Here is a 46,104-nt window from a genome sequence, read left to right on the forward strand (position 1 = left end):
GCGGCTTCCCAGGCGGCGCGCTGGCCACCCCAGAGGTCGAAGTTGTAATTGAAGCTGGCGCCGATATTACGCACGGTCGAGTAGGCATCGCCCTCACCGCGCGGGTCCTGGTCCTTGGCCAGGCGTGAACGGCTCACGCCGGCGCTGGCATCCAGGGTCGGCATGCGTGCGGCATTCGCGGCATAGGCGGCGGCTTCGGCCTGATGGGCACGGGCGCTGGCGACTTGCATGTCGGGGCTGTTTTGCAGGGCTTCCTGGATCAGGCCGTCGAGCTGCGGGTCGCCGAGGTTTTTCCACCAGTCGGCGCTGGGCCAGGCGGCACTCGACAGGGTCACCCCGCTCAGGGATTTACCGGTCTGCAAGGTGTTGGCGTCGAGGCGCCGGCCCTGGGTGTCGAGGCCGCTGTAGTTGGCGCAACCGGCCATGCTCATGGCCACGAGCACCAGGCATAGGGCACGTGTGTTCATGCTTTACCTACCCGCTGCAGGGTGATGGGATCACCGGCAGCTATCAGAATTTTCTTGAGAATCCGTTCCAGGGTTTCCAGCTCGCCAGCCTCAAGTACGCCCGCCAGTTGGTTCAACGCCTGGGCGCCTATGTGCGGCAGCATGTCTGCCAGGCGCTGGCCGTCGGCAGTCAGCACCAACTGCACCTGGCGGCGGTCCTGCTCGGAGCGTTTGCGGTCCAGCAGGCCTTTCTGCTCGAGGCGGTCAAGCATGCGGGTCATCGAACCGCTGTCCAGGGACAGGTTGCGGCACAGCTCGGCCGGGGTGTCGACGCCGAACTGGGCCATGATGATCAGCACCTTGAACTGCGCGGCCGTGATGCCGTGGGGTTCCATGTGGGTGTCGATGATGCGGTCCTTGAGGAGCGCCGCACGGCCCAGCAACAGCCCGAGGTGGCAGTTGTGGAAGTTTTCAGGGGTGAAGTGGGGCATCGGAAGTCACCTTATTACTGCCTAGGCAGTGAATGTATGACGAGATGTTACTGCCTAGGCAGCGAAAGTCAAATGGAATAATTAGCTTGCTTGCTAATTTCACGACCGGCGGGCTGGAATGCAAACCAATGTGGGAGGAGGCTTGCCAGTCAGTTAAGGCTTTTTGTAGGAGCGAGCTTGCTCGCGAAAAACTCACAGGCGCCGCGTTCATTCAGGAAGCACGCGTTATCGTTGACGTTTTTCGCGAGCAAGCTCGCTCCTACAGGAGGCGATGTACGCTTAACTGACTGGCATTAGGGCAAGCCCCCTCCCACATTTTTTGATCGAGCAGGACTCAGAAATCGCGCTTGTAGAAGATGTCGAGGGAACTGGCCACGCCACTCGCCACTTCCAGGTACACCTTTTTGCTCAGCAGGTAGCGCAAGGCAATGGTGCTGGCCGGTTCGAACACCCCTACCCCGTAACGCAGACTGAGTTTCTCGGTGATCTTGCCGCTGGCCACCACTGCCGTATTGTTGCCGCTGCCCTGGGTGTCGAGGTCGAAGTCGCGAATCCCCAGTTTGTTGGCAAGATCCGAGGTGACCCCGGCGCTGCCCATCAGGCCCAGGCCGAGGGCGGCCTGGGCAAGCATGTTGTTGTCTTCGCCGGTAGAGCTCAGCGGACGGCCCAGCACCAGGTAGGACAGTGCCTGTTCCTGGCTCATGGCCGGTTCCGAGAAGATCTGCGTGGTGGGCTGCTCGGCGCTGCCGCTGAGGCGGATACCGGCGACTACATCGTCGGTCTTGCGGATCGCTTCGATATCCAGGTACGGCTGGTCGAGCGGCCCGGCGAACAGCAGGCGTGCGCGGCGCACATCCAGGCGCTGGCCATAGGCGCGGTAGCGACCGTCGTTGAGCCACAGCTCGCCACGGGTGTCCATGTTGTCGCCGATGTGCACATGGCCCTGCACCTTGGCGGTGAGGCCGAAGCCCGAGAAGTTGAGCTGGTCTTCGCCCACCGCCACGTCGATATCCATGGCCATGGCCATCGGCGGCTTGCCCTCTTCGGTCTGGCTGCCGACGATTACGGTGTCATCCGAGACCTTGACCGTCGAAGGCGGCAGTTCGCGCACGGTGATGTCGCCGCGCGGGATCCGCACCTTGCCGGCAATCGCCAGTTTGTCGTTCTTCAGGCTGATCTTCAGGTCCGGGGCCACTTCGAGCACCGCATAGGGCTCCACCGTGACCGGCAGTTGCGAGCCTTGCAGGCTGAGGTCCACCACCAGGGCCTGGCCCCAGTCGATCTGGCCCTTGAGGCTGCCCTGCCCGGCCTTGCCACTGCGCCATGCGCCGTTCAACTGCACGCTTTCACCGGCAATCAGCGCCTGCACGTTCAGGCCTTCAAGGCTGATGGGCAGCTCCGGCCCGGAGACTTCGCCGCCCACCAGGTTGACGTTACCGTTGACCTGCGGCGCCAGCAGGCCACCGGCGATCCGACCGCTGCCGTTGAGCTTGCCGCTGAGTTTCTCGACCATCGGCACAAACGGCCGCGCCACGGCGAGATCCAGACCGGTGAGGCTGAAGTTGCCGCTGATCGGCTTGTTTTTCGGCAATGGGTTGATCTGCGCCTGCAACAGCAACTCGCCGAGCTTGCCGCCTCTGAAGTTCAGCTGGGTGTCGATGCGCTTGGGGTTGAGGGTGGTTTCCAGCTTGAGGGTGTCGTAGGGGAAATCCAGCCACTGGTCCTTGTCCTTGACCCGCAGGGTGCCGCCGCTGGCATCCACCGCGACCACGCCTTTGGGGCCGCTGTCGGGAAGGTCCAGTTGGACGTCGGCGTTGAGCTTGCCCTGCCAGGCGAAGTCCTTGGGCAGAAACGCCGCCAGGCTGTCGATGGGGAATTGCTTGAGGTGGTAGCGCAATTTGGGTTCGGGCATCAGGCGCTGGTCTTCACCGCACAGGCTGGCGGCGCCGGAGACCCAGCAGTGGGCCGCGAAGGTCAGCTTGCCGTCGGCCATGCGCTCGATTTTTGCCGGCGCTTGCAGCCTCCAGTCCTGGCCACCCGCCTGCACATCACCACTGGCAAGGCGCCCGCGCCAGTTGCCTTGGTCGAGGTTGCCATCCAGGGCCAGGGCCAGTTTGACCAAGGGACCGGCCAGGTCGAGTTGGACCTTCTGGTTCTTGATATCGCCCTGGGCGCTGGCGGTGAGCGTGCCAACCTGGGTGTCACCGCTTTGAATGCCGCTGCCCTTGAGGTCGATTTTCCCGCGCTGGGCACTGTCCAGGGTCGCGTCCAGGCTCAGGCTTTGCAGGCGATTATCGGCGAACGCCAGTTGCTGGCCCTTGAGGTCGAGTTTGCCTTGAGGCGCCTTGAGGCTGCCGGCCACGTCGAGTCGGCCATTCACCTGACCACGCAACTGCGGCCACAGCTGGGCCAGGCGCGCCAGCTTGATGTCGATCTGCCCGGCCAGGCGTTGCTGCAGGCTGCCGCTGCCGTTGATGCGGTTGTCGCCCAGGCGGATATCCAGGTTGGCCAGGGTCCATTGCTCGCCCGCGCCTTCGGCCTTGGCCGCCAGCACCGCGGTTTGCCCCCGCAGGCGACCCTTGAGGTCGAGGTCGGCGTTGAGTTTGAGCTGTTCGTTTTTGAATTCACCTTTGCTGCGTAAGGGGCCAGCCAACGTGCCCGGCAATTCCGCCACCCAGTACGCCGGGTTCAGCGCCGACAGGTCCAACGCGGTATCCCAGGCGATGCCATCGGCGAATTGCAGGTTCAGATGTCCTTCGGCCTTGCCTTGGCCAGCGGTCAGTTTCAGCTCAGGCAGGAAGACTTGCGTGAGGTCGCCACTGAACGGCGTGACCACATTGAATTTACCGGCCGGGCCGTCGAGGTCGGCCTTGAGGTTACCGAGGTAGTTGCCGTCCTTGTAGGAAACCTCACCGTTGAAGGTGCGCACTACCACCTGCGGCTCGTCGACCAGCGGATAGAGGCGGTGCCAGGGAAAATCCAGCCAATCGATCTTGGCGTCGGCGCTGAAGCCTTGTTGCCAGTCCATCTGGGCCGTTAATTTGAGGCTTTGCTGCTCGCCGGCGTTCAGGTCCAGCCCGGAAATTTGCGCGCCCTTGGCGTCGACCTTGCCTTGCAGCAACAGGTCCACCGGGCCTTTTTCCGCCGGCAGTACGGCCTTGCCCAGCAGTTGGTAGCCGCTGCCCAGGTCGCCCTTGGCGGTGAGGTCCAGTTGATTGAGCTGCAGGGTGTCGGGCAGATCGGCACTGGGTTTGAAGCCATCAGCGGTGATATGCACCTGGGCCGGGAGGTTGTCCGCCAGGGGTTGCAGCTCGCCCTTGAGCTTGGCCGGCAGGTAGCCGCTGCTGTCGGCGTCGAGCCTGAGGGTCTTGAGCAGGTCGCCCTCGACCTTGAGCGCCACCGTCCACGGCGCGCCGTCGGGGGCGTAGGGCAGGTTCAGATTGCCGCTGGCGGTCAGCGGCCAGTCGCCGCTGGGTTGCAACAGGCCGTTCAGGTCCAGCACCAGGCCGTCCCGTTGCAGGTGCACCGTGTCAATCTGCATGCCGGCGGCGGTCCAGTGCGCGGCCAGTTGCAGGCCCTTGAGTTGTTCGCTGCCGTTAAGCAGCAGGCTGCCGACACGAACGTCGCCCAACTGAATGGAAACGGGCAGCTTCAGGTCGGGCAATTGAATCGGCCCGCTGCTTTCTTCGGTGCTCGGCGCAACGTCCAGGCGGACTTGCTCCACATCCACGCGATTGATGCACAGGGTCATGCGCAACAGGCACGCCGGCGACCAGTCAAACGTCGGCGCATCGAGTTCGACGCGACTGCCGTCCTGCGCCCACAACAGATGATCGGCGCGCCACTGGCCGCCCAGACGGCCGTGGAAATTCTCTACGCTCAAACCCGGTACACGCCCCAGCGCCCAGCGACTGCCCGCCTGGGTGCCGAGGACCGCCCACAGGGCCAGCAACAGCACGACAAGGATGGCCAACACGGCCAGCCCCGCTATTTTCACACCACGCATCACAGCTCAGGTCCCATGGAAAAGTGCAATCGAACGCCGCCCGGGTCTTCCAGGGCATGGGCCAGGTCCAGGCGGATCGGCCCGACCGGCGAGACCCAGCGGATGCCGACACCCACACCGGTCTTCAAGCTGGGCAACTCCAGGGAGTTGAACGAGTTGCCCTGGTCGATAAAGGTCGCAATCCGCCATTTTTCGGCGATGGAATATTGATACTCGGCACTCAGGGCCACCATGTAGCGGCCGCCGATACGGTCGCCCCGGTCATTCTCCGGCGACAGGGTCTGGTACTCGTAGCCGCGCACACTCTGATCACCACCGGCGAAGAACCGCAGCGATGGTGGCACCGACTTGTAGCCGTTGGTGGCACTGCCGCCGACCTGGGCCCGCGCCAAGAAGCGGTGGTTGTCCCACAGGGTGGTCAGGCCCTTGACCATGGCCGTGCCGTACAGCAGGTTGGTGTCGGAGCCCAGCCCCTCCTTCGCCACCTTGCTGTCGAATTGCAGGCGGTAGCCGTTGTGGGGGTCGATGCGGTTATCACTGCGCAGGTAGGAATAACTCACACCCGGCATCACCAGGTTACTGAGGCCCGAGTCATTGCCCAGGCGGTATTCTTCGCGCTGGTATTTGAGCGAGATCACCCGGGTCCAGCCACTGGGCAACTTGCTGTGCCATTCGGGCCCGAGGGTGAGCAATTTACTCAAGGTGTCGGTGTTGGCGATTTCTTCATTCTGATAACCGCCGGCGAAACGCAGTTTATCGGTGAGCGGCGGGTCCAGCGGGATGTCGTACCACAGCCCGACGTTCTGCCGAGGCGCCGACAGTTCAGCTTCCCAGCCATAGCTGTGGCCCTGGGGATTGACCCAGTGGCGCGTCCAGTTGGCCTTGCCGCGCGGGCCGACGTCGGTGGAGAAACCCAGGCCCAGGCCCATGGTGCGTGGCTTGCGGGTCTCCAGGTTGACGGCCACCGGGATCACGTCATTGGCCGAAGCCGCAGGCGCGGCGTCGACGCGCACGCCTTCGAAAAAGCCGCTGGCTTGCAGGTTCTGGTTGAGTTCGGCGATCAGTTCGGAATCGTAGGGGGCGCCACTTTTAAACGGCACCATGCGTTGCAGCAGCTCTTCGTCAAACGGCGTATCGCCGGCAAAGCTGACCTTGCCCAAGGTGTAGCGCGGGCCGCTGTCATAGATGAGTTCGATATCGGCGACACCGGCCTGGGGGTCTACCGAGAGTTTCTGGTGAGTGAAGCGCCCGCTGAAAAAGCCGTAGCGCGAGGCCTGGTTCTGGATCAGACGCTTGGCGTCTTCGTAGTGGCCGTGGTTGAGCACGGCGCCGGATTTCAGGTCGTCGCTGGCGGGCACGCGAAAGGCCTTGAGGTCCGCGGCCGGGCCGTCGACCCGAATGGTCACGTTGCGCAGATGCACCGGTTCGCCGGGGTCGATGGTGAGGATCAGGCGCGGGGTCTTGCCGCCCTTCACATCGCTTTCGATCCGGGGCTGATAGAAACCTAAAGCCTGGGCGGCTTTGCGCGCCTGCTCTTCGGCCCCACGGCTGAACCGCAGCAAGGCCTCTTCGTCACGCTCGCCCACCCCGCCGATATAGCCTTCGATGTTGGCTTTCAACGCGTCGTTTTTTGGCTTGATCCGCACGTCCAATTCGCTTTGCGCGAATGCGCCGCAGCTTGTGAACAGCAGAACCAAGCCGCTGGTAAATCTTCCTGGAAACTTCATAGGCGCGGATGCTACACGAGCTGGGGAGAAACTTAGAACTCAGAGGATTCTGAAAAATTCTGCGCTAAGCCGTTGCAGCATGTAACACCTGCGGATTGGGGTGGAAAAATACGTGTTCCAGAATCGGTCCTACAGCCACTTCGCCGATCTCCTCATAGCCCTGGCGTTTGTAGAACTCCAGATAGCGCGAATTCCCCGTGTCCAACACCACACCGGACGAATGCGGGTCTTCAGCGCACCAGTTGTGTACCGCCTCCAGCAGCTGTTCACCGTAGTGCTTGCCCTGGAATTGCGGATGAATGCCCAATAGCGGTAACACATGCACCGACTCGTTGGGCAGGCAGGCCATCACCGCATAGTGGTAGTCCAGGTAGCGCCGGGTACCGCGCACGCCGGTGCTCAGCCACATGCGCAATTGCCAGGCCCAGCTTTCGGTAATCCCCAGGCGTCGCTGCGGTGGCGCGATCAGCGCGATGCCGATCAGGCGGTCGTTGACGAACAGGCCGATGGCGGGAAGTTTCTGGAAGAAATGCTGCTTGACCAGTTCGCGCACCGTGGCACGTACCCGTTGTTCATAGCCTGCGCGTTCCGCCTCGAAGATGTAGGCAAACGTCGGCTCATGCCGATAGGCCTGGTACAGCAGCGAGCGGGCTTCGCGGGAGTAGCCGCTGTTGAGCAGGCGAACTTCGCCAATGGCAGTGTCAGTCATACAGTCAATCTCCCTGGGCGCCACTCAATAGATGGCGTTCTTATGGGTACGAACCTACGCAGCACCAGTCGTTCCCAGACATTAGCAGTGCATCTGTCCTACCGCCACGCTGGCCCCCGTCCGACTTGTCCGCTAGCATCGCCCTTTTGCCAGACTGGACCGCCGACCATGAAAATCGTCTCCTTCAATATCAACGGGCTGCGCGCCCGCCCTCATCAGCTGGCGGCACTGATTGAAAAACACCAACCCGACGTGATCGGCCTGCAGGAAACCAAGGTCCACGACGACCAGTTCCCCCTGGCCGAAGTGCAGGCCCTGGGCTATCACGTGTACTACCACGGCCAAAAAGGCCACTACGGTGTAGCGCTGCTCTCGCGCAAAGAAGCCTTGAGCGTGCACAAGGGCTTTGCCAGCGATGAAGAAGACGCCCAGCGCCGCTTTATCTGGGGCACCTTCGCCGATGAAAATGGCCAGCCGGTGACCATCATGAACGGCTATTTCCCACAAGGTGAAAGCCGCGACCACCCGACCAAGTTCCCGGCCAAGCAGCGCTTCTACGCAGATTTGCAGCACCTGCTGGAAAGCCAGTTCAGCAACGACCAGGCCCTGGTGGTGATGGGCGATGTGAACATTTCCCCGGAGGACTGCGACATCGGCATCGGTGCCGACAACGCCAAGCGCTGGCTGAAAACCGGCAAGTGCAGCTTCCTGCCTGAAGAGCGCGAGTGGATGGCGCGCCTGAAGAACTGGGGCCTGGTGGACAGCTTCCGCCACCTCAACCCCGATGTGGCCGACCGTTTCAGCTGGTTCGACTACCGCAGCCGTGGGTTCGAGGATGAGCCCAAGCGTGGGCTGCGCATTGACGTGATCATGGCCTCCAATGGCTTGCTGGCGCGGGTCAAGGATGCCGGCGTGGATTACGACCTGCGGAGCTTGGAGAAACCGTCTGACCATGCGCCGATCTGGCTTGAACTGAGCTGATCCCCTTGGCTGTGTACTCGGGCCAAATGTAGCAGGGGGCTTGCCCCCGATCGCGGTGTATCAGTAACAGATAGGCTGACTGTCAGTCACATTATTGAAATCCAAGTGACTTAATCTCGCGGCACTCCCTTTGGCTTGAGAAGGTGCCGGCATGATGCTGCGCGTTCTGTTCCTGTTGTGTAGCGCGTTTTCCCTCTGCGTCGTGGCTGCCCCCCTCCCCGTTCCCGACCAAGGCCCGGCTTTGCGCATCCAGGGTTCCAACACCATTGGCGCGGCGCTGGGGCCGGCGTTGGTCAAGGGGTTGATGGAGCATCAGGGCCTGCAGGCGGTGCACAGCGAACCGGCCGAGGGCGCCAATGAACAGCGCGTGATCGGCAAGACACGCCAGGGCAGGACGGTGACCGTCGAGGTGGCGGCCCATGGTTCCAGCACGGGGTTTGCCGCGCTGAAAAACGCCAGCGCCGACCTGGCCGCCTCGTCCCGGCCGATAAAAGACAGCGAACTGGTGGACCTCGAACCGCTCGGCGACCTGAAAAGCCCCGAGGCCGAACAGGTGATCGCCATCGACGGCCTGGCCATTATCCTCAACCCGCGCAACCCGCTGAATACGTTGAACACCGAGCAACTGGCGCAGATTTTCAACGGCGAAATCAACACCTGGGAAGCATTGGGCGGGATCGGCGGCGCCATTCACCTGTATGCGCGGGATGATCAATCCGGCACCTATGACACCTTCAAGGACCTGGTGCTGCGCCTGCGCGGCAAGCTCCTGGCCGCTGACGCCAAGCGCTTCGAGTCCAGCGAAGCGTTGTCCGATGCGGTGAGCCGGGATCCCCAGGGCATCGGTTTTATCGGCTTGCCTTACGTGCGCCAGGCCAAGGCGGTGGCGATTGTCGATGGCGACTCGCAACCGATGTTGCCGTTGAACAGCCTGATTGCCACCGAGGATTACCCGCTGTCACGCCGGCTGTTCTTCTACCTGCCGCCCTCCTCCAGCAACCCGTGGGCCAAGGCCCTGGTGGACTTTGCCCAGAGCAGCAAAGGCCAGGCGATTGTGGCGGCCAATGGGTTTATTGCGCAGCAGGTGCAGGCGATGACGGTGGAGCCGCGCCCTTCGATGCCCGACGACTACCAGGCAATTGCCCGTGACGCCCAGCGTTTGAGCGTGAATTTTCGCTTCGAGGAAGGCAGCGCCAGCCTGGACAACAAGGCGCGCCAGGACGTGCAGCGCGTCGTGGCCTATATAAAGCGCCACAACCAACTCGACAAGCAGGTAACGCTGGTGGGATTCGGCGATGCCAAGAATGACCCGCAACGGGCCGCGCTGCTCTCGAAGCTGCGGGCGATGGCGGTACGCCGGGAGCTGGTCAAGAATGGCGTGGTATTGCGCGATATTCGCGGCTTCGGCGCACAGATGCCGGTGGCGGCGAATACGGCGGATGAGGGGCGGATCAAGAATCGGCGGGTGGAGGTTTGGGTGTACTGAGGCCTTAGCCTTGCGGTGTTCGGAATGGCCTCATCGGGGGCAAGCCCCCTCCCACATTTTGATTTGGGAATACATTCAAAGTGTGGGACGGGCTTGCCCCCGATTGCAGGCGACGCGGTGTTACTGCCCGCCGCGCATCAACTCTTTAGGCACATACTTGCCGATCTCGAACTTGCCGATGGCCGCGCGGTGCACTTCGTCCGGGCCGTCGGCCAGGCGCAGTGTGCGTTGCATGGCGTACATATAGGCCAGCGGGAAGTCGTTGGATACGCCGGCGCCGCCGTGGATCTGGATCGCGCGGTCGATCACCTTCAACGCCACGTTCGGCGCCACCACCTTGATCTGGGCGATTTCACTTTTCGCCACTTTATTGCCCACGGTGTCCATCATGTACGCCGCTTTCAAGGTCAGCAGGCGCGCCATGTCGATTTCCATGCGTGAGTCGGCGATCTTGTCGATATTGCCGCCCAGGCGCGCCAAAGGCTTGCCGAACGCGGTGCGGCTGACCGAGCGTTTGCACATCAGTTCCAGCGCGCGCTCGGCCATGCCGATGGAGCGCATGCAGTGGTGGATACGGCCCGGGCCGAGGCGGCCTTGGGCAATCTCGAAGCCTCGGCCTTCACCCAGTAGTACGTTTTCGTACGGCACGCGGACATTGTCGAACAGCACTTCGGCGTGGCCGTGGGGCGCGTCGTCGTAGCCGAACACCGGCAGCGGGCGTACGATTTTCACGCCGGGGGCGTCCACCGGCACCAGGATCATCGAGTGTTGCTGGTGGCGCGGTGCATCCGGGTTGCTCAGGCCCATGAAGATCAGGATCTTGCAGCGCGGGTCGCAGGCGCCGGAGGTCCACCATTTCTTGCCGTTGATCACCCACTCGTCGCCCTGGCGCTCGGCGCGGGCGGCCATGTTGGTGGCATCCGAGGAGGCGACATCGGGCTCGGTCATGGCGAAGGCCGAACGGATCTCACCGCGCAGCAGCGGTTCGAGCCAGCGTTGTTTCTGCTCTTCGTTGGCGTAGCGCACCAGCACTTCCATGTTGCCGGTGTCGGGGGCGGAGCAGTTGAACGGCTCCGGGCCCAGCAGCGAGCGGCCCATGATCTCGGCCAGGGGGGCGTATTCAAGGTTGGTCAGGCCGGCGCCCAGTTCGGACTCGGGCAGGAACAGGTTCCACAGGCCTTCGGCTTTCGCCCGGGCCTTCAGCTCTTCCATGATGGCGGTGGGCTGCCAGCGGTCGCCTTCGCTGACCTGGCGTTCGAACACCGGCTCGGCCGGGTAAACGTAAGCGTCCATGAACGCTGTAACACGTTCACGCAGTTCCTGAACCTTGGGCGAATAGGCGAAATCCATGAGCAGCTCCCTTCTTTGAGAGGTTGTTTAGGTCATGCAATCGATGCTAGAACAGCGTTGATAATTTACCTAGCCTATTCTCGGCGTGTATTAACATTCATCACCGATATATGATCGACGTATGAGCACGTAACAAATCGCCACCTAATAATAAGAGCGCAACCCAATGAATCTGAGCAAGGTCGACCTCAACCTCTTTATCGTCTTCGACGCGATCTACACCGAAGCCAACCTGACTCGCGCCGGGCAGATTGTCGGCATCACCCAGCCGGCGGTGTCCAACGCCCTGGCGCGCCTGCGCGAGACGTTCAACGACCCGCTGTTCGTGCGCACCGCCCAAGGCATGGTGCCCACGCCGATGGCGCAGAACATCATCGGCCCGGTGCGCAATGCGCTGTCGTTGCTGCGGGTGTCGGTGCAGGAAAGCCGCATCTTCAACCCGCAGCAGGCGGCCAAGACCTACCGCATCAGCATGACCGACCTCACCGAGGCGGTGATTCTGCCGCTGCTGTTCCAACGCCTGCGACGCCTGGCGCCCACCGTGGTGATCGAGAGTTTCCTCTCCAAACGCCGCGAGACCACCAAGGAACTGGCGGCCGGGCGCCTGGATTTCGCCGTGGACGCGCCGCTCAACACCGACCCGCAGGTACGCCATGTGAAGCTGATGGAAGATCGCTATGTGTGTGCCATGCGCAAGGGCCATCCCATGGCGGGCAAGGATAAATTCAGCCTGGATGACTACCTGTCGCTGACCCATATCCATATTTCCAGCCGCCGCAACGGCTTGGGCCATGTCGACCTGGCCCTGGGCAAGATGGGCATCCAGCGCAAGATCGCCCTGCGCTCCCAGCATTACCTGATGGCCTCGCAAGTGTTGCAGCAGACCGACATGGTCATGACCGTGCCCGAACGTTTCGCCCGCCGCCATGAGCTGCATTGGTTCAACCTGCCGGTCAACGACGTGCCACCGGTGGAAACCCACCTGTACTGGCATGAAAGCACCGACCAGGACCCGGCCAACCGCTGGATGCGCGAGCAGATGATCGAGTTGTGCCAGCAAGTCACCGCCCATGAGAAGAAGCTGGATAAGCAACAGGCCTGAGGCTGAAGAGCGCCCCCTGTGGCAGGGGGCTTGCCCCGATGGGCTGCGCAGCGGCCCTTGACGTTTACGTCAACCTGCCATTAGCTTAGCGCCAAGACCTTCTTGAGCGCCCCCATGAGCACGACCTACAGCATCTCCGACCTCGCCCGCGAGCTCGACATCACCACCCGCGCCATTCGCTTCTATGAAGAACAAGGCCTGCTGGCCCCGGAACGCCGGGGGCAGGAGCGCATTTATTCGGCGCGGGACAAGGTCAGCCTCAAGCTGATCCTGCGGGGCAAACGCATCGGTTTTTCCCTGGCCGAGTGCCGTGAGCTGATCGAACTCTACGACCCCACCGGCGGCAACCAGATCCAACTCAACAGCATGCTGGCCAAGATCGCCGAGCGCCGTGAGCAGTTGGAACAGCAACTGCTGGATATCGAACAAATGAAGCTGGAGCTGGACACCGCCGAAGAGCGTTGCACCCAGGCCCTGGCGCAAACCATGGGCCAGGTTGGCCATTGATCAGAAGGTAGCTGCCATGTCCCTCCCCTCCCATGTGCGCCTGGTGGAAGTCGGCCCGCGCGACGGCTTGCAGAACGAAGCCCAGCCCATCAGCGTGGCCGACAAGGTCCAATTGGTGGATGCCCTCAGCGCGGCAGGCCTGAGCTATATCGAAGTGGGCAGTTTTGTCTCGCCCAAGTGGGTGCCGCAAATGGCCGGTTCCGCCGACGTGTTCGCGCAAATCCAGCGCAAGCCCGGTGTAACCTACGGTGCGCTGGCGCCAAACCTGCGTGGTTTCGAGGACGCGCTGGCGGCGGGCGTGAAGGAAGTGGCGGTGTTTGCCGCAGCCTCCGAGGCGTTTTCCCAGCGCAATATCAACTGTTCCATCAGCGAAAGCCTGGAGCGTTTTGCGCCGATCATGACGGCGGCCAGGCAGCACGGCATCAGCGTGCGCGGCTATGTGTCCTGTGTGCTGGGTTGCCCTTACGAAGGTGAGATTGCGCCGGAACAGGTGGCGGCGGTCGCGCGGGAGTTGTATGCCATGGGCTGCTACGAGGTGTCCCTGGGCGACACCATCGGCACCGGCACGGCGGGCACCACGCGGCGGCTGTTCGAGGTGGTCGGCGCGCAGGTGCCACGGGACAAACTGGCGGGCCACTTCCATGACACCTATGGCCAGGCCATCGCCAATATCTATGCCGGCCTGCTGGAAGGCATCACGGTATTCGACAGCTCTATTTCAGGCCTCGGCGGCTGCCCCTATGCCAAGGGCGCCAGCGGTAACGTCGCCACCGAAGATGTGCTGTACCTGCTCAATGGCCTCGGGATCGACACCGGCATCGACCTGGACGCATTGATTCGCGCGGGCCTGCAAATCAGCCATGTCCTCGGCCGCCCTACCGGCTCGCGCGTAGCCAAGGCGCGGACAGCCGGTTGAGTAGCGTAGCCGTGACAATGTGTTACCGCACGGCTACACATCGAGTAACACGGGAACATATTTTGTCGTATTTTCTGTAGGCCAAACCCTACTTAAAAATTAACTTATTGATTTTAAATGGATTTTAAAAGTTGGCACGCCTTCTGCTATCTCTATGGCATAACAAGAATAAAAAGCGCCAAACCTAATAAAAATAAGACGAAACGACTCTGACATAACAAAAACAACACGGCAGAGACGCAGCTAACAGATTTTTTTGGAGAAGATGTGCTTCGCAGGGTACGGCATGCCGAAACCCGCAACCGGTTAGAGAAAAATAAAACTACCTCAGGTAGCTACCCACTGGTTGGATCGTTAACGAAGAAGCAGATCAGCGCTCAAAAAAATACGTTTGCTCTTGACCCCGGATGGGGGTCGCCAAAAACAGCGGTAAAGGGTAACGGTTGCCAAAAACAACAATAGACCGCCCCTCAATAATAAAAAAAGAGCACGCAACGACAAATTAAAGGGGACCTTCGGGTCCCCTTTGTGCTTTCTGGCCTTTAACCCTGCCCTGCCCCCAGCTCTTCGATCGAGATCTCGCGCATGCGGAATTTCTGGATCTTGCCCGTCACCGTCATCGGAAACTCCTCCACGAACTTGAAGTACCTGGGCGTCTTGAAGTGCGCGATGCGGCCCTTGCACCAGGCCTGCAGCTCCAGTTCGCTGGCCACATGGCCGGGATGTAGCTTGACCCAGGCCACGATCTCCTCGCCGTAACGCTCGTCCGGAATGCCGATGACCTGCACATCGGCCACCGCCGGATGGGTGAAGAAAAACTCTTCCACCTCGCGCGGGTACACGTTTTCGCCACCGCGAATGATCATGTCCTTGTTGCGCCCGGCGATGCACACATAGCCGTGGGCATCCATGGTGGCCAGGTCGCCGGTGTGCATCCAGCCCGCAGCGTCGATGGCCTCGCGGGTGCCGTCGGGGTTGTTCCAGTAGCCGAGCATCACGCTGTAGCCACGGGTGCACAGTTCGCCGACCTGGCCACGGGGCAGCGTGTTACCGGCTTCATCGATGATCTTGCTTTCCAGTTGCGGCTGGGTGCGGCCGACGGTGGTCACGCGACGCTCCAGATCGTCATCCGCGCCGGTTTGCAGGGACACGGGGCTGGTCTCGGTCATGCCGTAGGCAATCTGCACCTCGCCCATGTGCAATTCGCCGATGACCCGGCGCATCACCTCGATGGGGCACGTGGCGCCGGCCATGATGCCGGTGCGCAGGGTGGACAGCTCGAACTCGCCCCGGCGTGGGTGATCAAGCAAGGCAATAAACATCGTGGGCACGCCGTACAGGCCAGTGGCACGTTCTTCGGCGACGGCGGTGAGGGTCAGCAGCGGATCGAAGCCGTCATTCGGGTAGATCATGGTGGTGCCATGGGTAATGCAGCCCAGGTTGCCCATCACCATGCCGAAGCAGTGGTACAGCGGCACCGGGATCACCAGGCGGTCCTGCGCGGTGAGGCCCAGGCTTTCGCCGACCATATAGCCGTTATTGAGGATGTTGTGATGACTGAGGGTGGCGCCCTTGGGGAACCCCGTGGTGCCGGAGGTGTACTGGATATTGACGGCTTGATCGAAGTGCAGGCTGGCCTGACGGCTGTGCAGCTGCTCGGGCGGCAGGCCCGCACCGAGGGCCGCCAGTTCCGACCAGGGCAGGAAGCCCGGGGGCGGGCTGGGGTCGAGGCTGATCATGCCGCGCAGATCAGGCTGCAATGCCTGCAACATCGCGTGGTAGTCGGAGGTCTTGAACGCGCCGGCGCACACCAGCCACTCGCAGCCGGACTGCTTGAGCACGTAGTCCAGTTCACTGCTGCGGTACGCCGGGTTGATATTGACCAGGATCACACCAATCTTGGCGCTGGCGATCTGGCTGATGCACCACTCGGCGCAATTGGGCGCCCAGATGCCCAGGCGATCGCCGGTCTGCATACCCAAGGCCAGGAACGCGCGGGCATGCACATCGACGGTCTCGGCCAGTTGCCGCCAGGTGTAGCGACGCTGCTGATGGCGCACCACAAGGGCTTCGCCATCGGGGTATTGCGCCACGGTGTGATCGAAGGCCTGGCCAATGGTCATGGCCAGCAACGCCTTGTCCTGGGAGCCACGGCTGTAGCTCGGATGCAGTTGATCCATAACGACCCCGGTTGTCTTTTTTGTAGGTTGACGTAAACGTAAACTACGATTGACAGCACCGTAACGCAAGCTTACGTTAACGTAAAGGTGAGCGCCCTTCCCTGGCGCGCCATCCACACAACAACAAAGCTCACATTAAGGTGCCTGTCCATGAGTTACCCGTCCCTGAACTTCGCCCTCGGTGAAACCATCGACATGCTGCGCGACCAGGTGCAGTCCTTCGTGGCCAAGGAAATCGCCCCCCGTGCGGCACAGATCGACATCGACAACCTGTTCCCCGCCGACCTGTGGCGCAAGTTCGGGGACATGGGCCTGCTGGGCATCACCGTACCGGAAGAATACGGCGGCGCCGGCCTGGGCTACCTGGCCCACGTGGTGAGCATGGAAGAAATCAGCCGTGGCTCGGCGTCGGTGGCGCTGTCCTACGGCGCCCACTCCAACCTGTGTGTGAACCAGATCAACCGCAACGGTACTCACGAACAGAAACTCAAGTACCTGCCCAAACTGATCAGCGGCGAACACGTCGGCGCCCTGGCCATGAGCGAACCCAACGCCGGTTCCGATGTAGTCTCGATGAAACTGCGCGCCGACAAACACGGCGACCACTACGTGCTCAACGGCAGCAAGACCTGGATCACCAACGGCCCCGACGCCAGCACCTATGTGATCTACGCCAAGACCGACCTGGAAAAGGGCCCCCACGGCATCACCGCGTTTATCGTCGAGCGCGACTGGAAAGGCTTCAGCCGCAGCAACAAGTTCGACAAGCTCGGCATGCGTGGCTCCAACACCTGCGAGCTGTTTTTCGATGACGTCGAAGTGCCGGAAGAAAACATCCTCGGCGTGCTCAACGGCGGTGTGAAAGTGCTGATGAGCGGCCTCGATTACGAGCGCGTGGTGCTGTCCGGCGGCCCCACCGGGATCATGCAGGCGTGCATGGACCTGATCGTGCCCTACATCCACGATCGCAAGCAGTTCGGCCAAAGCATCGGCGAGTTCCAGCTGATCCAGGGCAAGGTCGCCGACATGTACACCCAGCTCAACGCCAGCCGCGCCTACCTCTACGCGGTGGCCCAGGCCTGCGAACGCGGTGAAACCACGCGCAAGGATGCGGCCGGGGTGATCCTGTACAGCGCCGAACGCGCCACGCAAATGGCCCTCGACGCGATCCAGATCCTCGGCGGCAATGGCTACATCAATGAATTCCCCGCCGGGCGCCTGCTGCGGGACGCCAAGCTGTATGAAATCGGCGCCGGCACCAGTGAGATTCGGCGGATGCTGATCGGTCGCGAACTCTTCAACGAAACCCGCTGAAGGAGCGCCCCATGGCCACCTTGCACACCCAGCTCAACCCACGCTCAGCGGAGTTCGCCAGCAACAGCGCGGCGATGCGCCAACAGGTCGACGCCCTGCATACCCTGCTCGCCCACGTGCAGCAAGGCGGCGGCGCCAAGGCCCAGGTACGCCACACCTCACGCGGCAAACTGCTGCCGCGCGAGCGCATCAATCGCCTGCTGGACCCGGGCTCGCCGTTCCTTGAACTCAGCCAACTGGCCGCCCATCAGGTGTATGGCGAAGACGTGCCGGCCGCCGGCGTGATCGCCGGCATCGGCCGCGTGGAAGGCGTCGAATGCATGATCGTCGCCAACGACGCCACGGTAAAAGGCGGCTCCTACTACCCGCTCACGGTGAAAAAACACCTGCGCGCCCTGACCATCGCCGAGCAGAACCGTCTGCCGTGCATCTACCTGGTGGACTCCGGCGGCGCCAACCTGCCGCGCCAGGATGAAGTGTTTCCCGACCGCGAACACTTCGGGCGGATCTTCTTCAACCAGGCCAACATGAGTGCCCAGGGCATCCCGCAGATCGCCGTGGTGATGGGCTCGTGCACCGCCGGTGGCGCCTACGTGCCGGCCATGGCCGACGAAGCGATTATGGTGCGCAACCAAGCCACCATCTTCCTGGCCGGCCCGCCGCTGGTAAAGGCCGCTACCGGTGAAGTGGTCAGTGCCGAAGACCTCGGCGGTGCCGATGTGCACTGCAGGATATCCGGCGTGGCCGACCACTATGCCGACAGTGACGAACACGCCCTGGCCCTGGCCCGCCGTAGCGTGGCCAACCTCAATTGGCGCAAGCAGGGCCAATTGCTGCAACGCACGCCCGTGGCGCCGCTGTACAGCAGCGAAGAGCTCTACGGCGTGATCCCGGCCGATGCCAAGCAGCCGTTCGATGTACGCGAAGTGATCGCACGGCTGGTGGATGGCTCGGTGTTCGATGAGTTCAAGGCGCTGTTCGGCACCACCCTGGTGTGCGGCTTCGCGCATGTGCACGGCTACCCGATTGCGATCCTGGCGAACAACGGGATTCTGTTCGCCGAAGCCGCGCAAAAAGGCGCGCACTTTATCGAGCTGGCCTGCCAACGCGGGATTCCCCTGCTGTTCCTGCAGAACATCACCGGGTTTATGGTCGGCCAGAAATACGAAGCCGGTGGCATCGCCAAGCACGGCGCCAAGCTGGTGACCGCGGTGGCGTGCGCCAAGGTGCCGAAATTCACGGTGATCATCGGCGGCAGCTTCGGCGCCGGCAACTACGGCATGTGCGGCCGCGCCTATGATCCGCGCTTTTTGTGGATGTGGCCCAACGCGCGGATTGGCGTGATGGGCGCCGAACAGGCTGCGGGCGTGCTGGTGCAGGTCAAGCGTGAGCAGGCTGAACGGGCAGGCGTCGGCTTCAGCGCTGAAGAGGAAGCGGCGATCAAGCAGCCGATCCTCGACCAGTACGAAACCCAGGGTCACCCTTATTACTCCAGCGCACGCCTGTGGGACGACGGCGTCATCGACCCGATGCAGACCCGCGATGTGCTGGCCCTGGCCTTGTCCGCCGCGCTGAATGCCCCCATCGAGCCGAGCCGCTTCGGCGTGTTCCGCATGTAACCTGTAGGAGCGAGCTTGCTCGCGAAGGTCGTTAACGATAACGCGAGCATTCTGGATGAACGCGTTGCCTGGACGTTTTTCGCGAGCAAGCTCGCTCCTACAGGAGACCTCTCATCATCATGGAGCTCCTTGCATGAGCGATTTCAACACCCTCGAACTGATCACCGACAGCCGTGGCTTTGCCACCCTGTGGCTCAGCCGAGAAGCCAAGAACAACGCGTTCAACGCCGAGATGATCCGCGAACTGATCATCGCCCTCGACCATGTGCAAGGTGATGCGTCCCTGCGTTTCCTGGTCCTGCGTGGGCGCGGCAGGCACTTCAGCGCCGGTGCCGACCTGGCCTGGATGCAGCAGTCGGCCGAACTGGATTACCACACCAACCTGGACGACGCCCGCGAACTGGCGGAGCTGATGTACAACCTGGCCAAGCTGAAAATCCCCACCCTGGCAGTGGTGCAAGGCGCGGCCTACGGTGGCGCGCTGGGCCTGATCAGTTGCTGCGACATGGCCATCGGCGCCGATGACGCGCAGTTTTGCCTGTCGGAAGTGCGCATCGGCCTGGCCCCGGCCGTGATCAGCCCGTTCGTGGTGCAGGCCATCGGCGAACGGGCGGCGCGGCGCTATGCCCTGACCGCCGAGCGCTTTGGCGGCCAGCGTGCACGGGAAATCGGCCTGCTGGCGGAAAGCTACCCGATTGGCGAACTGGACCAACAGGTGGAACAGTGGATCACCCACCTGCTGCATAACAGCCCGGCGGCGATGCGCGCCAGCAAGGACCTGCTGCGTGAAGTCGGTAACGGCGCGCTCACCCCTGCCCTGCGCCGCTATTGCGAAAATGCCATTGCACGCATCCGTGTCAGCGCCGAAGGCCAGGAAGGTTTGCGCGCTTTTTTGCAAAAACGCCCACCCAGCTGGCAACCCCAGGAGCCGCGTTCATGAGCACGCTGACCACCGTACTGGTGGCCAACCGCGGCGAGATTGCCTGCCGGGTGATGCGCACCGCCAAGGCCATGGGCCTGACCACCGTGGCGGTGCATAGCGCCGTCGACCGTGATGCGCGACACAGCCGCGAGGCGGATATTCGTGTCGACCTGGGGGGCAGCAAGGCCACCGAGAGCTACCTGCAGATCGACAAACTGATCGCCGCCGCCCAGGCCAGCGGTGCCCAGGCCATTCACCCCGGTTACGGTTTCCTGTCGGAAAACGCCGGGTTTGCCCGTGCGATCGAAGCGGCGGGCCTGATCTTCCTCGGGCCGCCCGCCTCGGCCATCGACGCCATGGGCAGTAAGTCCGCCGCCAAGGCCCTGATGGAAACCGCCGGCGTGCCCCTGGTGCCTGGGTATCACGGCACGGAACAGGACCTGGAAACCTTCCGCGACGCCTGTGAGCGCATCGGCTATCCGGTACTGCTCAAAGCCACGGCCGGCGGCGGCGGCAAGGGCATGAAGGTGGTGGAGGATGTCAGCCAACTCGCCGACGCCCTGGCCTCGGCCCAGCGTGAGGCGCTGTCGTCCTTCGGCAATGGGCAGATGCTGGTGGAGAAATACCTGCTCAAGCCACGCCACGTAGAGATCCAGGTGTTTGCCGATCAGCATGGGCATTGCCTGTACCTCAATGAGCGGGATTGCTCGATCCAGCGTCGACACCAAAAGGTCGTCGAGGAAGCCCCGGCGCCGGGGCTGAGCGTTGCACAGCGCAAGGCCATGGGCGAAGCGGCGGTGCGTGCGGCCCAGGCCATCGGTTATGTCGGTGCGGGCACGGTGGAGTTCTTGCTGGATGCGCGCGGCGAGTTTTTCTTCATGGAGATGAACACCCGGCTGCAGGTGGAGCACCCAGTCACCGAAGCGATTACCGGCCTGGACCTGGTGGCCTGGCAGATTCGCGTCGCCCAGGGCGAGGCGCTGCCGATCACCCAGGAGCAGGTGCCGCTGATCGGCCATGCGATTGAAGTGCGTTTGTACGCCGAAGACCCGGCCAACGACTTCCTGCCCGCCACCGGGCACCTGGCGCTGTATCGCGAGTCCGGGCCGGGCCCGGGGCGCCGCGTGGACAGTGGTGTCGAGCAAGGAGACGACGTGTCGCCGTTCTACGACCCGATGCTCGGCAAGCTGATTGCCTGGGGTGAAGACCGTGAACAGGCACGCCTGCGCTTGCTGAGTATGCTCGACGAGTTTGCCGTGGGTGGGCTGAAGACCAACCTGGGCTTCCTGCGGCGCATTATTGGTCATCCGGCATTTGCGGCGGCCGAGTTGGATACCGGATTCATTCCGCGCTATCAGGAGGATCTGCTGCCGGTGGCCGGGACGCTGAGCGATGCGTTCTGGCAGGCTGCGGGTTCGGCCTTTATGCAGAGCTTGCCTGCGGGTGACGGGCCATGGGCGGACACCCGTGGATTCCGTGCGGGGCTGCCCGCCGAGGTCTCGCTGCACTTGAGCTGCAATGGCCAGGACCGCCTGGTGACACTGGCCGCCGACGCCGCGACATTGCAGGGCGAACAGTTAGTGATCGAACACCAGGGCGTCCGTCGTTCACATCTGGCAGTGCGCAACGAGCACACGGTTTTCCTGCGTTGGGACGGCGAGATGCAGGGCGTGAGCCTGTTCGATCCGATTGCGGCAGTCGAGGCCAGCCAGTCGCACCAGGGCGGCCTCACGGCACCCATGAACGGCAGCATCGTGCGGGTACTGGTGGACGTCGGCCAAACGGTCGAGGCCGGCACGCAACTGGTGGTGCTCGAGGCGATGAAGATGGAGCACAGTATCCGCGCGCCCCAGGCCGGGGTAGTCAAGGCGCTGTTCTGCCAGGAGGGCGAAATGGTTGCCGAAGGGTGTGCGTTGGTGGAGCTCGAAACGGAGGACTAGAACTTCACCGTGGCCTGCACGACGACGCCGAGGATGCGGCAATCAGCGGTGAACAGCAGTTTCGGGTAGGTGGGGTTGAGCGGCACCAGGTAGAGCTGGCCGCTCTCTTCCAGCAACTGGCGGAAGGTCGCCTGGGTGCTGGCGGCCCGTTGGGCAACTACCAGTTTGCCGGGTTCGGCGGCGATGGCCGGATCTACCAGGATCATCATCCCCGCTGCGATGCTCGGGCCGCTGAGCGCGGTCATGGCGTCACCTGTCACCGGCAGCCAGAAGGCGTCGCCCCGGGCGTGGTAATCCGTCGGTTCGAAGCGTGCGGCGCCATAGGCCGGGCGCTCTTCGCGAATGTCACACAGGCCTTTCCACTCGCTGACCGGGTAGCGAAAATACGACGTGTATTGTTTTGCCGGGCCACGGACTTCGTCGGCCTTCTCACGCAGCTCCTGCACCACCTCCAAGTCGCCCAGCCCCAACTCTTCCAGCACCCGGTTCATATCCGCCAGGCTCGGCACGCGGCGCTTGTTGAGCCAGTGCCCAACGCCCCCCTGGGACATGCCCAAGCGTTCAGCCAGCTCACCCTGGGTGACCTCGCGGTCTTTCATGTTGGCCTTGACCAATGCTATCCATTTATCCATGGCCGCGGACAATACGTCAGCCAGTTTCCAGGGCAATAAACAGTTTGTAGTAATCCATAAAACGACATAAATACGATACGTACTATCATCGAGCATAAGGTTTTCGACACCCACCCAGAGTACCGCCCCTTATGACGACGAGCCCGTATCCCCTGCCTGAAACACCCGAAAACGATGACGTTCAAGGCCTGCGCAGCAGCGGTGCTGCCCAGCGTGCCTTGGACTTCTACTTGAAAGAAAATATGTCAGCGCCCGTCCCGGATGACAGCTTTTTCGCCATCAAGCCCGGCATCAGCCAGGAGGAAGCCCTGGTGCACGCCTCGGACCTGTTGCGCAGTGCCGCCGCCACGGCCTACGAATCAGCGAGCAGCCATCAGGGCAACCAGCGCGACCTGGCGTTTTCCGTGGTGTATTTGATTGATATGGCGAAGGCGATGGTCGAGCGGTCGTTGCGGGCACCGGAGGTTCGGGCGAACGGATAACAACCGCGAAAGAAAAATATTTCTATCCCATGGATAAAAACATTTGACTTGCAAATGATAATGATTATTATTGGACCCAGCTGATCGCGAGATCAGTCGATAGACCAAGGGACCTTAGGTCGGACTCTTGGAATATCTCCTCATCAGGCTAATCACGGTTTTTGACCCGGCTCTTTGGCCGGGTCTTTTTTTTGCCAGTTTCCCTGGCATGGCTTCAGGCTAATGAAGACTGTGTGTTGCTTGATGGCGCGCATGGTAGCAAAAGACCATCGCCAAAAGAAAGCCAGTCCAGTGCTCCAGCGCACATCTCTGCGAAATAGCGCTTGAGAATCAATCTCATAGATTCTAAGCTGCGGCGGCGTCACGGACGACGCCCCCCTCCCCGCAACAATTTTGCATCCAGGCTTTACCAAACTCCTGTGTAATATAGCCGCCACAACACTCATATTCAGGCAACCAGACTATGACCGTGGCCTTGACCTCCATCAAGATCAGCACCGACTTCGACAGTGGCAATATCCAGGTGCTCGACGCCAGCGACGCCTACCAGCTGCTGCTGGCCATCCAACCCGATACCCGCAGCCACCATTACCAATGGTTCCACTTCAAAGCCGAAGGCATGCACGTGGGCCACACCCATAACTTTCGCCTGAGCAACGCCGGTGGCTCTTCGTATAAGCACGCCTGGAGCGGCTATAACGCTGTCGCGTCCTATGATCACGTCAACTGGTTCCGAGTCCCCACGCGCTTTGACGGCGAGATCCTGCACATCAGCCTAGAAACCCGTGAGAAGCATGCCTGGTTGGCCTACTTCGAGCCCTACAGTCGCGAACGCCACAACTGGCTGATCGACCAGGCCCTGAAGTACGCCGGCACCCAACTGCTGGCCACCGGCAAAAGTGTCGAGGGCCGCGATATTCAACTGTTGCGACGTGGCAAAGGCGGCGAAGGCCGACGCAATGTCTGGATCATTGCCCAGCAGCACCCCGGCGAACACATGGCCGAATGGTTCATGGAGGGCATCATCGAACGCCTGCAACAGGATGGCGATGCCGAGATGAAAAAGCTCCTGGCCGTTGCCGACCTGTACCTGGTGCCGAACATGAACCCCGACGGCGCCTTCCACGGTCACCTGCGCACCAACGCCATGGGCCAGGACCTCAATCGCGCCTGGCAAAGCGCCAGCCAGGAGATCAGCCCGGAAGTGCTGTTCGTGCAACAGCAAATGCAGCAGTATGGTGTCGACCTGTTCCTCGATATTCACGGCGACGAAGAAATCCCCTACGTGTTCACCGCTGCCTGCGAAGGCAACCCCGGCTACACCCCGCGTATCGAAGCGCTGGAAAAACGCTTTCGCAGCCATTTGAGTTCGCTGACCCGTGACTTCCAAACCACCCACGGCTACACCCGCGACTTGCCGGGCGAAGCCAATATGACCCTGGCCTGCAATGCCGTCGGCGAGCAGTACGACTGCCTGTCCCTGACCCTGGAAATGCCGTTCAAGGACAACGACGACGCCCCCAACCCGAAAACCGGTTGGTCAGGCGAACGCTCCAAACAGCTGGCCAAGGACGTCTTGAGCACCGTGGCCGATATCGTCACGGTCCTGCGCTAACGCCCCTGGCCCCCGGCATCAGTCCTTGGTGCCGGTCATGCTCTGCAACACACCATCGCGCCGAATCAACCCATGGAACAACGCCGCCGCCAGGTGCAGCAGTACCGTCAGGAACAGCAGGTAGGCCAGGTACCCATGGGCCTTGCGCAATAGCGCAAACAGCGGCGCATCCGCCGCCACCAACGCCGGCAACTGCACCGAACTGCTGAGCATCACCGGGTCGCCCGCCGCCGAAATCATCGCCCAGCCCAGCAGCGGCAACACCAGCATCAACCCATACAAGACCAGATGGGACGCCTTGGCCGCCAGCACCTGCCACAGCGGCAAGTCAGACGGCAACGGCGGCTGGCGGGTGGAAAAGCGCACCGCCAGGCGCAGGATCACCAGCATCAGGATCGCGATCCCCAACGGCTTGTGCAGGTGGATCAACCACTCATGCCGTTCCGACACTGACGCCGCCAGGCCTGCGCCGATAAACAACATGGCGATGACCATCAGCGCCATCAACCAGTGCAGCAGGCGCGCCAGGGGCGCAAAAAACCGTGGTTGGGCATTCATGGCTTCGACTCCGCTGGGGCACTGTGCAAGGGGCTGACTTCACCGGCACGGCGCAGGTACGAACTGGCATACGCCGCCGAACGTGCAGCCAGCAGCGGGTCATTGGAGGCTTCGATGCCGCTGGGCAAGATCAACGGATCGAAATTGATGTCGCGACAATCGCCGTCGGCCTGGGGCTGGCTGCTTTGCAGCACCAGGGTGCCGGCATTCAACACCTTGTGCTCACCGGTCCAGGGTTTGCTCGCGTCCTCCAGCGGGTCGCCGGGGTTGGCCAGGGTCATGTTCAACTGCCAACGCAACGGCCCTGTGGCCAGGCGTTGCACCAGGTCTTTCTCCAGAAAGTCGGCGCCCGTCGGTGCGGTCTCCCCCGCTGCATCCTGACTCTGGGGCACTACGCCCCAACGCACGGCCTGGCGCTTGCCCTCGGCACTCACCAAATAAAACGCGTTGATACCGTTATAGGTTTCGGTCGCATAACTGGCCGATGGCCTGGCCGTCTTGACCCACGCCAGGAATGGCGCCGCCTCAGGGTGTGCGGCAAAAAACGCCGGCATATTCGCCGGGTTCGGCTTGCCGGTGGCCGGGTCCGGCGCGCCGGCCTTGAGCATCTGGTAGAACGCCTCGGGCGTGCCCACCGGGAACACCGGCATGCTGTTCATGCCGGTACGCCATTGCTGGCCGTTGACCAGGCTGAACTGCACGGCAAAGCTGCGGATCGGTACACTGCTGTCCGGCGCATAGGGGTTGCCGCTGGGCAGGGCGAAGCGGCCGATCAATGGGGTCCTGGCCGCGCTGAACACCTGGGCGCGGGAGTAGGCACGCGCCTCGGCACTGCTTTCGAAGTACCCGGCCACGCACACGCCCTTGGCATGGTTACGCCGGAATCCAGGGTGCACGCCGTTGTTGGTTTCCAGGGCATTGACCAGGGTTTTCGGGCGCAGGCGTTGTGGGTCGAGGCTGCCGTTGACGTAGGCAAATGCCCCGGCCATAACCGCAACCACGGCACCAATTCCCGCAAGTCGTGCGATCAGGCTCGCCGTGCTTAACGGGGGACGTGGCGGTGATGAGTGATCTACCATGAACAGACTCCAGGGCCTGAAGGCCTTTGGGGGTAACCATAAGGTCGGAGCATTAAGACGAACGCCGATCCGCTCTATTCCCAGGCCCTGGATTTATTTTCCACGGCCGGGAATAACCGTTCACGCCGGACGTCTCTCTAGTCCCAGCGTAGTGACCAGCCAGACACCCATGCATGAACTCGACGAACCGTTACGTGAACTCATCCCCAGGCTGCGGCGTTTCGCTGTGTCCCTGACCCGTAACGCCAGCAGTGCCGACGACCTGGTGCAGGCGACCCTGGAGCGGGCGATCACCCGTTGGGCCGACAAACGCATCGAGGGCGATCTGCGCGCCTGGCTGTTCTCGATCCTCTACCGGCAGTTCCTCGATGCCCACCGCCGCACCCGGCGCTATGCACGCATGCTGGAATTCTTTACCGGCCGCGATGATGCGCAGCCGTCGGTGGAGCGCACCGTCATCGCCCAAGCGACCCTGCAAGCCTTCGACCAACTCAACACCGAACAACGCGCACTGCTGTTGTGGGTGTCGGTGGAGGGCTTGAGCTACAAGGAAGTCGCGCAAATACTCGAGGTGCCGATCGGCACCGTGATGTCGCGCCTGTCCCGGGCGCGCCAAGCGTTGCGTCAACTCAGCGATGGCGACATCGCCAGCCCTTCCCTGCGGATACTCAAATGATCAGCCTGCCCCCCAGCGAACGCGACCTGCATGCCTACGTCGATCATCAACTCCTGGACAGTGATCGCCGCGTGCTCGAAACCTATCTGGCCGCCCACCCCAAGGTCGCGGCCCAAGTGCAGGCGTGGCAACAGGACGCGCAATTGCTGCGCGCGTCCTTGAGCGGCGCCCTGCAACAACCGGCTAACCCGGCGCTGGACCCGGCACTGATTCGCCAGCGCCTCAAGCATCAATCGCGCCGCCACTATGCTACCGCTGCGGTGCTGCTGATGGCCGTCAGCCTCGGTGGCCTCGGCGGCTGGCAGGCCCGTGAAGCCACGCAACCGCCGCTGCTGCCGATGGCCGATGCGATGCAAGCGTTCCGCCTGTTTGCCCAGGAGGGCATCATGCCCGCCGACTATAACGGCCAGGACCGCGGCACGATGCAGGCGTGGCTCGACCGCTACTTCAATCAAGCCCATCGCCTGCCGGACTTGAGCCAAGCGGGCTTCACGCCCGTCAGCGGGCGACTGCTCACCACCGATCAAGGCGCCGCCGCCATGGTGCTGTACCAGGACGCACAAGGTCGACGCATCAGCTTCTACATCCGCCCACCGGGCCCGGACAACGGTTTCCTGCCCCGTGGCGAGCGCACGGCGGATGGGTTGCAAGCGCAATACTGGTCCGGCGGCGGCTACAACTATGCGGTGGTCAGCCCGGCCGGCCAGGCGACGCCGCCCCTGCAGCCGTTCTAGATTGGTCAAATCGCCAGCGGCGCCCTAAAGTAAGCGACCACCGCACTACAGAGTGACTCGCATTGGCCGTGCTCCCCCTTATCCGTCGTTTGCTCGGTAAAAAAACCGACACACACGACGACATGCCCATCCAGACGTTCTTTCAGGACAAAGCCCGGCAACAGGGTTACACCCTCAGTGCTGGTCAAGCCCAGGCCATCACCGCGATGGCGCGCCAGACCCGGCACCTGCTCGCCAGCCAGCCGACCCGCAGCCTGTACCTGCACGGCCCGGTGGGGCGCGGCAAAAGCTGGCTGCTGGACGGTTTCTTCCAGGCGCTGCCCATCGCCGAGAAGCAACGCGTGCATTTCCATGAGTTTTTCGCCCGACTGCACCGCGGTATGTTCACGCACCAGGCGACGGACGATGCCTTGGCCATGACCCTGGACGAACTGCTCGACGGCTGCCGCGTGCTGTGTTTCGACGAGTTCCACGTGCACGACATCGGCGATGCCATGCTGATTACCCGGCTGTTCAAGGCCCTGTTCCAGCGTGGCGTGTGGGTGCTGGTCACCTCCAATTATCCACCCGAAGGGCTGTTGCCCAACCCGCTGTACCACGAGCGTTTCAAGCCGGTGATCGACTTGATTGCCGCGCGTATGGACGTGCTGGAAGTCAGTTCGCCCGAGGACTTTCGCAGCCTGCCCCAGGCCCATGCCGCGCAACGCTTTACCACCGGTTGTTACCTGTGGCCGGGCACGCAGGCCCAGCGTGCGGCGCTCGGCCTGCCGGTCAGCGGCGGCCCGACGCAGACGCTGACGGTGGGCAACCGCACATTGATCTGCCGCCGGCATCAGGCCCGCACCATCGTATTCACCTTCAACGACCTGTGCGAACAGCTGACGGCGGTGATGGACTACCTGTTGCTGTGCGAGGCGTTCGATCACTGGGTCATCGACGGCCTGCCCCACCTGGCAGAGTGCCCGATCGCCGTGCAACAACGTTTTATCAACTTGGTGGACGTGCTTTACGACAAGGACAAGCACCTGGTCCTGATCGGCGAACAACCGCTGGAACAGGCCATGAGCGGCCAGGCCATCGACCTGGCGCGCACCGCCAGTCGCCTGAACCAATTGCAACAGGCCAACCCGCAACGGGCGCGCGACCCGGTATCATGAGCGCCATTTACGCCCCCTTGCCGAGTGATCGCGCCGTTCATGAATACCCTCGCCCAACTCAAGGCCGGCCACTTGGCCGGCATTACGCGCCTGGACCTGTCCTGCGGGCTCACCGAATTCCCTGAGGAAATCTTCGGGCTGGCCGACTCCCTGGAAATCCTCAACCTCAGCGGCAATGCCCTGAGCCGCCTGCCCGACGACCTGCACCGCCTGCCGCACCTGCGCGTGCTGTTCTGCTCGGACAACGCCTTTACCGAACTGCCGGAATGCCTGGGCCAATGCGCCAAACTGAGCATGATCGGCTTCAAGGCCAACCAGATCAGCCACGTGCCCGCCGCCGCGCTGCCGCCGTTGCTGCGCTGGCTGATCCTCACCGATAACTGCATCAGCCAGCTCCCCTGCGAGTTGGGCGAGCGGCCGCTACTGCAGAAACTGATGCTCGCCGGTAACCAACTGACGCAGTTGCCGCAGAGCCTGGCCAACTGCAGCAATCTGGAGCTGATCCGCATTGCCTCCAACCGCCTCACACGCCTGCCCGAGTGGCTGTTGACGCTGCCGAGCCTGACGTGGCTGGCCTATGCGGGCAACCCGGTGGAAATGACCGTGGATAGGGTGGCGGATGACGCGACAGCGGCTATTCCCTGGACGGAACTGGAACTGTCCGAGGTGCTGGGCGAAGGTGCCTCGGGGGTTATTCGCAAGGCCCTGTGGACACCCACGGCCAAGCCCGTCGCCGTCAAGCTGTACAAAGGCACGATCACCAGCGACGGCTCGCCGCTGCACGAAATGCAGGCCTGCATCGCCGCCGGGTTGCACCCTAACCTGATCAAGGTGCAAGGCCGCGTGGTGGGTGCCCCCGAGGACCAGGCCGCGTTGGTCATGGACCTGATCGACCCGAGCTACCGCAACCTCGCCGCCCTGCCGAGCCTGGCCTCGTGCACCCGCGATGTCTACGACCCCGCCACCCGCTTCAGCCTCGACGTAGCCTTGCGCATGGCCCGGGGCATCGCCTCCGTGGCCGCGCATCTGCACCGGCACGGCATCACCCATGGCGACCTGTACGGGCACAATATCCTGTGGAATGAAGCGGGAGATTGTTTGCTCGGGGACTTTGGCGCGGCGTCGTTCCATGCCAAGGCAGACACCTTGGAAACACGAGCCTTGCAACGCATTGAAGTGCGCGCGTTCGGGGTGTTGCTGGGGGAATTGCTGGAGCGGGTTGAAGCGGGGTTGATTGACGAGGCGCTGGTAGCGTTGCAGAAAAGCTGTTGCCAGCCCGACGTGTTGGCACGGCCGAGCTTCGAAGAAATCAACGCCTTGCTGCAATCCATCCAACACCAATAAACAAATGTGGGAGGGGGGTTTGCCCTAATGCCAGTCAGTTAAGCGTACATCGCCTCCTGTAGGAGCGAGCTTGCTCGCGAAAAACGTCAACGATAACGCGTGCTTCCTGAATGAGCGCGGCGCCTGTGAGTTTTTCGCGAGCAAGCTCGCTCCTACAAAAAGCCTTAACTGACTGGCATTAAGGCTTGCCCCCTCCCACATTTTGAATGCGTTTCTTCAGCGGATAAATCAGCCCGCCAGTCCGACGAACATATCCTGCACGTCGTCGTGGTTGTCCAAGCCTTCGAGGAAGGCTTCGACTTCAGCCATCTGCTCATCGGTCAGGCCACTTACCGGGTTCTTCGAGATGTAGCCCAACTTGGCCGACAGCACGGTGAACCCCTGTTCCGGCAGGGCTTTTTGCACGGCGTCCAGGTCGGTGGTCTCGGTGATGAACAGGGTGGTGCCTTCCTCTTCGCCGTCTTCAAAGTCCTGCGCACCGGCTTCGATCGCGGCCATTTCCGCATCGGCATCCGGGGTGTCCGGCGAGGCTTCGATCAGGCCGACATGGTTGAAATCCCAGGCCACGGAGCCGGAAGCACCCAGCTGCCCCTTGCGGAACGCCACGCGGATTTCCGCCACGGTGCGGTTGATGTTGTCGGTCACGCACTCGACGATCAACGGTACCTGGTGCGGGGCGAACCCTTCGTAGGTCACGCGGTGGTATTGCACGGTTTCACCGAGCAGACCGGCGCCCTTCTTGATCGCGCGTTCCAGGGTTTCCTTGGGCATCGAGGCCTTTTTGGCCTGTTCCACCACCAGACGCAGGTGGGCGTTGGTCGCGGTGTCGGCACCGTTGCGGGCGGCGATGGTGATTTCTTTCACCAGCTTGCCGAAGATCTTGCCCTTGGCATTGGATGCCGCTTCTTTATGTTTGACTTTCCACTGTGCGCCCATGACTCACTCTCTTCTATACATCGCGCCGAAACGTCTACTGGCCGGCGCTTTGGGGGCAGAGTTTATAGGGCAAAAACGCTCTGATCCACCAAAAAACCGGCCATACCCCTCAGGTTCGCAAGGGTTTGATCGCCGCACGGCAGTCCGGCACGAAATCCCCGACCTGGGCCAGCACGGCCGGCCTGGCGTTCCAGTAGGGCATCAGCACCAGCGAGGAAAACAGCGCGGCACCGGCAAACACGATAAACACCGTCACCGTATCGAAGTAACCCGGCAGCAACCCGCCGAGGATCGCCCCCACCGAACCGCAACCGTTCACAAAGCCTGCGGCCGTCGCCCCCGCCTTGGCGGTGCCGAAGTCGATGGCGGCGGTGCTGCTGATCATCGAGTCCGGCCCGTAGAGGGTCAGGCCCATCACAAACAGCAACGCCATCACCAGCAGCACGCTGCCGGTGTGCAGTGCGCCCATGAACAGCGCCAGGGCCACGGTCAGGGCCAGCAGGCTGAGCACGCAGGCCGGCATGCGGCGGGCGCCGAACAGTTTGTCGGACGCCAGCCCGATCAGCACTGGTCCCAGCAAACCGGCCAGTTCGAACGCCGTCGGCACGATGGCCGCGCCGACCTTGCCGACCGAGGGCATTTGCTCATACACAATCACCGGCCCCCACAACAGGATCGCGTAGCGCGCCGGTTTCAGCAGGAAGTACGCCAGCCCCAGGGTCAAGACAGTGCGGTTACGCAGGATCGCCCGCAGCGGTTCCAGCACGCTGATGCGCTTCTCGGCGGCGGCCTCCTCGGCGCTCAACAGCGGCTCCGGCTCCACGGCGGGCAAGCCCACATCCTGCGGCGTGTTGCGCTGGAAGAGAAAGAACAGCAGCGCCACACACGCCACCACCGCTGCACTGGAGATAAACGCCGCATGCCAGCTGCCGATCAGGGTGTAGGCCCACCACCCGGCAAAGGGCGACGCCACCAGGCCGCCGAAGGCGTAGCACGAACTCCATAGCCCCAGCACTCGCCCGCGCTGCTGCGCCGGGAAGAAACTGCCGAGGTTCTTGCACAATCCCGACCAGCCGGTGGACTGCGCCAAGCCCTGGATCAACATGCAGCTAATAAAGATCGGCAAGGTGGCGAACGTGCCCATCACCAGCGCCGCAGCGGCAGAAATCAGTAACCCGCCGAGCACCACGACACGCGGCCCGAAGCGGTCAGCCAGCATGCCCCAGGTGAACTGCCCGACGGCATAGGCCGCCAGGTAAATGCCATCCAGGTTGGCCATCATCATTTTGTCGAGGGGGAAACTCGGGGCGTCGACGATCCCCAGCTTGGCCACGGAAAACGCTTTGCGAGTGAAATAGAATGCGGCGTACGCCAGCCAGGTGATAGCGAAAATCTGCACGCGCCAACGCTTGATGCTACCCATAGGGATATTCATGGTGGTTCTGACCTCAGGTGAGTGTGCCGGCAGAATCGAGAAGCGAATGCCTGTTGTTTTTATGGTTGAGCACTGCAATGCCGAGCCTTGGAAAGCGCGGCATTGGTCAGATGGGTCCGGTATTCAGGAGCCCATGGCTCCGTAGGTTGTAGGACTCAACCTACGGGGGCTGAGGCGTATCAAAGCAATGGCTGACTAATAGGTAAAATCGATTTATCGTATTTCAAATATAAGTTCAGCTTGTAAGAGGATTCGCGATGTCGGTGTCCCACGCACAGCTCAAAGCGTTCCACGCCGTCGCCGTCCACGGCAGTTTCACCCAGGCCGCCGAACGGTTGTTCCTGACGCAACCGGCGATTTCCGACCAGGTGCGCAAACTCGAAGAGCGCTTCGGCGTGCTGTTGTTTCATCGCAACAAGCGCTCGGTGCGCCTGACCGACCTGGGCGAACGCCTGCTGAGCATCACCCAGCGCCTGTTTGTGATCGAAGCCGAAGCCGAGGAACTGTTGCAGGACTCCCGCGCGCTGCTCACCGGCACCCTCACCCTCGCCGTGGATGCCCCCGTGCACGTGCTGCCGCAGATCGCGCGGTTTTGCCAGCTGTACCCGGGGATCAGCGTGAAGATCGAAACCGGCAACACCGACGAATCGCTGTTTCGCCTGTACAACTACCAGGCCGACCTGGCCTTGCTGGGCCGCGACGTCGACGATGAGCGCCTGCTGTCGCTGCCGTTGCCCGACGACCAATTGCTCGCCTTTGTCGCGCGCAACCACCCGTGGGCCGGACGCGAGTCCATCTGCCTGGCTGACCTGGACGACACGCCGCTGGTATTGCGTGAAATCGGCTCGGTCACCCGCCAGACCCTTGAACAGGAAATGAGCCAGGCAGGCTTGCGCATTCGCCCGGCCATCCAGGTGGAAGGCCGTGAGGCCGCCCGTGAAGCGGTGGTGGTGGGCATCGGCGTGGGCGTGGTCTCGGCGGCGGAGTTCGGCGCCGACTCGCGGGTGTACGCCATGCCCATCCGCGATTGCAGCCAGCGCATGAAAGAAACCCTGGTGTGCCTCAAGGAACAGAGTTCACGCCGGGTGGTGGCGACGTTCCTGGAGATCGTGCGCGACAGCCTTCAGCCTGGCGCCAACTCGAAGAACGCCTGAATCAGGCGCAACGAGCGCCGCCGCTCCATGCAACCGAGCAGGTGCCGGTTGAGCAGCCCCTCGCCCTCAATCGGCACCGTCTGCACCCGCGGGTCGGGGCTGACTTCCATGGACGAGACCACGCCCACCCCCAGCTCAGCGGCGACGGCTTCGGTCACCGCCTCGCGGCTGTCCAGCTCCAGCAGCACCTTGGGCTGCACATTCGCGGCCATGCAGGCCTCATCGAAGGTACGCCGGGTGATCGAGCTGGGCTCGCGCAGCACCATGATCATGTCGTTGAGTTGCTCGAGGCGAATACCCTCGGGTTGCTGCGCCCACGGGTGGCTGGCCGGCACCAATGCGCACATCCGCGACTCGCTCAACGGTTGCAGGTGCAGACCGTTGCGCGGTTCCACTTCGGTGAGCACCGCCACATCCGCATGCTCGGACAACAGCGCGGCCAGGGTTTCCTGGGCATTGCCCAGGCGCAGGTTGACGGTAATCCCGGGGTAGCGCGCGCGCAGGCTGGCAATCATCGGCATCACCAGGTGCGGGCCGTCCGCCGCGACTTCCAGGCGCCCGCTCAGCAGTTGGCGGTTGGCCTCCAGCATGGTCTGGGCTTCGTCCACCAGGCCAAAGATCGCCCGTGTGATCGCCGCCAGCCGCGCGCCCTCTTCGGTCAACTCCACCCGCCGCGCGGTGCGGCGCAGCAACGGGATCTGGTAGTGCTCCTCCAGGGCCTTGATATGCCCGGTCACCGCCGGTTGGCTGATGAACAGCCGCGCGGCAGCACGGGTAAAACTGCCCTCGCGGGCCACGGCATCGAATGCGCGCAGTTGGAACAGGTTCATGGTTATCGGCCTCACTGATAGCTCGCATAACAACAAACAATTTGATTGATGACAAGCCAAACTGCAATTTAGGCGTCGTAGCTTCAACCCCCGATGCCTTGCGAGGACTTGAGATGACCACTGCCGCGCCGATCCTGCTGACACCTGGCCCCCTGACCACATCGAACCGCACCCGCCGGGCCATGATGGTGGACTGGGGTTCATGGGATGACCGCTTCAACCAACTCACTGCCAGCGTCTGCGCGCAATTGCTGGCGATCCTCCACGGCGAAGGCAGCCACCATTGCGTGCCGTTGCAAGGCAGCGGCACCTTTGCGGTCGAGGCCGCCATCGGCACTCTGGTACCGCGTGACGGCAAGGTGCTGGTGCTGATCAACGGCGCCTACGGCAAGCGCCTGGCCAGGATCTGCGAAGTGCTCGGCCGTGATTTCAGCACTTTTGAGACCGCCGAGGACCAGCCCACCACCGCCGCCGATGTGGACCGCCTGCTGACGGTAGACAGCGCCATCACCCACGTCGCGTTGATCCACTGCGAAACCAGCACCGGCATTCTCAACCCGCTGCCGCAGATCGCCGAGGTCGTCAAACACCACGGCAAGCGCCTGATCATCGACGCCATGAGCTCCTTCGGTGCGCTGCCGATCGATGCCCGCGAGGTGCCGTTCGACGCACTGATCGCCGCGTCCGGGAAGTGCCTGGAAGGCGTGCCGGGCATGGGCTTCGTCTTCGCGAACAAACAGGCGCTGGCCACCGCCCAGGGCAACTGCCATTCCCTGGCGATGGACCTGTTCGACCAGCACAGCTACATCGCCAAGACCGGCCAATGGCGCTTTACCCCGCCGACCCATGTGGTCGCCGCCCTGCACGAAGCGCTGCTGCAATACCAGGAAGAAGGCGGCCTGCCCGCGCGCCACCGACGCTACGCCGACAACTGCCAGGCCTTGCTCGACGGCATGGCCGCACTGGGCCTGCGCAGCTTCCTGCCGGCGGCGATCCAGGCACCGATCATCGTGACCTTTCACGCACCGCAGGACCCGCGCTACCAGTTCAAGGACTTCTACGAACGGGTCAAGGCCAAGGGGTTCATTCTGTACCCGGGCAAATTGACCGAGGTGGAGACGTTCCGCGTGGGCTGCATCGGCCATGTCGATGCGCAAGGGATGCGCGCAGCGGTCAAGGCGATCGCCGAGGTGCTGGAAGAAATGGAAGTGTCGGACATCTGATTGCCCCTTACCCACAGGATCTGAACCATGAACTATCAAAACCCCAACACCCTCCAGGCCGTCATCCTCGACTGGGCCGGCACCGTGGTCGACTTCGGCTCCTTCGCCCCCACGCAGATTTTCGTCGAGGCCTTCGCCGAATTCGATGTGCAGGTATCCATCGAAGAAGCCCGTGGCCCGATGGGCATGGGCAAGTGGGACCATATCCGCACCCTGTGCGACCAGCCGCAAGTCGCCGAGCGCTACCGCCAGGCATTCGGCCGCACGCCCACCGATGACGACGTGACGGCCATCTACCAGCGCTTCATGCCGTTGCAGATCGAGAAGATCGCCGAACACTCGGCGCTGATCCCCAGCGCCCTCGACACCATCGGCCAACTGCGCGGGCAAGGCATCAAGATCGGCTCCTGCTCGGGCTATCCCAAGCAAGTCATGGACAAAGTGGTCGCCCTGGCCGCCACCAACGGCTACGTCGCCGACCACGTGGTCGCCACCGACGAAGTGCCCAACGGCCGCCCATGGCCAGCCCAGGCACTCGCCAACGTGATCGCCCTGGGCATCGACGATGTGGCGGCGTGCGTCAAGGTCGACGACACCGTGCCAGGCATCCTCGAAGGCCGCCGCGCCGGGATGTGGACCGTGGCCCTGACCTGCTCCGGCAACGCCCTGGGCCTGACCTACGCGCAGTTCCGCGCCCTGGACAGCGCCACGTTGGCCAGCGAACGCACGCGCATCGAAGCGATGTTCGCAAGCTCCCGCCCCCATTACCTGATCGATACCATTACCGACCTGCCGGCCGTCATCGCCGACATCAACCAGCGCCTGGCCCGTGGCGAAATGCCGCAAAGCGACTGATAGAGGTCAAGACAACGACATCGCACCGGGCAAACCGCGCAAAACAGGCTTACAGTAAAAGGACTTCGTCGCCAAATAACGAAGGTTCGCCCTGATGAGTGAGGAACCCAGCGATGCCGTGGAAAAATTCCGATACGCGCTACAGCACCATGTCGATTGCGCTGCACTGGTTGATGGTGGTGCTACTGGCGGTGGTCTACGCCTGCATTGAGTTACGCGGACAGTTTCCCAAAGGCAGCGGTGCACGGACGTTGATCGTCGAGATGCATTTTATGTTCGGCCTCACCGTGTTTGTGCTGGTGTGGCTGCGCCTGTTCGCGCGCAGCCTGGGGGTTGCGCCGAGGATCGTCCCCGCCCCGCCGCAATGGCAAAGCCTGCTGGCCACGCTGATGCACTTCGCGCTGTACGCCTTGATGATCGGCATGCCGATTGCCGGTTGGCTGATCGTCAGTGCCGAGGGGCATTCGGTGATGTTCTATGGGATCGAGTTGCCGCCACTGATCGCTGAAAACAAGGCGCTGGCCAAAGAGATTGAAGGCTGGCATGTGTGGTTCGGCAAGGCCGGTTACTGGCTGATCGGGCTGCATGCGTTGGCGGGGATCTTTCATCATTATGTGATGCGTGATAACACGGCGCTGCGGATGATGCCGGGTAAGCGTGCTAGGCTGTAAACCCTCGGCGGCCCTGCAAGCCGCCGGTATGCACGAAGATCAGGCGAGTGCCGGGTACGAACCGCCCGGCCTCGATCTGCTGCTTCAACGCCAACAACGCCTTGCCGGTATAGAGCGGTTCCAGCGGTACACCGCAGGCCTGTTCAGCGGTCTCGATAAAGTCCAGTAGCAGCGGATCTACCTTGGCAAAACCGCCCCGACTGGCGTCCAGCAATTCATAACCACCCTGCACCAGGGCACTCACGTTCTGTGCCACACCATGATCATCCGGTACCGCCATGGCGCCATACACCGGATGCGCGCCCGCCTCCGCCAACGCCAACCCCGCCAACGTCGTACCGGTGCCTGCCGCCAACCACCAGGCATCGTAATCGGCCCAGCCCACGGTGCTCAATTGCCGGCGTGCCTGCTCGACCAAGACCCCGCAACCCAATGCCCCGGCCATCCCGCCGCCGCCTTCGGGCACGGGGTAAAGATCGGGATATTGCGCGCGCCACGGCAACCAGAAATCCTCCGCGTGGCGCGCGCGGTAGCCGGCATAGCCCAGCCAATGCAACTGCATGCCAAAGGCTTTCAGATCGAGGACTGTGGGGGTGTCTTGAGGGTGACCACGCAACAGGCCGACGGTGGGAAAACCAAAGCGCTTGCCCGCCGCTGCCAGCGCGTGCAGATGGTTGGAGTAAGCACCGCCGAGGCTGACGATGCCGCTGGCACCGGCCTGCTGCGCCTGGGCCAGATGTTGGGTGAGCTTGAACCACTTATTGCCGCTGATCAGTGGGTCGATACGGTCCAGGCGCAGCACGGCCAGCTCGACGCCGTTCAGCCACTCCAGCGCTAACGGTTCAAGCGGTGCATGGGGAAGCCAATCGAAAGGACCCATCGGGCGGCATCTGCATCGAAAAAGGGGCGGTAGTCTACACCGCCCCTTGCGTCGCCTTACAGCTCGGCGGCGAGCCGTGAGCCTTGGTTGATGGCGCGCTTGGCGTCCAGCTCGGCCGCCACATCGGCGCCGCCGATCAGGTGCACGTTCTGCCCTGCGGCGACCAGGCCGTCCTGCAACTCGCGCAGCGGGTCTTGCCCGGCGCAGATGACGATGTTGTCCACGGCCAACAGCTGCGGCTCACCTTCGGCACCGATGCGGATATGCAGGCCGTCATCGTCGATCTTCAGGTACTCGACGCTGTTAAGCATCTGCACGCGCTTGTTCTTCAAGCCGGTACGGTGGATCCAGCCGGTGGTCTTGCCCAGGCCGTCGCCGACCTTGGAAGCCTTGCGTTGCAACAGGAACACATCACGGGCCGGGGCATGGGGTTGCGGCTTGATCCCGGCCACACCGCCACGGGCTTGCAACTGGGTGTCGATGCCCCACTCTTTCCAGAACGCTTCGCGGTCGAGGCTGGTAGACACGCCTTCATGCACGAGGAATTCCGACACGTCAAAACCAATGCCGCCGGCGCCGATCACCGCGACGCGCTTGCCCACCGGCTTGCGCTCGAGGATCACGTCCAGGTAGCTCAGCACTTTGGCATTTTCAACGCCCGGAATCGCCGGCGTGCGCGGCGCAATGCCGGTGGCCAGGATGATCTCGTCGTAACCGCCCGCCACCAGTTGTGCGGTGTCGACACGGGTGTTGAGGCACAGCTCGACGTGGGTGGTCTGCAACTTGCGATTGAAGTAGCGCAGGGTCTCGAAAAACTCTTCCTTGCCCGGTACGCGCTTGGCGATATTGAATTGGCCGCCGATCTCACTGGCCGAATCGAATAAGGTCACCTGGTGGCCACGCTCAGCCGCCACGGTGGCGGCGGCCAGGCCTGCGGGGCCGGCACCGACCACGGCGATTTTCTTGATCTGCTTGACCGGCAGGTAGTTGAGTTCGGTTTCATAGCAGGCCCGCGGGTTGACCAGGCAGGTGGTCAACTTGCCGCCAAAGGTGTGGTCCAGGCAAGCCTGGTTGCAGCCGATGCAGGTGTTGATTTCATCGGCGCGGCCGGCGGCGGCCTTGTTGACGAACTCGGGGTCGGCGAGGAAAGGCCGCGCCATCGAGACCATGTCGGCATCGCCTTCGGCGAGGATCTGCTCGGCAATCTCCGGTGTGTTGATGCGGTTGGTGGTGATCAGCGGGATCTGCACCGCACCGCGCAATTTGGCCGTGACTTTGCTGAACGCGCCACGGGGTACTTTGGTGGCGATGGTCGGGATACGCGCTTCGTGCCAGCCGATGCCGGTGTTGATGATGGTCGCGCCGGCCTGCTCGATGGCCTTGGCCAACTGCACAATTTCTTCCCAAGTGCTGCCGCCTTCCACCAGATCGAGCATCGACAGGCGGAAGATAATGATGAAGTTCGGGCCCACCGCTTCACGCACGCGGCGCACGATCTCCACCGACAGGCGCATACGGTTTTCGTAGCTGCCGCCCCAACGGTCGGTGCGGTGGTTGGTGTGGGCGGCGAGGAACTGGTTGATGAAGTAACCCTCGGAACCCATGATTTCCACGCCGTCGTACTCGGCGACCTGGGCCAGCAGCGAGCAGGTGACGAAATCCTGGATCTGCTTCTCGATGCCTTCCTCGTCCAGCTCCTTGGGCTTGAACGGGTTGATCGGCGCCTGGATCGCACTCGGCGCCACCTGTTTTGGGCTGTACGCATAACGGCCGGCGTGGAGGATCTGCATGCAGATCTTGCCGCCCGCCTCATGCACGGCCTGCGTGACGATCCTGTGCTTCTGCGCTTCTTCTTCGGTGGTGAGCTTGGCCGCGCCGGAATACACCCCGCCTTCATCATTCGGGCCAATGCCGCCAGTGACCATCAGGCCCACGCCGCCACGGGCGCGCTCGGCAAAGTAGGCCGCCATGCGCTCGAACCCACCGGGCTTTTCTTCCAGGCCCGTGTGCATCGAGCCCATCAGGGTGCGGTTGCGCAAGGTGGTAAAACCCAGGTCCAACGGGGCCAGCAGGTGCGGGTAGGCAGCAGCGGTCATGGTACAGCTCCACAACGGATCATCACGGGACGTGGAGGGCTCGAATGGCACCCCATCGGTTTATGTCCCACAGACTAAGAGGCGGTGGACGACGGCTCAATGACTGAAACTGACAAGTTATTGATCCAAATGCACAGCGCCCCTTGGCAAGCCGCTGCCGGGGCCCTACCCTAGTCGCGAACCCTGCACCCGGTCTGTTGTCTGTTGCCCCATGCGTAAACTTCTCGCTTTTACCGTCTCCATGGCCCTGGTTGCCGCAGTCGCCGCGTATCTGGTCTGGACCCAGGAGCGCCCCGTGGGGCATTACCTGTCGGACCTGCGCATCACCCTCGCCGTCAACGAAGGCCTGCCCGCCGATCGCGGCAACTTGCTGGGCATCCAGCCGGAGCTGTTTCCCGCCGATTACCAGAGCCTGGAACGCCTGCACCTGAAGCTCGCGGCCTATCTGCAAAAGGCCCGGGACCAGGGGTTGATCAACGAAAAAACCATCGTGGTGCTGCCTGAACATATCGGCACCTGGCTGATGTTGACCGGTGAAAAAAATGAGGTGTACCAGGCGCTGCACGTGAAGGATGCGATGAACTGGCTGTCGGTCAGCAACCCGCTGCTGTTTGCGCGTGCCTGGATCAGCGCAACCGGCGATAACCGCACCGATGACGCCTACCTGCGCATGAAAGCCTCCGGCATGGCGCGGGACTATCAGGTGCTGTTCGGCGGCCTGGCCAAGGAGTTTGGTGTCACGCTGGTGGCCGGCTCCATCGCCCTGCCCAACCCCAGCGTCAGCCAGGGCCAACTGCAGGTCGGCCATGGCGCCTTGTACAACGCCAGCGTGGTATTCGCGGCGGACGGATTGCCCCTCGGTGATCCCCAGCGCCAGCTTTATCCGATCTACGATGAACGCGGTTTTATCGAACCCGGTGACGAAAACATCGTCAGCGTGGTCGACACCCCGGCCGGGCGCCTCGGCGTGTTGGTCGGCAGTGACAGCTGGTACCCGGACAACTATCGCAAGCTCAACGAGCAAGGTGCGCAACTGATTGCGGTACCGGCCTTTGTGCTGGGTCGCGATACCTGGGATCGACCATGGCGCGGCTTCAAGAGCGTGTCCACGCCACCGGAAATCAGCCTCAAGCCTGAAGAACTCAGCGAAGGTGAGGCCTGGCGGCGCCTGACGCTGATCAGCCAGCAACCCGTCAGCCAGGCAACCGCTGGCATGAGCGTATTCCTGCGTGGGCAGTTCTGGGACCTGGGCACGGCCGGGCACAGCTTTCTCAGCAGCTACGGGCAGATCAGCGCCGACGGCGACGCCCGTGGTGCGCGCCTGCTGAATATCTGGCTGTAACCCCGTGAAGCCGGTGCGCCTGGGTGATTTGTCGGTGGGCTTCGTGCACACTCTGGCCGACGCGATCCACAGCCACGGCCTCGACCCGCAACCGCTGCTGCTGCAATACGGCCTCGACCCCGCGCGCCTCGCCGAAGCGGGTGCACGCTTGTCGATCCCCCGTTATATGCGCCTGGGCCATGCGGCCATCCAACTCACCGGCGACCCCGGCCTGGGCCTGCGCATGGGCCAGCTCAGCCGCCTGAGCCAGGCCGGGCTGGCCGGGGTCACCGCCGCCCAGGCACCCAACGTACGTGAGGCGGCGCGCACCCTGACCCGCTTCGAGGCGCTGTACGGCTCCAACTATCGCGGCCAATCAAGTTTTCACGAGGACGCCGAAGGCGCCTGGCTGCGTTTCTATTCCATCAGCCCCTATAACGCCTACAACCGCTTCGTGGTGGACTCGATCATCGCCGGCTGGCTGCAGCAACTGTCGAGCCTGGCCCAGCAAACGGTGCAGGCGCAGCGGATTGAAATCGAGTTTGAAGCGCCGGACTACAGCGAACAGTACGCGGTGCTGGGCGATGGCCCGATCCAGTTCGGCGCCGACGCCAATCAACTGCGCCTGAGCCAGCAAACCCTGGCCCTGCGCAACCCGCAGCATTGTCCGAGTACCTGGCACCTGTTGCTGCAACTGTGTGAACGGGAACTGGAGCAGTTGACCCGCACCCGCAGCCTGCGCGAGCGCATTACCCGGTTACTCGGGCCGATGCTCAATGGCGGCCGGGAACCCGACCTGGAAGAAGTGGCGGCACGCTTGAAGCTGCCGACCTGGACACTGCGCCGCAAACTGGCCGAAGAAGGCACACAGTTTCGCGCGATTCTCAACGATACCCGCCGCGACCTGGCCATGACCTACATTCGCGATACGGAACTGGCATTCGGCGAAATCGCCTACTTGCTCGGTTTTGCCTCGGCCCAGGCGTTTCAACGGGCGTTCAGGCGATGGAACAACCAGACCCCAGGGGAATTTCGCCGCAGTCAGCGGCATTCCGCCTGAAGTCGGTCTTACAGCTCGGTGGCGTCATCGGCCGGATCCAGAGGATCCAGTTCAAAGGCCTGGTACTCCAGCAGTTCTTCCTGGTATTCGTCCATGGTGGGCTCCTTGTTTTGAATTAAAAGCGGCTGCAGATAAATGACCTGCACAGCCAGCCTAAAGTGCCGTGATGACGAAAAAATGTCGACGTCATGACGTTCCTGCACTCCAGGATTAAACGTAGCAGCGTTGTGCGGATTTAGCACCGGGGTTTTGAGGCGCGATTGCAATCAGGGATGCACTGAAATGGAATGCATCAAGTTTCAGACCTGCGTCGACCACGGGTTTGAACACCCGCCTCCACCGCCATCCCGGCGGCACGCTCCAACGCCTCGGCAAACGCCTGGCGCTGCTGCGGTTCGATCTGCGACAGGAACAACTCGTCCACCGTACTTTCGTAGATCTTCCACATTTTTTTACGCAACGCCCGGCCGGCATCGGTGATCGACGCAAAGGCCGCGCGCCCATCGCCGTCGGAACGTGAACGCAGCACCAGGCCGTCCTTTTCCAGGCGGTCTACCAGGCGCGTGAGGTTATAGCGCTCGATGGCCAGCACATCGGCCAATTCGTGCATGCGGCGGGTGCCTTCGGGGCCGCTTTCAAGGCCCCACAGTGCATCGTACCAGGCGTAAGGCGGCAAGTCGGCGGCCGCCAGGCGGCGCTCGATTTCACGGATGACCGTCCTGTGGGCCCTGACAAAACGGAACCATACATCAGGCTCTTTCGACGACATGCAACACCATCCGGCGGATTTCAAGAAGGTTGCAATAGTAGCTCATCCCGCGCTAGATTCGGCCATATAGTTGCAATTGCAACAACATTGACGACGTTCCCACAAGGAGCCCGCCACTTGAAATCCGCCGACCCTGGAGCCTCACATGACCCCGAATAACGTAGTCAGACGCGACGTCGATCCACAGGAAACCCGCGAGTGGCTGGAGTCCATCGAATCGGTGCTGTCCACCGAAGGTCGCCCGCGCGCCCATTACCTGATCGATCAGTTGCTGGATTTCGACGTGGCGCGGCATGGTGATTTCTACGGGCGGGTGACCACGCCTTACGTCAACACCATCCCGGTGGAACGCCAGTTGCCCTACCCCGGCAACCTGGTCATCGAACGCCGTATCAACGCGTTTATCCGCTGGAACGCCATGGCCATGGTATTGCGTGCAGGCAAACACTCCGGTGTGGGTGGGCATATCGCCACTTATGCGTCAGCCGCTGTGCTGTACGACGTAGGTTTCGACCACTTCTTCCGTGGCCGCACCGACAACTTCGACGGCGACCTGGTGTACATCCAGGGCCACTCCTCGCCAGGCATCTACGGCCGTGCCTACCTCGAAGGCCGCATCAGCGAAGCACAACTGGATAACTTCCGCCGCGAAGCCGGTGGCGAGGGCATTTCGTCCTACCCCCACCCACGGCTGATGCCGGACTTCTGGCAATTCCCCACCGTGTCCATGGGCCTCGGGCCGATCACGGCGGCCTACCAGGCGCGCTTTATGCGCTACCTGGAGTTTCGTGACCTCAAGCAACACCAGGGCCGCAAGGTCTGGGCATTCCTCGGTGATGGCGAAATGGACCAGCCGGAATCCCTGGCCGCCATTTCCCTGGCCGGGCGCGAGAAACTCGACAACCTGATCTTCGTGGTCAACTGCAACCTGCAACGTCTGGACGGCCCGGTACGCGGCAATGCCAAGGTGATCCAGGAGTTCGAAAGCCTGTACCGCGCCGCCGGCTGGAATGTGATCAAAGTGATCTGGGGCGGTGGCTGGGATGCGCTGCTGGAAAAAGACACCGGCGGCCTGCTGCGCCAGCGCATGATGGAGTGCGTGGACGGTGACTACCAGAACTACAAATCCCAGAACGGCGCCTATGTGCGCGAACATTTCTTCGGCAAATACCCGGAGTTGCTGGCACTGGTTGCAGACCTGTCCGACGACGATATCTGGAAACTCTCACGGGGCGGCCATGACCCGGACAAGGTCTACAACGCCTATGCTGCCGCCGTACGCCACAGCGGCCAACCAACGGTGATCCTGGCAAAGACCGTCAAGGGCTTTGGCATGGGCGAAGCCGGCGAAGGCCAGAACATCAATCACCAACTGAAAAAGATGGGCGCCGATGCCGTCAAAGCCTTCCGCGACCGCTTCGGCCTGGAAGTGCCCGATGAGCAACTCGCTGAAATTCCGTACCTCAAGCCCACCGCCGACAGCGAAGAAGCCCGTTACTTCGCCGCGCGTCGCCAGGCCCTGGGCGGCTATGTACCCGCGCGCCACACGGCGGTCGAACCGTTGCAGATCCCCGAACTGAGCGCCTTCGCCACTCAGCTCAAGGACACTGGCGAGCGCGCGATATCAACCACCATGGCCTTCGTGCGCATCCTCGGCACCCTGCTGAAAGACCCGCACCTGGGCAAGCTGATCGTGCCCATCGTGCCGGACGAATCACGCACCTTCGGCATGGAAAGCCTGTTCCGTCAGATCGGTATCCACTCTGCCGTCGGCCAGCTCTACACCCCACAGGACTCCGGGCAACTGAGCTATTACAAGGAGAGCAAGGACGGACAGATCATGCAGGAAGGCCTGAATGAGTCCGGGGCCATTTCCTCGTGGATAGCGGCGAGTACGTCCTACAGCAATCACGGCCTGATGACCGTGCCGTTCTACATCTTCTATTCGATGTTCGGCTTCCAGCGCGTCGGCGACCTGGCCTGGGCAGCGGGCGATGCACGGGCACGTGGTTTCCTGCTGGGTGCCACGGCCGGGCGCACCACGTTGATGGGCGAAGGCCTGCAGCATGACGATGGCCATAGTCATATCCTGTCGTCGGTGATTCCGTGCTGCGTGTCCTATGACCCGACCTTTGCCTACGAACTGGCGGTGATTATTCGCGAAGGCATGCGGCGTATGTATGTCGAACAGGAGGATATTTACTACTACATCACCCTGCTCAACGAAAACTACCCGCACCCGGCAATGCCCGAAGGTATGGAGGATGGCATTGTTAAAGGCATGTACCGCCTGAGCGGCAGCCAGCACGCCAAGGTGCAACTGATGGGCAGTGGTTCGATCCTGCGCGAAGTGATCGCCGCCGCCGACCTGCTCGCCAACGACTTTGCCGTGCAATGCAATGTATGGAGCGTGACCAGCCTGACCGAATTGCGCCGTGACGGGCACGCGGTGGAGCGCTGGAACCTGTTGCACCCCGAGCGTGAGCCACGCGAGAGCTACGTCGAGCAATGCCTGGCCGGGCAAACGGGACCGGTGGTGGTGGCGACAGATTACGTGAAGCTGTTCGCCGATCAGATCCGTCCGTTCGTGCCGGGCCGACGCTTTGTCGCACTGGGCACTGATGGTTTCGGGCAATCAGACACCCGGGAAGCCTTGCGCGCGTTCTTTGAGGTGGATCGCCACTTCATCGCCCTGGCTGCCCTGAAGGCACTGGCGGATGACGGCGTGATCGGTCGCGACAAGGTCAGTGAAGCGATCAAACGCTACGGGATCAACGTCGACAAGGCCGACCCCGTAGCGGTTTGATTTACTGCGCAGGCGTCGGCAGGGGCGGAATCGCTTCTGTCGGCGGCGGCAGGTCCGGCGTGGTGGCAGCGGGTGCGGGCTCGGCCTGCGGCGCA

39 protein-coding genes are annotated in these 46,104 nt (G+C 62.6%); 22 read left to right on the top strand and 17 right to left on the bottom strand.

Annotated elements, in window-relative coordinates:
- From BFQ01_RS02605 to BFQ01_RS02625, 5 genes are all read right to left on the bottom strand, one after another.
- A partial coding sequence (locus tag BFQ01_RS02605) for a TolC family protein (RefSeq protein WP_176718731.1) occupies positions 1-467 on the bottom strand: 467 nt, incomplete at its 3' end.
- The gene (locus BFQ01_RS02610) at positions 464-937 is read right to left on the bottom strand and encodes a MarR family winged helix-turn-helix transcriptional regulator (RefSeq protein WP_027606282.1); all 474 of its coding nucleotides are present in this window, start codon (positions 935-937) and stop codon (positions 464-466) included. The genes BFQ01_RS02605 and BFQ01_RS02610, both read right to left, overlap by 4 nt.
- Before the next feature lie 334 nt (positions 938-1,271).
- Positions 1,272-4,943: a translocation/assembly module TamB domain-containing protein gene (locus BFQ01_RS02615; protein WP_083244838.1), complete on the bottom strand. Its 3,672-nt coding sequence runs from the start codon at positions 4,941-4,943 to the stop codon at positions 1,272-1,274.
- Entirely contained in the window at positions 4,943-6,670 is a 1,728-nt protein-coding gene (locus BFQ01_RS02620) for an autotransporter assembly complex protein TamA (RefSeq protein WP_065924115.1), read from the bottom strand. The genes BFQ01_RS02615 and BFQ01_RS02620 overlap by 1 nt, the downstream gene beginning before the upstream one ends.
- Positions 6,671-6,734: 64 nt before the next feature.
- A complete protein-coding gene (locus BFQ01_RS02625; RefSeq protein ID WP_027606279.1) occupies positions 6,735-7,379 on the bottom strand; it encodes a GNAT family N-acetyltransferase in 645 nt (214 codons plus the stop codon).
- A gap of 168 nt (positions 7,380-7,547) precedes the next feature.
- Here BFQ01_RS02625 and xthA point away from each other — a divergent pair, with 168 nt between their 5' ends.
- Positions 7,548-8,360: an exodeoxyribonuclease III gene (gene xthA, locus BFQ01_RS02630; RefSeq protein ID WP_065924116.1), complete on the top strand. Its 813-nt coding sequence runs from the start codon at positions 7,548-7,550 to the stop codon at positions 8,358-8,360.
- Positions 8,361-8,511: 151 nt separating this feature from the next.
- A complete protein-coding gene (locus BFQ01_RS02635; protein ID WP_065924117.1) occupies positions 8,512-9,846 on the top strand; it encodes a substrate-binding domain-containing protein in 1,335 nt (444 codons plus the stop codon).
- Between the two features lie 120 nt (positions 9,847-9,966).
- Here BFQ01_RS02635 and BFQ01_RS02640 read toward each other — a convergent pair whose 3' ends face one another.
- Positions 9,967-11,196 carry an acyl-CoA dehydrogenase gene (locus tag BFQ01_RS02640; RefSeq protein WP_027606276.1) on the bottom strand — a complete coding sequence of 410 codons (1,230 nt, stop codon included), beginning with the start codon at positions 11,194-11,196 and terminating at the stop codon, positions 9,967-9,969.
- Between the two features lie 166 nt (positions 11,197-11,362).
- Here BFQ01_RS02640 and BFQ01_RS02645 point away from each other — a divergent pair, with 166 nt between their 5' ends.
- From BFQ01_RS02645 to BFQ01_RS02655, 3 genes are all read left to right on the top strand, one after another.
- On the top strand, positions 11,363-12,298 hold the full coding sequence (locus tag BFQ01_RS02645) for a LysR family transcriptional regulator (RefSeq protein ID WP_065924118.1): 936 nt from the start codon (positions 11,363-11,365) through the stop codon (positions 12,296-12,298).
- Positions 12,299-12,412: 114 nt separating this feature from the next.
- Positions 12,413-12,805, top strand: coding sequence for a MerR family transcriptional regulator (locus tag BFQ01_RS02650; RefSeq protein ID WP_027606274.1), 393 nt, complete (start codon positions 12,413-12,415; stop codon positions 12,803-12,805).
- A 16-nt stretch (positions 12,806-12,821) separates the two neighbouring features.
- Positions 12,822-13,721 carry a hydroxymethylglutaryl-CoA lyase gene (locus BFQ01_RS02655; protein WP_065924119.1) on the top strand — a complete coding sequence of 300 codons (900 nt, stop codon included), beginning with the start codon at positions 12,822-12,824 and terminating at the stop codon, positions 13,719-13,721.
- A gap of 542 nt (positions 13,722-14,263) precedes the next feature.
- Here BFQ01_RS02655 and BFQ01_RS02660 read toward each other — a convergent pair.
- Positions 14,264-15,901, bottom strand: a complete 1,638-nt coding sequence (locus BFQ01_RS02660) for an AMP-binding protein (protein ID WP_065924120.1) — start codon at positions 15,899-15,901, stop codon at positions 14,264-14,266.
- Between the two features lie 150 nt (positions 15,902-16,051).
- Between BFQ01_RS02660 and BFQ01_RS02665 the strand changes: the two genes are divergently transcribed.
- From BFQ01_RS02665 to BFQ01_RS02680, 4 genes are all read left to right on the top strand, one after another.
- Positions 16,052-17,215: an isovaleryl-CoA dehydrogenase gene (locus BFQ01_RS02665; RefSeq protein ID WP_065924121.1), complete on the top strand. Its 1,164-nt coding sequence runs from the start codon at positions 16,052-16,054 to the stop codon at positions 17,213-17,215.
- Between the two features lie 11 nt (positions 17,216-17,226).
- On the top strand, positions 17,227-18,834 hold the full coding sequence (locus BFQ01_RS02670; protein ID WP_065924122.1) for a carboxyl transferase domain-containing protein: 1,608 nt from the start codon (positions 17,227-17,229) through the stop codon (positions 18,832-18,834).
- 133 nt (positions 18,835-18,967) lie between these two features.
- Complete coding sequence (locus tag BFQ01_RS02675; RefSeq protein ID WP_027606269.1) at positions 18,968-19,774, top strand: gamma-carboxygeranoyl-CoA hydratase; 807 nt, start codon at positions 18,968-18,970, stop codon at positions 19,772-19,774.
- On the top strand, positions 19,771-21,696 hold the full coding sequence (locus tag BFQ01_RS02680) for an acetyl/propionyl/methylcrotonyl-CoA carboxylase subunit alpha (RefSeq protein WP_065924123.1): 1,926 nt from the start codon (positions 19,771-19,773) through the stop codon (positions 21,694-21,696). Before BFQ01_RS02675 ends, BFQ01_RS02680 begins: the two co-directional genes overlap by 4 nt.
- On the opposite strand, the gene BFQ01_RS02685 is transcribed toward BFQ01_RS02680, so the two are convergent.
- Positions 21,693-22,328 (bottom strand): LexA family protein, encoded by a 636-nt coding sequence (locus BFQ01_RS02685; protein ID WP_065924124.1) that lies wholly within the window; start codon positions 22,326-22,328, stop codon positions 21,693-21,695. The two genes, BFQ01_RS02680 and BFQ01_RS02685, sit on opposite strands and share 4 nt — an antisense overlap.
- A gap of 131 nt (positions 22,329-22,459) precedes the next feature.
- Between BFQ01_RS02685 and BFQ01_RS02690 the strand changes: the two genes are divergently transcribed.
- Both BFQ01_RS02690 and BFQ01_RS02695 read left to right on the top strand, forming a co-directional pair.
- Positions 22,460-22,810 (top strand): DUF6124 family protein, encoded by a 351-nt coding sequence (locus BFQ01_RS02690; RefSeq protein ID WP_027606266.1) that lies wholly within the window; start codon positions 22,460-22,462, stop codon positions 22,808-22,810.
- Between the two features lie 463 nt (positions 22,811-23,273).
- Positions 23,274-24,425, top strand: a complete 1,152-nt coding sequence (locus BFQ01_RS02695; protein WP_065924125.1) for a M14 family metallopeptidase — start codon at positions 23,274-23,276, stop codon at positions 24,423-24,425.
- An 18-nt stretch (positions 24,426-24,443) separates the two neighbouring features.
- Here BFQ01_RS02695 and BFQ01_RS02700 read toward each other — a convergent pair whose 3' ends face one another.
- Positions 24,444-24,983, bottom strand: a complete 540-nt coding sequence (locus BFQ01_RS02700) for a cytochrome b (RefSeq protein ID WP_065924126.1) — start codon at positions 24,981-24,983, stop codon at positions 24,444-24,446.
- The gene (locus BFQ01_RS02705) at positions 24,980-26,062 is read right to left on the bottom strand and encodes a catalase family peroxidase (protein WP_065924127.1); all 1,083 of its coding nucleotides are present in this window, start codon (positions 26,060-26,062) and stop codon (positions 24,980-24,982) included. The genes BFQ01_RS02700 and BFQ01_RS02705 overlap by 4 nt, the downstream gene beginning before the upstream one ends.
- Before the next feature lie 169 nt (positions 26,063-26,231).
- Here BFQ01_RS02705 and BFQ01_RS02710 point away from each other — a divergent pair, with 169 nt between their 5' ends.
- From BFQ01_RS02710 to BFQ01_RS02725, 4 genes are all read left to right on the top strand, one after another.
- Positions 26,232-26,738 (top strand): RNA polymerase sigma factor, encoded by a 507-nt coding sequence (locus BFQ01_RS02710; protein ID WP_027606262.1) that lies wholly within the window; start codon positions 26,232-26,234, stop codon positions 26,736-26,738.
- Positions 26,735-27,472, top strand: coding sequence for an anti-sigma factor family protein (locus BFQ01_RS02715; RefSeq protein WP_065924128.1), 738 nt, complete (start codon positions 26,735-26,737; stop codon positions 27,470-27,472). The genes BFQ01_RS02710 and BFQ01_RS02715 overlap by 4 nt, the downstream gene beginning before the upstream one ends.
- 62 nt (positions 27,473-27,534) lie before the next feature.
- Positions 27,535-28,629 carry a cell division protein ZapE gene (gene zapE, locus BFQ01_RS02720; RefSeq protein ID WP_065924129.1) on the top strand — a complete coding sequence of 365 codons (1,095 nt, stop codon included), beginning with the start codon at positions 27,535-27,537 and terminating at the stop codon, positions 28,627-28,629.
- 39 nt (positions 28,630-28,668) lie between these two features.
- Entirely contained in the window at positions 28,669-29,973 is a 1,305-nt protein-coding gene (locus BFQ01_RS02725) for a protein kinase (RefSeq protein ID WP_065924142.1), read from the top strand.
- 228 nt (positions 29,974-30,201) lie between these two features.
- On the opposite strand, the gene BFQ01_RS02730 is transcribed toward BFQ01_RS02725, so the two are convergent.
- Together BFQ01_RS02730 and BFQ01_RS02735 are read right to left on the bottom strand one after the other, a co-directional pair.
- Positions 30,202-30,909 carry a YebC/PmpR family DNA-binding transcriptional regulator gene (locus tag BFQ01_RS02730; protein ID WP_027606258.1) on the bottom strand — a complete coding sequence of 236 codons (708 nt, stop codon included), beginning with the start codon at positions 30,907-30,909 and terminating at the stop codon, positions 30,202-30,204.
- Between the two features lie 109 nt (positions 30,910-31,018).
- Positions 31,019-32,344 (bottom strand): MFS transporter, encoded by a 1,326-nt coding sequence (locus BFQ01_RS02735; RefSeq protein ID WP_065924130.1) that lies wholly within the window; start codon positions 32,342-32,344, stop codon positions 31,019-31,021.
- A 257-nt stretch (positions 32,345-32,601) separates the two neighbouring features.
- Here BFQ01_RS02735 and BFQ01_RS02740 point away from each other — a divergent pair, with 257 nt between their 5' ends.
- A complete protein-coding gene (locus BFQ01_RS02740) occupies positions 32,602-33,498 on the top strand; it encodes a LysR substrate-binding domain-containing protein (RefSeq protein WP_065924131.1) in 897 nt (298 codons plus the stop codon).
- Here BFQ01_RS02740 and BFQ01_RS02745 read toward each other — a convergent pair.
- Positions 33,468-34,328 carry a LysR substrate-binding domain-containing protein gene (locus tag BFQ01_RS02745; RefSeq protein WP_065924132.1) on the bottom strand — a complete coding sequence of 287 codons (861 nt, stop codon included), beginning with the start codon at positions 34,326-34,328 and terminating at the stop codon, positions 33,468-33,470. The genes BFQ01_RS02740 and BFQ01_RS02745 overlap by 31 nt on opposite strands.
- A gap of 113 nt (positions 34,329-34,441) precedes the next feature.
- Between BFQ01_RS02745 and BFQ01_RS02750 the strand changes: the two genes are divergently transcribed.
- The 3 genes from BFQ01_RS02750 (at position 34,442) to BFQ01_RS02760 (ending at position 37,077) form a co-directional block, all read left to right on the top strand.
- Positions 34,442-35,551, top strand: a complete 1,110-nt coding sequence (locus BFQ01_RS02750) for a 2-aminoethylphosphonate--pyruvate transaminase (protein ID WP_065924133.1) — start codon at positions 34,442-34,444, stop codon at positions 35,549-35,551.
- 27 nt (positions 35,552-35,578) lie between these two features.
- On the top strand, positions 35,579-36,406 hold the full coding sequence (gene phnX, locus BFQ01_RS02755; protein ID WP_065924134.1) for a phosphonoacetaldehyde hydrolase: 828 nt from the start codon (positions 35,579-35,581) through the stop codon (positions 36,404-36,406).
- A 113-nt stretch (positions 36,407-36,519) separates the two neighbouring features.
- A complete protein-coding gene (locus BFQ01_RS02760; protein WP_065924135.1) occupies positions 36,520-37,077 on the top strand; it encodes a cytochrome b in 558 nt (185 codons plus the stop codon).
- Here BFQ01_RS02760 and BFQ01_RS02765 read toward each other — a convergent pair.
- Positions 37,067-37,957, bottom strand: coding sequence for a 1-aminocyclopropane-1-carboxylate deaminase/D-cysteine desulfhydrase (locus tag BFQ01_RS02765; RefSeq protein ID WP_065924136.1), 891 nt, complete (start codon positions 37,955-37,957; stop codon positions 37,067-37,069). The genes BFQ01_RS02760 and BFQ01_RS02765 overlap by 11 nt on opposite strands.
- Positions 37,958-38,013: 56 nt before the next feature.
- Positions 38,014-40,053, bottom strand: a complete 2,040-nt coding sequence (locus BFQ01_RS02770; protein ID WP_065924137.1) for an NADPH-dependent 2,4-dienoyl-CoA reductase — start codon at positions 40,051-40,053, stop codon at positions 38,014-38,016.
- A 211-nt stretch (positions 40,054-40,264) separates the two neighbouring features.
- Here BFQ01_RS02770 and BFQ01_RS02775 point away from each other — a divergent pair, with 211 nt between their 5' ends.
- Together BFQ01_RS02775 and BFQ01_RS02780 are read left to right on the top strand one after the other, a co-directional pair.
- The gene (locus BFQ01_RS02775) at positions 40,265-41,395 is read left to right on the top strand and encodes a carbon-nitrogen hydrolase family protein (protein WP_065924138.1); all 1,131 of its coding nucleotides are present in this window, start codon (positions 40,265-40,267) and stop codon (positions 41,393-41,395) included.
- Positions 41,396-41,399: 4 nt separating this feature from the next.
- A complete protein-coding gene (locus BFQ01_RS02780) occupies positions 41,400-42,434 on the top strand; it encodes an AraC family transcriptional regulator (RefSeq protein WP_065924139.1) in 1,035 nt (344 codons plus the stop codon).
- An 8-nt stretch (positions 42,435-42,442) separates the two neighbouring features.
- On the opposite strand, the gene BFQ01_RS32115 is transcribed toward BFQ01_RS02780, so the two are convergent.
- Positions 42,443-42,700: a hypothetical protein gene (locus tag BFQ01_RS32115; protein WP_137212152.1), complete on the bottom strand. Its 258-nt coding sequence runs from the start codon at positions 42,698-42,700 to the stop codon at positions 42,443-42,445.
- Positions 42,701-42,726: 26 nt separating this feature from the next.
- Positions 42,727-43,203, bottom strand: a complete 477-nt coding sequence (locus BFQ01_RS02785; RefSeq protein ID WP_065924140.1) for a MarR family winged helix-turn-helix transcriptional regulator — start codon at positions 43,201-43,203, stop codon at positions 42,727-42,729.
- 145 nt (positions 43,204-43,348) lie between these two features.
- On the opposite strand from BFQ01_RS02785, the gene aceE reads away from it, so the two are divergent.
- Entirely contained in the window at positions 43,349-46,009 is a 2,661-nt protein-coding gene (gene aceE / locus BFQ01_RS02790; protein ID WP_065924141.1) for a pyruvate dehydrogenase (acetyl-transferring), homodimeric type, read from the top strand.
- Positions 46,010-46,104: the final 95 nt, after the last annotated feature.

Source organism: Pseudomonas sp. 8 R 14 (assembly GCF_900005955.1).
GTDB classification, from domain to species: domain Bacteria; phylum Pseudomonadota; class Gammaproteobacteria; order Pseudomonadales; family Pseudomonadaceae; genus Aquipseudomonas; species Aquipseudomonas marginalis.

Coding starts and splice junctions, on each gene's coding strand:
- BFQ01_RS02715 (WP_065924128.1), top strand. CDS start 26,735: ATGATCAGCCTGCCCCCCAGCGAACGCGACCTGCATGCCTACGTCGAT.
- BFQ01_RS02765 (WP_065924136.1), bottom strand. CDS start 37,957: ATGGGTCCTTTCGATTGGCTTCCCCATGCACCGCTTGAACCGTTAGCG.
- BFQ01_RS02770 (WP_065924137.1), bottom strand. CDS start 40,053: ATGACCGCTGCTGCCTACCCGCACCTGCTGGCCCCGTTGGACCTGGGT.
- BFQ01_RS02650 (WP_027606274.1), top strand. CDS start 12,413: ATGAGCACGACCTACAGCATCTCCGACCTCGCCCGCGAGCTCGACATC.
- xthA (WP_065924116.1), top strand. CDS start 7,548: ATGAAAATCGTCTCCTTCAATATCAACGGGCTGCGCGCCCGCCCTCAT.
- BFQ01_RS02705 (WP_065924127.1), bottom strand. CDS start 26,062: ATGGTAGATCACTCATCACCGCCACGTCCCCCGTTAAGCACGGCGAGC.
- BFQ01_RS02760 (WP_065924135.1), top strand. CDS start 36,520: ATGCCGTGGAAAAATTCCGATACGCGCTACAGCACCATGTCGATTGCG.
- BFQ01_RS02745 (WP_065924132.1), bottom strand. CDS start 34,328: ATGAACCTGTTCCAACTGCGCGCATTCGATGCCGTGGCCCGCGAGGGC.
- phnX (WP_065924134.1), top strand. CDS start 35,579: ATGAACTATCAAAACCCCAACACCCTCCAGGCCGTCATCCTCGACTGG.
- BFQ01_RS02665 (WP_065924121.1), top strand. CDS start 16,052: ATGAGTTACCCGTCCCTGAACTTCGCCCTCGGTGAAACCATCGACATG.
- aceE (WP_065924141.1), top strand. CDS start 43,349: ATGACCCCGAATAACGTAGTCAGACGCGACGTCGATCCACAGGAAACC.
- BFQ01_RS02660 (WP_065924120.1), bottom strand. CDS start 15,901: ATGGATCAACTGCATCCGAGCTACAGCCGTGGCTCCCAGGACAAGGCG.
- BFQ01_RS02645 (WP_065924118.1), top strand. CDS start 11,363: ATGAATCTGAGCAAGGTCGACCTCAACCTCTTTATCGTCTTCGACGCG.
- BFQ01_RS02685 (WP_065924124.1), bottom strand. CDS start 22,328: ATGGATAAATGGATAGCATTGGTCAAGGCCAACATGAAAGACCGCGAG.
- BFQ01_RS02610 (WP_027606282.1), bottom strand. CDS start 937: ATGCCCCACTTCACCCCTGAAAACTTCCACAACTGCCACCTCGGGCTG.
- BFQ01_RS02740 (WP_065924131.1), top strand. CDS start 32,602: ATGTCGGTGTCCCACGCACAGCTCAAAGCGTTCCACGCCGTCGCCGTC.
- BFQ01_RS02775 (WP_065924138.1), top strand. CDS start 40,265: ATGCGTAAACTTCTCGCTTTTACCGTCTCCATGGCCCTGGTTGCCGCA.
- BFQ01_RS02690 (WP_027606266.1), top strand. CDS start 22,460: ATGACGACGAGCCCGTATCCCCTGCCTGAAACACCCGAAAACGATGAC.
- BFQ01_RS02695 (WP_065924125.1), top strand. CDS start 23,274: ATGACCGTGGCCTTGACCTCCATCAAGATCAGCACCGACTTCGACAGT.
- BFQ01_RS02730 (WP_027606258.1), bottom strand. CDS start 30,909: ATGGGCGCACAGTGGAAAGTCAAACATAAAGAAGCGGCATCCAATGCC.
- BFQ01_RS02635 (WP_065924117.1), top strand. CDS start 8,512: ATGATGCTGCGCGTTCTGTTCCTGTTGTGTAGCGCGTTTTCCCTCTGC.
- BFQ01_RS02680 (WP_065924123.1), top strand. CDS start 19,771: ATGAGCACGCTGACCACCGTACTGGTGGCCAACCGCGGCGAGATTGCC.
- BFQ01_RS02785 (WP_065924140.1), bottom strand. CDS start 43,203: ATGTCGTCGAAAGAGCCTGATGTATGGTTCCGTTTTGTCAGGGCCCAC.
- BFQ01_RS02640 (WP_027606276.1), bottom strand. CDS start 11,196: ATGGATTTCGCCTATTCGCCCAAGGTTCAGGAACTGCGTGAACGTGTT.
- BFQ01_RS02655 (WP_065924119.1), top strand. CDS start 12,822: ATGTCCCTCCCCTCCCATGTGCGCCTGGTGGAAGTCGGCCCGCGCGAC.
- BFQ01_RS02675 (WP_027606269.1), top strand. CDS start 18,968: ATGAGCGATTTCAACACCCTCGAACTGATCACCGACAGCCGTGGCTTT.
- BFQ01_RS02710 (WP_027606262.1), top strand. CDS start 26,232: ATGCATGAACTCGACGAACCGTTACGTGAACTCATCCCCAGGCTGCGG.
- BFQ01_RS02750 (WP_065924133.1), top strand. CDS start 34,442: ATGACCACTGCCGCGCCGATCCTGCTGACACCTGGCCCCCTGACCACA.
- BFQ01_RS02725 (WP_065924142.1), top strand. CDS start 28,669: ATGAATACCCTCGCCCAACTCAAGGCCGGCCACTTGGCCGGCATTACG.
- BFQ01_RS02620 (WP_065924115.1), bottom strand. CDS start 6,670: ATGAAGTTTCCAGGAAGATTTACCAGCGGCTTGGTTCTGCTGTTCACA.
- BFQ01_RS02625 (WP_027606279.1), bottom strand. CDS start 7,379: ATGACTGACACTGCCATTGGCGAAGTTCGCCTGCTCAACAGCGGCTAC.
- BFQ01_RS02700 (WP_065924126.1), bottom strand. CDS start 24,983: ATGAATGCCCAACCACGGTTTTTTGCGCCCCTGGCGCGCCTGCTGCAC.
- BFQ01_RS02615 (WP_083244838.1), bottom strand. CDS start 4,943: ATGCGTGGTGTGAAAATAGCGGGGCTGGCCGTGTTGGCCATCCTTGTC.
- BFQ01_RS02670 (WP_065924122.1), top strand. CDS start 17,227: ATGGCCACCTTGCACACCCAGCTCAACCCACGCTCAGCGGAGTTCGCC.
- BFQ01_RS02735 (WP_065924130.1), bottom strand. CDS start 32,344: ATGAATATCCCTATGGGTAGCATCAAGCGTTGGCGCGTGCAGATTTTC.